Here is a 57,671-nt window from a genome sequence, read left to right as displayed (position 1 = left end):
ATACCGTCACCTGTTCGTGCCGGCGGATTTGCCGGTGTTCGCCATCGGCTTCGTGACCGCGTTCATCTTCGCGATGATTGCCGTCAAAGCCTTGCTCAAGTTCATCGCCAGCCACAGCTATGCCGCGTTTGCCTGGTATCGCATCGTGTTCGGCCTGCTCATCCTGGCCACCTGGCAGTTCGGTTGGGTCGACTGGGCCGCGGCGCGGCCATGAGTGACTCCAGCGCGCGCAACAACCCCGGACGCCGGTCCGGGGGAGAGCGGGTCCAGTATCCACAGTTGAAACTGTTGGTGTTTTTGATCCTGTGCGCGCTGCCGCTGACCGGCTCGTTGCGGTTATGGTTGCGTGGGGTTTCGCTGATTCCCCTGGCGGCCTACGGCATCGTCAGCGTGCTGGCGTTCTTTCTGTACTGGAGTGACAAGCGCAAGGCGCGTGCCGACAGTTGGCGCACCCCGGAGAACGTCTTGCACGCGGTGGAACTGGCGGGCGGCTGGCCGGGCGCCTTGCTGGCCCAGCAAGTGTTTCGGCACAAGACCCGCAAGCTCTCGTTCCAGCTGGTGTTCTGGCTCATCGTGCTCATGCACCAGGTCTTCTGGATCGACCAACTGTTCCTCGGTGCGAACTTGTTTGCCCTGGGCTGAAAGAGCTGGCCTTACAGCAGCAACCCGATCTGGGTGCGCTTGGGCAGTTTGCTTACTACCAGTTGGTGGGAACGTTGCAACAACCCTTGCAGCTCTTCGCCAGCCAGCGGGTAGGGCGTTTGCATGATGATCCACTGCGCCCGTGCCAGATAGGGCGCCGGATGAATCCCCGGACGGTCGCAGTGCCCCAGGAACAGATCCTTGTCGACCTTGAACGCCAGGGATTCGCCGCGCAGGTTCTGCAAGGCGAACATCTTGTTCCCGGCAATCGAAAACACCCGAACGCCTCCCCATTTGTAGTCCTCCCGGGCGCCGGGCAGCGCGAGACAGAATTGCGCGACATCCTCTTCGCTCATACGTCCAGCCTTCATAGCAGTCGGTCCCCACACATATTGAATGATTCGATCAGATGGTCGATCCAGGCGCGTACCGCCGGCATCACCCCGCGCCGATGAGGGTAGACCGCTTGCAGCCAGCCGCCAGGCAGCGACCAGTCGGGCAACAATTGCACCAGAGAGCCGTTTTCCAACTCCTGCTCGCAATACATCATTGGCAACATCGTGAAACCCTGTCCCGCAAGGGTACAGGCTTTGCGCACGATGAAATCGTCGATACCCAGTCGCGCTTCCAGACTCAATTCAACACTTTTACCCTGTTGATCAAGCATGCGGATGTGTACCAGGCGGTCGGCTTCCAGCGCGCCGAGCACCGGCAATGTTTTCAGGTCATCGGGGTGGTTGATCGCGCGCCCATGCAGGAAGGCCGGGCTGGCGACCATCGCCATCTGCGCCTGGCGCAAACGCCGTGTCACCAGTAACGGATCCTCATCGCCCAGCTCGCGCACCCGCAGTGCGACATCGACGCCTTCGTTCACCAGGTCGACGCGGCGATTGAGCAGCATCACTTCCAGTTGAACCTGAGGGTATTTTTCCAGGAACTTGCTGATTACCGATGGCAGCATCTCGTGGGCCAGTCCAACCGGGCAGGACACGCGCAAGCGTCCACGGGGCTCGCTGGACATACTGGCCACCGCTTCATCAGCCATCTCGGCTTCCAGCAGCATGGCCTGGCAGTGGCGCAGGTAACGCTCTCCCACAGCGGTCAGCTTCAGTTGTCGGGTGGTGCGTTGCAGCAGGCGCGCGCCGAGGCGTTCTTCCAGCTCGGCGATACGCCGCGATAGCCGGGACTTGGGAATCCCCAGCAGCCGCCCGGCAGCGGCAAAGCCGCCGGCTTCGACTACCTTGGCGAAATAGTAGAGGTCATTGAGGTCTTGCATGGCTGGAGTCCGATTGTTCTATCAGTGAGACGAACTATCGCATTATTGCAGGCTAATCAGCTATTGGTTTCATCTGTAGGATCAACCCCATCAGATCGCCCCGTGGCGATCCTCACCTGGAGATCCCACATGAAATTGTTGCATATCGATTCGAGCATTCTTGGTGACAACTCGGCTTCCCGTCAGTTGAGCAGCGAAGTCGTCAAAGCCTGGCAAGCCGCCGAACCTACTGCCGTCGTGACTTACCGCGACCTGGCCGCCGATGCCATCAGCCATTTCTCCGCAACGACCCTGGTCGCCGCAGGCACCACTGCTGAACTGCGCAACGCCGCCCAACAGCACGAAGCCGAGCTGAGCGCCACGACACTGGCCGAATTCCTGGCTGCCGATGCCGTCGTCATCGCCGCGCCGATGTACAACTTCACCATCCCGACCCAACTCAAGGCCTGGATCGATCGCATTGCCGTTGCCGGTCAGACGTTCCGTTACACCGAAGCCGGCCCTGAAGGCCTGTGCGGTGGCAAAAAAGTGGTGATCGTCTCCACTTCCGGCGGCCTGCATGTTGGTCAGGCGACCGGCGTTGCTCACGAAGAATACCTGAAGGTGTTGTTCGGCTTCATCGGGATCACCGACATCGAGTTTGTTCGTGCCCACGGCCTGGCTTACGGTGACGAAGTGCGTACCAAAGCCATGAGCGACGCTCATACGCAAATCAGCGAGCAATTGTTCGCCGCGGCGTAAAGCTTGCGTAAAGACGACAAACAGCTCAGGCAACCCCCAAAAAACTCTGTATTCTGATCACGCAAGTGTCAGATACGGAGTTTTTTGTTTCTGACCGTTTCAGGTTGTGGCCCAGGTTATGCAGTCGAGGGTTTAACGTCCCCGTTCTGTAACGACCTTGGTAGCTGCAATCGCGGGTTCAAGGCCGCTTTCTCGGTATTTCGAGAAGAACGGGCTTTCCGGTCAAGTAACAAAGGGTAGGGCATCCTATGGTGCGTCTTTGTGCAACGTTACTGATTTGCCTGCTCAGCAGCCTGAATTCAGTGCACGCCGCGCCTGCGCCGCATCCTCACTGGAGCGTCGGTTTCCATGAGATGACTTTTCTCGACCCTCTGGATTTGCAGCCGATGCGGGCCATCGCGTTCTATCCCTCGAGCGACAGGGAACACTCCAGCCTGCTCGAGGGGTACACCGTCGAAGCCGGCGAAGACACCCGAGTTGCCATCGGGCGTTTCCCGATGCTGATGCTGTCCCACGGCAACACCGGAACCCCGCTGGCCCTGCACGACCTCGCGACCTCGCTGGCGCGCAAAGGGTTTGTGGTGGTGGCGGTGATCCATCCCGGCGACAACTCCACAGACCACAGCCGTCTCGGTACATTAAGCAACCTGTACGGCCGGCCTATCCAGATTTCCGAAGCCATTACCGCGACCCTCGGCGACCCGATGCTCGCGCCTTTCGTCAATGCCGACCAAGTGGGCGTAATCGGGTATTCGGCGGGTGGCGAGACGGCGTTGATCCTGTCCGGCGCCACACCAGACCTGGACCGTCTGCGTCGCTATTGCCAGGAACGTCCGGACGACCGCGATGCCTGTAACACTAAAGGTGAACTGATCGTTGATCGCGACGATTTGCGGCCAGTGGCCGATCCACGCGTCCATGCATTGTTGCTGATGGCGCCGCTGAGTTTGAAATTCGGCCGCCAGACCTTGGCCGACGTGCATGTGCCCGTGCTGCTTTACAGTGGCGATGGCGACAAGCTGGTGGCCTACGACAAAAACGCGGCGGCGCTGGCGCGCAAACTGCCGACCGCGCCCGACTTCAAATTGCTGGCCGGGGCAGGGCACTTTGTGTTCCTGGCGCCGTGCAATGAAGAACAAATCATCGCCATGCCAGCCTTGTGCACCGATGCTGACGGCGTCGACCGCAAAGACATCCACCGCAACATGGTGTCCGAAGCCGATCGATTCTTCTCCCATGCTCTTGGCAAACCAAGCCGCGCCGGTATGCAAACCGCCGATCAATAGTTGCCGCTATCCCTGATGGGGTCAGGCCATTGCGCGGCGTTTGAGCAGCAGGGTCAATCCGAGGCCTGTCACTGACAGCAACGCCGCGCTGAAGAAGATCCACGAATACCCCAGGTTCAACGCCACCGCGCCCATCAGCGGCCCGGCAATCGCCAGCGCCAGATCGAAAAACACCGCATAGGCACTCAAGCCCGCGCCACGACTGGAATTGGGCACTTGCTTGATCGCCTCGACACCCAATGCCGGATAGACCAGCGACAAACCAAACCCGGTCAGGCCGGCACCGATCAACGCATAACCGGTCGAAGGCGCGAGCCACAGCAGCGCCAGGCCCAGGGTTTCAGTGGTCATGCAGGCGATGGCCGAGGTGAAACCCCCGAAGCGGCTGATGCTGGAGATGAACAGCAGCCGCGCCAGAATGAAGCAGACGCCAAACACCGTGAGGCAATAAGCAGCGCCGGCCCAGCCTCGGCTGACGTAATAAAGGGTGATAAAGGTGGTCAGGGTGCCGTAACCGATCGAAGCCAGGCTCAGGCTCGCACCAAACGGCGCGATCCGCCCGAACACCGCCCAGAACGGCAGGCGCTCACCGCGAATCACCGGCACGGAAGGTTTGTTGCGGATCAGCAGCAACGCCGCCAGGGCCAACAATGACAGCACAATCCCCAGGCTGGCGAAGCCATATTCACCGACCATCACCACGCCCAAAGGCGCGCCAATGGCGATGGCGCCGTAGGACGCGATGCCGTTCCACGAAATCGAACGGGCCGTGTGTTCGGCACCGACCTGGCCCATGCACCAACTGATCGTGCCCACGCCGATCAATCCTTGTGCAATCCCCAGCAATAAGCGACCGGCAATGAGGATCAGCAAACTTGGCAGCGGGTAGCTTTGCAGCAACGTTGAAATCAGCGTCAGAACGCCGCTCAACACGATCCCCGACAATCCGTAGACAATCGCCCGTTTGGTGCCAATGGTGTCCGACATGCGCCCGGCCATGGGGCGACTGAGCAAGGTGGCCAGGTATTGCGAGCCAATGGTCAGGCCCGCGATGATTGCGCTGAAACCCAACTGCTCATGGACGTAGCCCGGCAACACCGCAATCGGCAGGCCGATGCAGAGGAAGGCGATAAAGGTGTAGAAAACGATGGAGACGATCTGCAGGGTGATCGCCATGGAGCTTTGCGGGGGCGTTTGCTGCGATGACATGAGGGCTCGTTCGCGGGCGGCGGTAGGAGAACTGCATCATGGCGTGGGGCTGAGATAAAGGAAAGCAGGCTAACTATATCAAGCGCCGAATTTTGACTGATCGTTCCCACGCTCTGCGTGGGAATGCCTCAACGGACGCTCCGCGTTCGGCTCTGGAAGGGCCGCGGAGCGTCTGGGGCTGCATTCCTTTGCTGCGCATGTGAACGATCAGAGCAAAAAAAAGCCCCGTCACCAGGACGGGGCTCTTCATTTATAGCGAACGTTTAGAACACAACGCCCTGGCTACGCAGGTAGTCGTCATAGGTGCCGCTGAAGTCGATCACGCCGCTAGGGCTGAGCTCGATGATGCGGGTGGCCAGGGACGATACGAACTCACGGTCGTGGCTGACGAAGATCAGCGTGCCCGGGTAGTTCTCCAGCGCCAGGTTCAGCGCCTCGATGGATTCCATGTCCAAGTGGTTGGTCGGTTCGTCCATGATCAACACGTTCGGCTTTTGCAGGATCAGCTTGCCGAACAGCATGCGACCTTGCTCACCACCGGAAATGACCTTGACCGACTTGAGGATCTCGTCGTTGGAGAACAGCATGCGGCCGAGGGTGCCACGAACGATTTGCTCGCCGCCCTGGGTCCATTGGCCCATCCAGTCGAACAGGTTGCAGTCGTCTTCGAAGTCGTGCGCGTGGTCCTGGGCGTAGTAGCCCAGTTCCGCGGCGTCGGTCCACTTCACGGTGCCGGCATCCGGGGTCAGTTCGTTGACCAGGGTGCGCAGCAGGGTGGTCTTGCCGATACCGTTCGGGCCGATGATTGCCACGCGTTCGCCGGCTTCAACCTGGAAGCTGAAGTCCTTGAACAGCGTCTTGCCATCGAAGCCTTTGGCCATGCGTTCGACGATAACCGCCTGACGGTGCAGCTTCTTGGTTTGTTCGAAACGGATGAACGGACTCACACGGCTCGAAGGCTTGACTTCGGCCAGCTGGATCTTGTCGATCGCCTTGGCGCGGGAGGTCGCTTGCTTGGCTTTCGAGGCGTTGGCCGAGAAGCGGCTGACGAACGATTGCAGTTCCGAGATCTGCGCTTTCTTCTTGGCGTTGTCCGACAGCAGCTGCTCGCGGGACTGGGTCGCCACGGTCATGTACTCGTCGTAGTTGCCCGGGAACAGGCGCAACTCGCCGTAATCCAGGTCAGCCATGTGGGTGCACACGCTGTTCAGGAAGTGACGGTCGTGAGAGATGATGATCATCAGGCTGGAGCGCTGGGTCAGGATGTTTTCCAGCCAGCGGATGGTGTTGATGTCCAGGTGGTTGGTCGGTTCGTCGAGCAACAGCACTTCAGGATCGGAGAACAGCGCCTGGGCCAGCAACACACGCAGTTTCCAGCCCGGGGACACTTCACTCATCGGGCCAAAGTGCTGCTCGATGCCGATACCCAGGCCCAGCAGCAGTTCGCCAGCACGGGATTCGGCGGTGTAGCCGTCCATTTCGGCGAACTCGGTTTCCAGCTCGGCCACGGCCATGCCGTCTTCTTCGGTCATTTCCGGCAGCGAGTAGATGCGGTCGCGCTCGGCCTTGACCTTCCACAGCTCTTCGTGACCCATGATCACGGTGTCGATGACGGTAAATTCTTCGTAGGCGAACTGGTCCTGGCGCAATTTACCCAGACGCACGTTCGGCTCGAGCATGACCTGCCCGCCGGATGGCTCAAGGTCGCCGCCGAGGATTTTCATGAATGTCGACTTGCCGCAACCGTTGGCACCGATCAGGCCGTAGCGGTTGCCCGCGCCGAATTTGACCGAAACGTTTTCGAATAGCGGCTTGGCGCCGAACTGCATCGTGATGTTAGCTGTAGAGATCAAAGGTTTTTCCTGCGAAGCATTCAGAATAGCTAAGGGTGCGGCAGTACCGATTCAGTACCCGTTTCCGGTTTTCGAACCACAGGAAATGCATCCCGGTCAGAAGCGGAAGGTCCATCTGGCAATAAGTGGACAGCAGCAATGGAGCGCTTGGCCCGAGTCGAAGTGCGCTGAGACGGGGTTCATTCCCGTCATCAACCAAGGGGGGCGCGTAATGTTTGGCGGCGATTGTACTGGTCTGGCTCTTTAAACGATAGGGCGTTGAGACTCCGCGGGCACTTTGGTGGCATCAGCGGACAGATTTTCACATTTGCAAGCTAACTATTTGTTACAAACAATGGCTAAAATGCCATCTATCGACCTTTTGCCGACGGTCGGCACAGGCTCAAGAACGCATCATTGAGACCGCTGTTGTGTATTCAGACGCTGCACACAACCCCAGGGGCGCGAGGCCACCCGGGGACGCAGTTTGTTTACTTCTGACGTGTGACGATTTCCGTGAAACTGATCATTGCCGCTATATATGTTGTCTCCATTGCGTACGTCCACCTGCGCGGTCGGGTGCGCCATAAACTGGGCCGTCAACTGAGCGATCACTCGACGTTTCTGGCGCCGATCAATTGCTTCCTTTACTTGTTCTCGAAGATCCCCAACAAGCCTTACCTCAATCCGGCCGATTTTCCTGATCTGAGCCCGCTGCAGGAGCATTGGGAAGAAATCCGCGCAGAAGGGCAGAACCTGCTCCAGACAGGTGAAATCAAGCGCTCCAACCAATATGACGATGTCGGCTTCAACTCGTTTTTCAAGACTGGCTGGAAGCGTTTCTACTTGAAGTGGTACGGCGACAGCCATCCTTCCGCGATGAAACTCTGCCCGCGTACCACTGAATTGCTGCAGGGTATTGGCTCGATCAAGGCGGCGATGTTCGCCGAACTGCCGCCGGGCTCCAAACTGGTCCGTCACCGCGACCCGTATGCAGGTTCGTATCGTTACCATCTGGGCCTGAACACGCCAAACGACCCCGGTTGCTACATCAATGTCGACGGTCAGAACTACCACTGGCGCGACGGCGAAGCGGTGATGTTCGACGAGACGTTCATTCATTACGCTGAAAACACCACGCAGCAGAACCGCATCATTCTGTTCTGCGACGTTGAGCGACCGATGAAATACCGCTGGGCAGCGGCCTTCAACGCCTGGTTCAGCCGTAACGTGATGTCGGCCGCCGGTGCGCCGAACGATGTAGGGGACAAGACCGGCGGGATCAATCGGTTGTTCACCAAAATCTACAAAATCCGCTTGCGGGGCAAGGCGCTGAAGAAGACTAATCGCAAGCGGTATTACCTTGAGAAGTGGGCGCTTTTTGGTGGGTTGCTGGCGGTTATTGTGCTGATCTGAGAGAAGCACGCGGCTTGCCATGCTTTCGCGAGCAAGCCCGCTCCCACAAGGTTCAGCGTTCGCCGCAAATTATTGAGCTGACGCTGAACCCTGTGGGAGCGGGCTTGCCCGCGAATAGGCTTTAAGCCACACGCAAAATCATCAATCAGCCACGAGAAGTCTTCGTGGCTTTTTTCTGCGCAGTCGGTTTAGTCGCCGCCTTGGCCTTGCCGGCACTCTTGCCGCCCAGGCTGCGTTTGAGCAATTCAGTCAAATCAATGACATCAGCGGTTTTACGTTCCTCTTCCCCGGTCGCCGTCTCGACATCCTCGATCTTGCCTTCATTGGCCTTCTTCTCGACCAGCGCCATGATCTTGTCTTCAAAGCTGTCGCGGTAGTCCTCGGGGCTCCAGTCGCCGCTCATGTCCTGGACCAGACGCTTGGCCATATCCAGCTCACCCTTGGCCAATTCGGGTTTGGTCACTTCAGTGCCGAGTTCCAGCGTATCGAGACTGCGCACTTCGGCAGGCCAGCGCAACATCACCAAGACCATCGCCGATTCCAGCGGCATCAGCGCGGTCAAGTGCTGTCGGGTGTGCAGCACAACGTGCGCCAGCGCGACTTTATTGGTCTTGCTCAAGGTTTCACGCAACAGCGCATAGACTTTGCCGCCGCGTTTGTCCGGCGCCAGGTAATAGGGTGTGTCGATGTTTTGCAGGGGGATCTGGTCGCTGTCGACAAAGGAAAAGATGTCGATGGTCTGCGTCGACAAGGGATGCGCGGACTTGATTTCCTCTTCGCTGAGGACCACGTAGCGACCCTTCTCATACTGCACACCTTTGACGATGTGCTCTTTGGTGACTTCCTTGCCAGTGACCTTGTTGATGCGCTTGTAACCCACCGGATCCATGCTGCGACTGTCCAGCCAGTCAAAATCCACGCCCTGGGAAGACGTCGCCGAGACCAGCGCCACAGGGATATGCACCAGACCGAAACTGATTGCGCCTTTCCAGATTGCCCGTGCCATGGTCGTCTACTCGCGAGTGATGTGTTCAGGTGACCTGCGTCGACGCGCAAAAGTTTCAGCGGGCTGCGGCCCGGTTTTGCTGGGCGGTCACCGGGAGTTACATCTTGTGAAGGAGGTTTTGGTTAACAAATCCGAACCCCCGGCGTAGCGTGCTATCGAAGACCCTATCCACGCAGGTGTCGAGAGGCTCCCCATGAACAGACTCGTGTTCGGCTGCACCGTATTGGCATTCAGTGGCCTGCTGGGCGGTCTGGCCCAAGCCGCGCCACCTTCATCAATGCTGCTGGCGCAGAGCCCGACGGGTACGTCGAGCAACCCTTACAACAGCCCTATTCGTCGGGCCAATCCCAATAGCATGCAAGGCACGCAACCGAGTGCCCCGGCGATTCGCGGGCCGAACACGGTGCCGGTGCCACGGCCGCCGACGCTCGATAATGGCGGCATCGGCAATCGCTACCCGCAGGATCGGTCGCCGCCCGCCAGCCCACCGAAATTCATTCCCAATCCGCCGCATCGAGACGACGACACCAGTAACCGTTGAATGGCAGGACCGTGTTCTTGCCCGCTCTTCAAACGACAAAAGGATTCGTGCATGTTGCGTAAAACCCTCCTGGCCACGTTCTGCGCCAGTGTACTGATCACCGCCACGGCGCCGGTTATTGCGGCGCCGGCCCAGGACATGAAAAGCGAGCAGGGCACCCTCGAAGTCACGCCGATTGCCAAAGGCCTGGAGCATCCATGGTCCCTGGCGTTCCTGCCCGATCGCAAGGGCATGCTGGTGACCGAACGGCCCGGCAACCTGCGGGTCGTCGATTACGAAGGCAAGCTTTCAGTACCGATCGATGGCGTGCCGAAGGTGTGGGCCAAGGGGCAGGGTGGTTTGTTGGATGTGGTGCTGTCGCCCGACTTCAAGCAGGACCGTATGGTTTATCTGTCTTACGCCGAGGGCGGCGGCGCGGGTGACAAGGCCGGCACGGCCGTCGGGCGAGGACAATTGTCCGAAGACCTGAAAACCCTGAAGGACTTCAAGGTGATCTTCCGCCAGGAACCCAAGCTCTCCGTCGGTAATCACTTCGGCTCACGGTTGGTGTTTGATCGGGATGGCTACCTGTTCATCACCCTGGGCGAAAACAATGACCGGCCAACGGCCCAGGACCTCGACAAGTTGCAGGGCAAGGTGGTGCGGATCTACCCGGATGGCAAGGTGCCGGACGACAATCCCTTTGTCGGCCAGGCCGGCGTACGCCCGGAAATCTGGTCCTATGGACATCGCAACCCTCAGGGTGCGGCGCTCAATCCGTGGGCCGGGACCCTCTGGGAAAATGAACATGGCCCTCGGGGCGGCGATGAAATCAACATCATCGAGCGCGGGAAGAATTACGGTTGGCCGCTGGCGACTCACGGCATCAACTATTCCGGCGAACCAATCCCGGAAGCCAAGGGCAAGACCGCCGAAGGCACCGTGCCCCCGCACCATGTCTGGGAAAAGTCCCCCGGCCTAAGCGGCATGGCGTTCTACGACGCCGATCGCTTCAAGCCCTGGCAGCACAACGTGTTCATCGGCGCGCTGGTCAGCCAGGATCTGATCCGCTTGCAACTCGAAGGCGGCAAAGTGGTGCATGAAGAGCGTTTGCTCGGCGAACTGGGCAAACGCATTCGCGATGTGCGGCAGGGGCCGGATGGCTACTTGTATGTGCTGACTGATGAGGATGATGGTGGCTTGTACAAATTAGGCCTGAAATAACCCGATCCTTCAGTAGTTATCAGTCCGCTATCCATTGACTTGCCATCGGCGTCCGGCTAATTTCCAGTCATGACTTTCACCGTACTGCGCTGCCAGCCAAGCATTATTACCGCCATTCCTTATTTGGCGGGCTAGCTCACGACTGCAGCACCCAACCCGCCCTCGAGGCGGGTTTTTACTTTCTGTCTCCTGGGTTGCGATCAACGTCAGGAGACGACCATGAGCACGACACCCTCCCAGCAGACCTTGCTTGAGCACTACGTAAAAAAGATCCTTGCCGCGCCCGTGTATGAACTGGCCGTGCGTACGCCGTTGCAAGCGGCGCCTGCGTTGTCCGAAACCCTGAGTAATCAGGTGCTGCTCAAGCGCGAGGATTTACAGCCAACCTTTTCCTTCAAGATTCGCGGTGCCTACAACAGGCTCGTGCAGCTAAGCGATGAGCAGAAGGCTCGCGGGGTGATCACCGCTTCGGCAGGTAATCATGCCCAAGGCGTGGCCCTGGCCGCGCGAGAGTTAGGAATCGCTGCCACCATCGTCATGCCCTGCACGACACCCCAGTTGAAAGTGCTTGGGGTGCGCAGTCGTGGTGCCGATGCCGTGCTGCACGGCGAAAGTTTTCCATTTGCCCTCGAATACGCGCTGAGCCTGGCCGAACAAAGCGGTCGCACCTTCGTTTCGCCCTTTGACGACCCGGACGTGATCGCGGGGCAGGGCACCGTGGCCATGGAGATCCTTCGCCAGCATCAAGGGCCGCTGGATGCGATCTTCGTCCCGGTGGGCGGTGGAGGCTTGATCGCCGGCATCGCGGCGTACGTCAAATACCTGCGCCCGGACGTCCGCATCATCGGCGTCGAGTCAGAACATTCGGCGTGTTTGTACGCTGCATTGCAGGCGAATGAGCGCGTGGTCCTGCCCAACGTAGGCACTTTCGCCGATGGCGTGGCCGTGGCGCAGATTGGCGCTTATGGATTTGAGGTCTGTAGGTTTTGTGTCGATGAAGTGCTGACGGTTTCCAATGATGAGTTGTGCGCCGCCATCAAGAATATCTACGACGATACCCGCTCGATCACTGAGCCTTCCGGCGCGTTGGCGGTAGCGGGTATCAAAAAGTATGTCGCACAAACCGGTGTGCGTGGCCAGACATTGGTGGCGATCGACTCGGGCGCCAACATCAACTTTGACAGTTTGCGCCATGTTGCCGAGCGCGCCGCGTTGAGTGGCGCCCCGGCATGAAGAAGGGTTTTGTTATTCCTGAACGGCTTTTTCGACCTTGCTCGACGCCGACCAGATCCGATAACGAACTTCAACGTCCTTGGGCACGTAAAGCACGATTGGCAGCTTGCTGTTGTAACGCAACATGAAGCCGTCGCCGACCACGGGTACGAAGTCCTGTTTGCTTTTGCCATCAGGACACGCCATCAGCGTGCTCATCGGACCAATGACTTTCTCCAGGCGGTAGAAGGGATAACCCCAGCCTTCAAGGTTTTTTTCTTCAAGGATACCGCCCAGGCGCTGACGGTTGCAGTCCACGGTCAGGGTCTTGCCGGCCAGCACCTCAACCTGGAAGTTTTCTTCCTGCGGTTGTGGGGCAACGTGTATGACCTGGCGGGTATAACCGCTCTCGGGCTTGGGGAACGGCGCGACGGTCTCCAGTTTTGCGGCATGAGCCACAGTCGACAGGCCGGCAACAATCAGCCCGACGGTATTGATCAAGGTCAAAGAACCCATGATGCCTCCTTGCGTGTGAGTAGGGTCAGCGGATACTGAAATCACTGGGCGCATTCTTACTGCCGCCTACCGCTAATGCAAACCCGCTCGGGGAAATTGCAGGGCAGAAACAGGCCCTCCTTGCATATTGCATGAGGCACTTTCTTGGCTGTGTCACTAAATCCTTGATTTGCCGATGAACTGCACAGCGAAAATCCCGGCATGTTTTATGCTCAATCAGACTTAAGTTGGCCGGAACAGTATTGAGTCAGCCTGAACGAGAAAACGGTGCGTCATTGAGACATAGAAATCCCGCAAAGGAAGTAAAGCGAGAGATCTCAGCACCCACCGACGTTGAAATTTTATCGGCAGTCTCACATTTAGGAGCGGGTCGCCATGTTTCTTTCTGCCTTGGAACTTCGCAATATCATTGAAAGCAGTTTTTTACCCAGACGCTGCCAATGCACGGTTTCACCGGATCTGTCATTAATGACCGTCAAGGTGTATTCCGACCGTGAAACAGATCACGCCGATCTGACGGTCACTGGAATAAATGCCAGACAGCTCAACAGTATCCGGGAAATCCACGAACTGATTGCAGGTCTGCGCACTGATCTGGTGCCTCAGTCCAACGCCCAGACTCTGCATCCACACAGGAGAGCGGTTTAACCCGCCGTTTCGAGTTCCGCCGATGCGCGCCGGGTCTGGACGAATCCCAGTCCCAGCGCCAGCTCGACCAACACTGCCAGCAAGATGGCTGGACCGGCATGGCCATTGAGCCATTCGCCGAAGCCCAGCGTTGCCAAACCGAAACATCCAACGGTAAACCCGGTGCTCAGTGCGCCGCGAGTGACCGATGGTGCCTCGTTTCGCACCAGATAGAAAATAACCCCCAGCGCTGCAAACAACACCGCACTGCGTCGTGCCACAAATCCGGTCGCCGATGAATACTCAATGCTCCAGATCGCAAGTAACACGTCCGGTACGAAACCCCAGACCAGGGCCAGCAGAAAACACAAAAGGGAAGTGAAGGTCGACAAGGTGCGAAACGAAAACTGCATGGCCAATCCTTGCGGCAGTGAGGGAGGCGCAAAGCATAGCGCCAGAACCCCTCACAGGAATACCGCAAAGTTTTAAATCAGACTTTTCAGTCAGTTCTGATAACTGCAAGCGTCGGAAAGTTTTCGGTAGCTGATTTCTTCAGGCTTGCCTGATGTATCGATGTACTTCATGTCAGCGGTTATCACTTTGCACTCCTCTGTCTTGGGCTCCGTCAAGGCAACGACCTTCTTGATATTCAGCGGCATGCCGTAGTGGTAGGGCACGGCTTGCGAGGAGGAAGTGTCATTGGCCTGGGCCAGCCCGGTGAACGCGGTGCAGGCGAGGGCAGAAGTAACCAGCAGTGTGCGGATGTTCATGTGACGATCTCCCGTGCAGACGTTAAGTCAGCTCGACGGATTGGCGTCGAACCTGCCGCACTGGGCGTCAGAGGGCTCTGAGGGCGTGCGGTCCAGTAAAGTTTTGGACCGCGGGGTTAAGCGATGGTTAACCCGGCTGAACGCCGTCTGTCGTGAGGCGTTTCTGTCAGAAGTTTCATGTGGGAAACGATCTACGGGATGTTCGGCTTGGTCCTACACGGTCAGATGACTTGTCGACTTTCGCCTGATGGGGTGGGCGGGTAGTGTTTGGGCTCGCTGCAAAATCAGCGATCGGGTTTGGTCACCTGCGAGAACAGTGCACATATGTGTGCCATGGTTCGCCTTACGGACATCTACGTCCTATGGCGCATTATTGTGGCGGCTGTGTGCAGGACGCCTTCGGGCGAGCTGAGTTGCTGTTCTCGGTTGACCAAGCCTGTATACAGTCCGCCTCCCATCGTTTGGTCACGGTGCGGCGGTTACTTCAAAACAGACGAGTAACTTACTATGCCAACGCTAAATCCGTTCCCAGATCGCTATCGTTCAATCAACAGCGGCGTCACCGACTCAAGTCCTTTGTTGATCGACACAGAAGCCAATCCCCAAGACATTCTCGAAGCCGCACTACAGCGCATCCGAGCCTCCAGCCAGCTACTCGAAACGCTCCACTGCCAATGCTTCAAGCACGGCGATGTTCAAGACATTCCACACATTACGCATGCGGTTTACTTGCTGACTCAGGATGGTTTTGACCTGTTGCAGGTGGCTCAGCAGCGGATGATGGGGTGGAAGGCGCCGGTCTGATATCTGAAACTCAAAAAAAATCCAGCACCCGTCGGCGCTGGATTTTTTATGGAGAGATGTTGATCTATTTCATGCTTAATCCCAAGAACCAATAGCCCCCGATAAAAATGAAATTTTCACTGTGTTTAACGACTCAGCTTGTCAGGAAAAAACGATAGCGGCGGGTGAGTGGCCTTCCATTTTTTTGTAAACTCATCAGCTTCTGTGATTTGCTCCGGAGTCATTTTGGCTGCTATTTCAGGTAACTTTTCTTCAAGGTAAACCTGAGCGCTGCCTCCGCCATCAAGCTCCTTCAAAAGAGAGATGAGTCCGTAACCTTTTACTAAATCCAGGGGGTAACCGACCCTGTCAGGAGTGTGGGTCAAATAAGCCCCATAGGTACTTACAGCATTCTGCTCTCCAGTCTTTGCTGCTTCTTCCAGCCAATGACGGACCCCGTCCATGTCGCCTTCTTTGTACAGGACTGCAACGTAAGCCATCATTGCCTTAGGGTAACCGCCTTCAGAAGAAGCTTTTAGCCACTTGGCTATAGATTCTGAACGCTTCCAGGGCAGGAGAAAAACGCCACTCCCTTCTTGTTCCCCGATTGCCATCCAGTACTGCGCAATAGCGTGACCGGCGTTTGCAGATTTCTCTAACCAGTCTTGATCTATTGTAAGTTGATACATTATGAACATGGCCTCAGAGTCGCCTTGCTCGGCTTTAGGCTTGGCTAAACGCTGCGCTTGATTTAACCATTCAATCGGTTTTTTTTTCGTGTCCGGACAGTTTTCCATAACTTTACACATGTCATCGTCACTTCTACCCAGTTGGATCATCGCATAGAAGTCACCTTGGTTTGCTGCGGCCTCGTACCACTTTTGAGCCTCAGGCGTCATATGACGGTTATTTTTTCTTAACGTCTCGGCTAGATAATATTGTGCTTCGTAGTCTCCGGCTTCAGCGGCAACGGTCAGGAAGGGGGTGGCAGTAACTGTTTTGTATTGATTGTAAAGTACTATTCCTTTTGTCTTGGCTGTGTTTGGTTCAGGTGTTAGTTGAGTTTGCGCGCTAGCTAAAAATGTCAGTGCTAATAGGCCCCATAAAAATAAATTTTTCACCGCGTTTAACGACTCAGCTTATCAGGGAAAAATGAAAGCGGAGGATGAGTAATCTTCCATTTCTGAGCGAACTCTTTAGCTTCAATTATCTGTTCGGGTGTCATCTTTGCCGCAATTTTTGGGAGTTTGCTTTCGACTCTGGCCTGAATCCCGCCACCGCCGTCGAGTTCTCTCAAAGAGTATACAAGTGCATAGCCTTTAATTATGTCGAATGGAAAGCCATATTTGTCTGGTTCATGAGCTAAATCGGATCCATAGCCATAAACTGTAGATGCGTAGCCTGCCAATGCTGCTTGTTCATTCCAATGGCGAAAACCATCCATATCTCCCTTTTCGTACAAGATCGCCGCATATTCCATCATCGATTTTGGATATCCGCCCTCTGCAGAGGCTTTGAACCATTTTTCAATTGCTTCTGTGCGCTTCCATGGTAGAAGAAATTCATCACCTTGCTTGTAGCCCACGGCCATCCAATATTGTGCAAGCGCAAAACCGGCCGAGGCTGATTTTGCAAGCCAGTTTTTTTCTAGCGTAAGCTCGTACATGATGTACATAGCTTCGGCGTCTCCTGCTTCTGCTTTGGGTTTTGCTAAATCTCGGGCTTCATTTAACCACTCAACCGGTTTCTTTTTATCTTTGGGGCAATCATTTTTCAGGTCGCAAATATCATTTTTGCTGCGGCCGAGTTGGATCATGGCATACAGGTCACCTTGAGCAGCAGCTTCATACCAATGTCTGGCTTCGGTGGTCATGTAGTGGTTTTTTGTTCTCAATGATTCTGCTAGAAAATATTGTGCTTCGTAATCCCCAGCTTCAGCGGCAACGGTCAGGAAGGGGGTGGCAGTAACAGTTTTGTATTGATTGTAGAGGATTAGCCCTCGAACTTTTGCTGCTTGTTCTTTTGGGGATAGTTGCGCGAGTGCGCTACTTGAAAGCACAGTAATTAATAGCGCGCATACTAAGTGGATACTCATTTATGTTAGCGACTCAATTTATCAGGAAAAAATGACAAAGGTGGATGAGTCGCTTTCCAGTTTTTTGCAAATTCGTTAGCTTCTGAAATTTCTTCAGATGTCATTTTTTCGGCGATTTCCGGCAGGGTTTCATTTACGTAGACCTGTACATCTCCACCGCCGTCAAGTTCAGATAGCAATGAGGTCAACGCATAACCTTTAATCCTATCTAATGGGAAGTCGTAAAGTGATGGTGAATGCGCCGAATATGCGCCGTAACTACTGATTCCTGACTTGTACCCTTTTTGGGCTGCTTCGATAATCCAATGACGTGCCACCGCCAAATCGCCTTGATCCTCATAAATAAACGCAGCGTACTCCATCATTGCAGGAGGGTAGCCTCCTTCTGCAGATAGTTTCAGCCAATTTCCGACTGCCTCATGCCGCTTCCACGGTAAGAAGAAGCCGTCCCCTTGCCTGGTTCCAATTGCCATCCAGTATTGAGCTAATGCATGTCCAGAATTTGCAGATTTCTCCAGCCATTCGTCCTTAAGCGTTAGTTCATACATTAAGTACATCGCTTCGGGATCACCACTTTCAGCAGCAGGTTTCGTCAAATCTAGCGCGCCTTTCAACCATTGCGCCGGTGTTTTTGTACTTTTAGGGCAGTTGCCCATATTGATACAGAGATTATCACCACTTCGTCCGAGCTGTATCATTGCATAAATGTTATTTTGGTTTGCTGATTCCTCGTACCATTGTTGCGCCTCCTCAGTCATGTAACGTTTTGTATTTCTAATTGATTCGGCTAAATAATACTGAGATTCCGCATCCCCTCCTTTTGCGGCTATCGTCAAATACTGTATTGCAGGCGCCATCTTGTATTGATTGTAAAGAGCTATTCCCGTTTGTTTGGCTGCAGTCAATTCAGCCGTAGGTTTTGCAAGCAATTGGCAAGAAAAAAGCAGGGAAAAAATTGCAGTAGCGAGTGTGAGTTTTTGGCGCATGTGTTGTCCTCAGTTTCTACTGGCCTGGACCAATGTACTCGGCTCTACCGGCGGGTAAATATGTTCGGCCATAAAATTGGCTGCGTTGGCAGTAATTATCACTAATTGCGCCTAATAATTTCACATGTTGGGCATATCGAGTACGCATTTTGTCGTTTTCTGGATCGGCAAGTCTTAGAACTGCATCTGACATAAAGTTGTCAAGCGCCAGTCGATTTTCGCAATAAAGTTGCGTTTCATTTGCTGGCTTTAATCCAAAGCGATTCATGCGCATGCAGATCTCCTCGAACTGGCTCTGGGCTTTATCGACGGTATTCTGTTTTTTTGCGTTATCTAATATCCATCTAAGAATACGCTCAATTGCTCTTTGTTGAATTAGGTGCGCTTGGTTTTTGTCGTATTTGCGTTCTGCTTTGTCGTCCGACGAATTGGTACTGATAATACTGAATTCGTCTGCAGGGCTTATTAAAGTCATGAGTAGTGGGCCCAACGCTCCCGGGATTGCGTTAACGCACCATTCCTCTAATTCCGCTTGGTTCCCATAATAAATAATAGCATCCGCAATCGGTCCACCTTTGCCCGTGGCAGTTAACGATTCATAGATCGACATCACCATGTCAATCCCAAGCAAATACACCATGCCCACATCAAAACCACATACAGCCAAAGTATTTAAATTGGACATCAAGGTAAATGCCTTGTCATCCACCATAATAAATGGATTCTGCTTGTTTTTATAAAGCTCTCGCCGAAACAGGTTGATCAACTCTGTCACCGCGTCGTAACCCACTTCGAACTTGAAAGCGCCGCCCACACCTGGCCCCGCTACCAACGAAGCCTTCAGCACCAGAATCAAGCGGCCATCATACAGCGAAATACTCGCTTCGCCCTTGGCGCCCAAACCCGCCGCCACGTTTAGTTCAGCGGTCAAACGGGCGAGGCTGAACCACTCGTTGGCTTTCATCGAGCCTTTAGACCCGGGTGAGGGTGCCCTTTGTAGCAGCGCGACTTCGGAAGGAGGGGCCCAGTTCAAGGCGCCGGTAACCATGATCCCTGATTGCAAACCTGCGAACAAATTGAATGCCGCTTTGCCTCCATTCTGCACTTGCAGGTTGGTGGGGGCTCCTTTGATTTGGTTGCTGGTTTGCGTCTGAGCGAAGTCGCGCTTGTCTCCGGTACGGACCACGGGTTCAGGCGGGGCCAAATGGAATCCGGCGTTGCCAACATCCAGTGCTATCTCGGAGGAAAGCAGCAGGGAAGCACCGGCATAACCCCAGGCCTTGGCGCCGAGATACAACGAAAACCGGCCTAGATTGAGGGTTTGCTGGACGCTACTAGCGTCCAGATAGGTGAATGTGATTTCTTTGGCTTTGCTGCGTTCCGGTAGATCGACTTTGAACAGTTCGACTTCGCCACGGGCGAGGTCGACGCCGAATGACGCTTTGGCCGAAGCTTTAAATCCTTCCGCTACGGTAAAAGCGGGGCCTTCGACCTTGGTTGATCTGTGGATGATGTCCTTGGACGACGACGACGACGTCAGGCAGCGAACCAGTTGCGCCTGTGGGCTGATATCGAATATGCGGAAAGTCTTGCGCACATTGTCTTTGAACAGAACTTGCTGCAAGCGTACGCCCCATTCTTTACGGGAACTCGCACTTTCAAGGCCGCTGACTTCGTACTTTTTGGCTTGCAGGAAACTGTAGAACTTTTCAATCTCGAACCAGCCTTCAGCAGAAAACCAGTCACTTTCCTGGTCCTTGATTCGCAGTGCGCCTTCCTGCTCTAGCCATTGGCCGAACAAATTAAGTTCACTGTCGGTGGCCGCTTTTCCAGTGCTGTCGCCTGGACGCTTTTTAAGGTCTTTGACCTTGGCGCCGACCTTTTTCCAGTCGTCTTTGAGTGTTTTTTGAAGTCTTGGAAGCGAATACATACTGAGGTAAGTCAGTGGTTTCTTCAGATCGTCCAACATGCTCATTTCATGCAGCGGAAAACCATCCTTGACGAGCCGATCCATTGGCTTGGCTTGGAATTGCTCCGGCTCCCACAAAAGGTGCCGTCGAACGGGCGCGGTTTCCATGTTCTTCTCAGCCTGTAGCCGCAACTTTTCTTTTTCTGCCTGCAAACGGTCCCATTCGGCACGCTCGAGGGAAACAAGGTTTGCCGGAGCTTTGGCTTGCCGGCCGCTAGCTTCGATCCAGCCTTTATATTTTGTGCTGAGGCGTTCGTTGACTTCTGTTTGCTTCTTCTCAAGCGCCAAGTATTGCTTGAACAAGTCGACACCACCTTCGACCGAAGCGCCGGTTGCAGGAATCAGGGCGAATTCGGGTAACGCGATTCCGTATTGAGCAACATGGGTAATGGAATCAAGGTAAGCGACATAGATCGCTTTTCTTTTTAAGCGCTGTGTTTCCTGGTCGCGTACGTAAGTACACAGAGGGAGTTGGTTATTCGTCCCGCAAGTCGCGACATCGTCTAGCCGCTTTTTGTCTGCAGCCAGCAATGGCGCAAGTTCAGCGGAGCCTAAAGTGGCCAGGTCTTTTTCTTTGAGTAAGGTTTCTCGAGCTTTGAGGTATTTCTGCACGCCCTCGCGAGCCGCAATGGCTTCGGGCGAGTACAGATTTCCACTTTCGTAGGCGTAGCCCTTTTCTTTGGCGGCGGCGATGGCAACGCGCTTCAACGTTTGCCATTCACTATGAATTCCGCGCACCCGCGTTGCGTCTTGTTGCGCGGCCATCCACTCGGACTTTTTGATGTCATCTTGTTCAAGTCGGGTGAGCGGCGTCGAGGGAGTCGGGGCAGGCGCTGTTGCAGCCTTTCTCTGCTGCTGCGCCTCTAGCAACGTAGCATCGAGATCACTGATGCTAGGGTATTGCGCTTCAATCTCGAGCATTCGCGCTTGCTGCTCGCCCGCGAGAAAGTTACCCAACTTGGGTTCGAGGAAGTATTCAAGCAAACCGGTGCTGTAAAGGCCTTTTTTACGTTCCTCGGGTGATTTGCTCGTGCTGACCTTTTGATCCAAATCATTAGCCGCTTCTTTGAGTGCCGAGGTTGTGCGATCTGGAAGCAGCCAGAATGACTCGTTCTCAGTGTCATAAATCGCGCTTCCGTAGGTTGTTGAACACGGCGTTTTTACTTTGTCATGCGAGCCTGGCGTTTCATCTGGAGCGTCGGGCTGCTCGCCGATGTCCCGTGGTGGCTTCGCACAGGTTTCTTCTGCTGCTGGTGCAGCAGGTGCCGTTGAGGTGTCAGGTGTAGTACTGGTATTGGATTCCATAAATGCTTCCATTCATTCGTTACGCGGACGGGTTCATCAGGCGGCGCTGGTGGCGAGTTGGTTCAGCTGTTCAACCTTGATGAACGACTCTTCCCTGGATTGCAGGATGGCCATGGCCTGGGGCTGCGTTTCGAGCAGCGGGCCGTTGGCGATGTCGGCCAGTTTGAGCAAATGTCGGCCTTCGTAGATGTTGTGAGCGACCAATACATCAAGGTTTGTCGCGATGTTGGGCAGCTCTTCGTCAGTCGGTTCGCCGAATGCGGCGTATTGCTCATCGACCCAGTAGACCCAACCCAGTCGCTCTTGGATCTTCGGCGCATCTTCCGGCAGGTTGAATGCCGAGACGTCGCCCAGCCATTTGAGTTCCGAGACTGGGCGCCAGCTCAACCAGTTGCCGTTGCGGGCTCCGAAATGGGTTGAGGCAGGGGTGTATACGTGTTGCCACGGGCCGAAGAGCTGGTGGGCGGTTTCGCCGGCGGAGTAGGCCAGTGCAGCCCACAGGCTTGGCTTGTGATAGCTCAGCAGGCTTTGGCCACCGGAACCGTCATTGGCGCGTAGCAACCAGCGTGCATGGGCCAAGGCCTTGACCGGGTCGTCAGTGGTCAGGGCGATACCGGCAAAGTTTTCTGCGCAAAGCGCTGCGGCTTCGACTGCCAGTCGGCTGCCCCAAGGCGCGGTGAGCCACAAGGGGCCGTCAGCGGCGATCTCGGCGAAATCGGTGCTGATGAACAACCCTTGAGAATTCATTGGCTCGCCGACCCGGTAGAGGCGGCTCATGGCTTCTGGCTGGCGAGTGCGGTCGATGATGAAACACAGCGCCTGGCTGGATGATTCTCTTGGAAGTTGCTCGAACGCATGACGGGGTTCGGCGAGGAGGGCGTTCAACGCTTTTACATGCATGTGCAATCCTTACGGCTGCAAGCGCCGTTACTCTGTTTGCCGCACAAAGGGGTGATGCCGGATTCATTCAAGCGTTTGGGCAACGGGGTCGGGACTTTGCCCGCTCTATCCGCATCTGCCGCTTTCATTGGCCCCGGCAACAACGGCGCAGCAGGCGTCCCCACCCCAGGCGAGCCCCCGGTATTCACCTTCACCTCACCCCCACTGATCGTCACGCCCCCCGCATCCACCTTGACGAAACTCCCCCCGGCCTTGGCCGTCAGTTCCATCCCTCCCTCAACCACCACCTTCTCGCCGGCGTGGTAATGGATCTCCTGACCCGCCTCGACAAACTGCGCCGTGCCGACCTTCACATGTTGGGTCGCCGCCACAGTCAGGTGATCATCCGCCCGCGCTTCAGTCTTGCGGTCAAGCTGCGTAATACGATGCTCTTCAACCTTGAACTCGCTGAAAACATTGGCCTCAACGGTGTCGTGGCGTTCATTGCCGACACGAATCTTCTGGTCATGCTCGATGTTTTCATCCCAGTCGCGCTGGGCGTGCAGGTAGATCTGTTCCGCACCTTTTTTATCTTCGATACGAAACTCGTTGTAACCGTTGCCACCTGGCGAACTCAGGGTTTTGAAGGTGCTGCGGGTCTTGTTGGCGGGGAGGTCGTAAGGGACGACGTTTTCCTTGTGGAACAGGCAGCCGGTGACCAGTGGTTGGTCGGGGTCGCCTTCGAGGAAGGTGACGAGCACTTCCATGCCGACGCGCGGGATGGCGATGCCGCCGTAGGCGCTGCCGGCCCAGCCGGTGGCGACGCGCAGCCAGCAACTGGTGTTGTCGTTGGCCTGGCCGTCGCGGTCCCAGTGAAATTGCACTTTGACGCGGCCGTATTCATCGCAGTGGATTTCTTCGCCGGGCGGGCCGGTGACGATGGAGGTCTGGCTGCCCAGGACTTTCGGTTTGGGGTGTTCGAGGGCAGGGCGGAAGTGCGCTTCCCACGGGGTGGCGAGGAAGCGGTTGCGGTAGCCCTGATGGAAATCGTCTTTGTTATCGGTGACGTCGCTGGTGACGTTTTTGCCAAGCACTTGCGGTTGCTTGCCTTCGTGCACCACTTCAAGCAGCAACCAGAGGTCGTTCCACTCGGCGCGCGGGTGTTCGCTCAGGGCCATGAAGTGGCCGCTGACCAGGGTGGGCTCGTCGCTTTTGCCTTCGGCCAGTTGGTAGTCGCTGCGGTGGCGTTCCAGGGCTCGGGTCGCCAGTTGTTTGCCACGCGCGCGGTCGGTGAATCGGCCGGGATAGTCATAGTCTTCCAGGTCCGGAGCGAAGGCGCTTTTGGCGGCGCCTTCGGGCAGGATGCCGGGTTTTTCGAAGTCGTAATCGCGGCGGCTGACGCGGGTGGTGCGGGTTTCCAGGCGCAGGTTGAAGCGCTTGATTACCGGTTTTGTCGCGGCCATGCCGGAGTCTTGCTGGTAGGTCACGGGCGCGAGTTTGCGGAAAACCGTCTGGTCATCGCCGAACACCAATTTGTGACCGCTGGCACTGTGTTGGAAGTGGAAGTGAATGCCTTCCTCTTCGCACAGGCGCTGGATGAAATGCAGGTCGGATTCGTCGTACTGCACGCAGTAATCGCGTTCGGGGTAGATCGCGCCGAGCTGGAAGCTGTACGCGTCAGACAGAATGCCGCGTGCTTCAAGCACCTGGGCAATGATCTTCGGCACACTGAGATGCTGGAAGATTTGCTGGTCATGGTTGTGACGCAGGTAAGCCAGTTGCGGCACCAGGCTGATGCTGTAGCGCGTCAGGCTTTTGCCGGAATCGCCTTGTTCGATGCGATACACCAGACCGTGGATGGTGCCTTCGCCGGTGGCGCCGAAGGTCAGGCAGCCAGGCTTGTGCAGCAACTCTTCGAGTTTCAGGTCGGGGCGGGCGCTGACCAGTTCAATGTCGAAACAGAACGGCTGATTGAGGGTTTCGCGACCGACGAAGCTGAGCACTTGCAGGTCAACGGAAACGCCTTCCAGCGTCAGGGAAATATGGGTAGCGTTCGCGTCCAGCATGCCTTTAATTCCGTCCTTTGAATAAGCAGGTGCGGATGGTGCAGCATTAAACCGCCCCGTTCAAGGCGCAAATGCCGTAGGCGCCGGGGCTTGCAACCATCGGGAAAACCCCTAGAGAGTAGGTTTCGGCCAATGAATACGGGGGTTGTGGCTGTATCCCTCGTTAATCACCTTTGCGCCACTCGTTCGTGGCAGCCAGAAACTGACAGTCATTTTCAGACTAAAGTCGCCTGTAGCCGCTGAAAGCCTTCTGCCATCATTGTCGATCACCCCCGTGTGTCCGCTTCACCCTGGTCATTTACATGTCCGGGGCGAACGCTATTTCTTTGGCTTATTGCGCCTTGCGCAAACGCTGCACTGTTGGAGCTTTTTTTCATGCGTCCCCCATTTCCTTTTATCACCGCGCGCCAGTCTTCGGGCTTCGGCGCTTTAGTCCTGTGCGCCGGTTTTATTGCCCAGGCTCAGGCGAGCGGTTTCATCGACGACACCAAGGCGAACATCGAATCGCGCACGGTGTATTTCAATCGCGACTTTCGCGACGGGCATACGTCCACCGAGCAGGGCGCTTCGAAGCGCGATGAGTCGGCTCAGGGCTTTATTCTCAATCTTCAATCGGGTTACACCGAAGGCACCGTCGGTTTCGGCGTGGATGCATTGGGCATGCTCGGGCTCAAGCTCGATTCCAGCCCCGACAGCAGCGGCAGCGGTTTGCTGCCGTCCACGGGGCAGGACCCCCGCGGTTCCGAGGATCAGTACGCGAAACTCGGGTTGACCGCCAAAGTGCGTGTGTCCCAGAGCGTCTTGAAGTACGGCGCGCTGTTGCCGGATGTTCCGTTGCTCAAGTACAACGACGGTCGATTGCTGCCGACAATGTTCAACGGCGCAATGCTGACCTCCAGAGAGGTCAAGGACCTGACTTTCATGGCGGCGCGCCTGGACCAATACACCGCGCGCGATTCCACCGATGGGCAGGACATTCGCGTTCACTGCAAGAACAAGCGCTATGCCTGCAATATCACCGCCGATCGTTTCGACATGTACGGCTTCGACTACAAGATCAACGAGCGCCTGACCGCCCAGTATCACTACGCCGAACTGGAAGACATCTATCGTCAGCATTTCGTGGGATTGCTGGCCAACCAGCCATTGGGCGATGGCGTCCTGAAAGCGGACATGCGCGTGCTCAAGAGTGCCGACAGCGGCGATGCCAAGGCCGGTTCTATCGATAACCGTGCGCTAAGCGGCATGCTTGCTTATGCCATCAGTGGTCACACGTTCAGCGCCGGTTGGCAGCGCATGAATGGCGACAACTCGATGCCGTATCTGGATGGGACCAATCCGTACCTGGTCAACTACGTGCAGGTCAACGATTTCGCGGCGGCGCAGGAGCGTTCGTGGCAGTTACGTTACGACTATGACTTCAAGGCAATCGGCATCAACGGACTGAGCTTCCTCACCCGTTATGTGAACGGTGATCACATCAAGGTGTTGGGCAGTGATCAGGAAGGGAAGGAGTGGGAGCGCGACAGCGAGCTCAAGTATGTGGTGCAGAGCGGGGCTTTCAAGGATGTCAGCCTGCGCTTGCGAAACGCGACGTACCGGACCAACTACGAGAAGTTCGCCCGGGATGTGGATGAGACCCGGTTGATTGTGAGTTACAACTTTTCGCTGCTCTAACCGATCGTTCCCACGCTCTGCGTGGGAATGCCTCAAGGGACGCTCCGCGTTCCAATTCGTAAAAGGGACGCGGAGCGTCTCGGGCTGCATTCCCACGCAGAGCGTGGGAACGATCGATCAGCGATCAGTCAGGTTAGCTGGTGGCGATACGGCAAATCCGGCCCGGTCTTGCTGCACGTCAGCGCCGCCGCTTGCACCGCAAACTTCAACATCCCGTCGATTTGTACGCGCTCAAGCGATTCCACACCTTCAACCGAATCCAGTTGCTGCTCCGTCAGCCAGGTAATCAGCGCGGCCTGAAAGGTATCGCCAGCGCCCACGGTGTCGGCGATCTTTACCGCACACGCCGGCACCGACCACGAGCCATGCCCCTTGCTGAACACTGTCGCGCCTTCGCCGCCACGGGTCAGGAACACCAACTGACAGCGATGCTGCAGCCAGCCTTCAATCACTCGCTGCGGATCCTGCTCGGGATACAACAGGCTCAAGTCTTCATCGCTGACTTTGATCAGGTCAGCCAGCTCCACCAGCGTGGCAACCCGCGAACGCCAGAGCTCGATGTTCGGCTCAGGATTGAGCCGCACGTTCGGATCAAGGCTGATCAGGCGTTTGCCGCTTTCGCGCTGCACCAGCGTCAGTAAGGTATCGCCAATCGGCTGCACCACCAGCGAAAACGAGCCGATGTGCAAACCGCGCACGTCAGACCCCAGCTTCGGCAGGTGCTCGGCTTTAAGCTGCCGATCGGCGCACCCTTCACCGCGAAAACTGTAATGCGGCGAGCCATTGGCACCGACGGCAACCATCGCCAGCGTGGTTGGCGCGGCGAAATCCACCAGATAGTCCGGGCGCACGCCTTCATCCTGCAAAACCTGCTGCAAACGTCGGCCCAGATAGTCGGTCGACAACCCGGCAAACAGCGCCGCGTCCACGCCCAACCGTCGCAAGCCGACTGCCACGTTGAAAGGCGAGCCGCCGGCAATTGCCTTGAAATTTACTTTTGAAGCCAGGCCGCTGGCATCGTCTTCGCTGAAGAAGTCGAACAGCGCTTCGCCACACACCAGATACATAGTTGTTCGCTCTTTAAAGGGTTGCGACATGCTGTTGATAGCGCTCATAGGCCTGCTGAAAGGCCATCACGTTGTTGGCAATCGGCAGGGTTTCACTGGACGGGTCGAGCTTCACGCAACGTGCGCAAAGGTCAGCCAGGCTGTCCTCGTGGCCGTTTGCCCAGGACAAGCACCACGCCGCCTGAATCGCTGCGCCGAGGGCGGCGGCTTCGCTTTGTTCGGTGCAGATGACCGGGGTGTTCATGATGTCGGCGACGATCTGGCGCCACACCGCACTTTTCGAGCCGCCGCCAATCAGGCAAATGCGCAGGCTTTGTAAGCCATTCTGGCGCAGCAGGTCCAGTCCATAACGCAAACCGAAGGTGGTGCCTTCGACGACAGCACGACACAAATTGGCCTGGGTCAGGTTGGTCATGGTCAAGCCCAGCAGGCTGCCGGTGGCATGGGGCAGGGCGGGGACGCGTTCGCCATTGAGGAACGGCAGCATGCACACGCCTTCGGCACCGATGGGCGCTTGTTCGACCAAATCGTTGAAGCGTTCGATATCGAGGTCGAACAAGTCGCGAATGACCCCCGTGGCGTTGGTCAGGTTCATGGTGCAGATCAATGGCAGCCAGCCGCCGCTGGAGGAGCAGAAGGTGGCGACCGAGGCATCCGGGCTGACTTTCGGTTGGTCGGCATAGGCGTACACCGTTCCCGAAGAACCCAGGCTCATGGTGATGGCTCCGGGCTTGATGTTGCCGGTGCCGATGGCGCCCATCATGTTGTCGCCACCGCCGCTGGAGACCAGTGCCTGCGGGTTGATGCCCAGGTGTTCGGCGATGCCCGGCAGGATCGTGCCGACCGCTTCATGCGCCTCGATCAGTTCTGGCAACGCGGCTTGCAGGCGTCCGGTCGGGTCGATGTCGCGCAGTAGCTGCACATCCCACTGTCGGGTGCGCACGTTGAAATAACCGGTGCCGGACGCATCGCCGTACTCGCTGCAACTGCGGCCGGTGAGCCAGTAATTCAGGTAGTCGTGGGGCAGCAGGATGCGAGCGATTCTGGCGAACAAATCCGGGTGCTGTTCCTGGGTCCACAGGAGTTTGGAAACGGTGTAGCCCGGCGCGATGACCACACCGAGGCGTTCCAGCGAACCTTTTTCGCCGCCGAGTTGCGCCAGCAGACGGTCGTTTTCCGGCGCGGATTCGGTGTCGCACCAGAGCTTGGCGGGGCGCAGCACCTGGCCTTGATCGTCGAGCAGGACCAGCCCGTGTTGCTGGCCGGATACGCCGATGCCGAGAATGTCCTGGCCATCGACGTTGGCGGCGAGCAGGGCACGGCGGGTGGCCGACGCGAACGCTTCAAGCCATTGATTCGTGTCTTGTTCACGACGACCGTTGGCGCCGCTGATCAAGGTGTGCGCAGCGGCGCCCTGACCGAGGACCTTGCCGCTGCTTGCGTCGAGGATGATGGCCTTGGTGCCCTGGGTGCCGCAGTCGATGCCGAGGAATAGTTGTTGGTTTGCCATGAATCCCCCATACAGATCGTTCCCACGCTTCGCGTGGGAATGCCTCAATGGACGCTCTGCGTCCGCTTTTGGATGGGACGCGGAGCGTCCCGGGCTGCATTCCCACGCAGAGCGTGGGAACGATCAGTCAGCCAGCACCCGCTCCAAAGTCCGCGTCACACCCACATCCCGCAAGCTGTTGCAGCACCATTCGAACGCCGCCACAAACTCCGGCGAATGCGCAATCGCCGTGCCGAAAATCTCCTCGACGCCCAGCAACCGCTGGGTGATCAACGCATCATCGGCCACCAACGCCTGACAGAATTCCGCCCGTGGGTCTGGAATCGAATAAGTGTCGCCATTCTCGTCCACGCCTTTCAAGTACAGCGCCCAGGCCGCCACCACCAGCGCAGCCCGCTTGGTCTCGCGACCATCGGCGATCAGACGGTTGATCGTCGGCACGGTGAACTTGGGAAACTTCGAGGAGCCGTCCGAGCACACGCGCTCCAGTTGATCGGCAATTGCCTGATTGGAAAAGCGCTCGACCAGGGTGTTCTTGTAGTCAGTCAGATCAATCCCCCGCACGGACGGCAGTTGCGGGGTGACGTCCAGGTCCATGTAGGCGCGCATGTAACGCACAAACAGCGGGTCATTCATGGTCTCGTGGACAAAACGATAACCCTTCAAGAAACCCAGGTAGGTCAGCGCCAGGTGACTGCCGTTGAGCAGTTTGATTTTCATCTCTTCGTAAGGCGTAACGTCGTCGGTGAACTGCACCCCGACCTTTTCCCAGGCCGGTCGGCCATTGACGAATTTGTCTTCCAGTACCCATTGAACAAAGGGTTCGCACACCACCGGCCAGGCATCGTCGACCGCGTGTTTGTCGGCCAGTTGCAGGCGATGTTGGGTGCTGGTCATCGGCGTGATGCGATCGACCATGGCATTGGGGAAGCTGACATGGCGGTCGATCCAATCGCGCAGGTCGGCATCGCGCAAAGACGCGAAGGCGAGCAAGGCTTTGCGGGCGACTGCGCCGTTGTGCGGCAGGTTATCGCACGACATCAGGGTGAACGCAGGCGTGCCGGCGGCGCGACGTTTGGCCAGCGCCGCGCAGAGAAAACCGAACACGGTGCTGGGGGAATCGGGATGAGCCAGATCGTGCTGAATCTGTGGCAAGTGCGCCATGAACTCGCCGTTGCTGTCGTCGATGCAATAGCCGCCCTCGGTGATGGTCAGCGAGACGATGCGAATCTCAGGGCTGGCAAGTTTGTCGATCAGCGCGGCTGCACCGTCCTCGGCGAGCAACATGTCGCGAATTGCGCCAATGACCCGGACTTCGGTGTCGTCGGTATCGCCCAGCTCGAACAGGGTGAAGAGGTAATCCTGCTCCTTCAGATCGTCCCGGGCGCGGCGGTCTTCAGGGCGCAGGCCGACGCCGCAAATTGCCCAGTCCAGGCCTTCGCCCGTATTCATCAAGGCGTCGGTGTAATACGCCTGATGGGCGCGGTGAAATCCGCCGACGCCGATGTGGGCAATGCCTTGGCGCGTGTCGCTCAGGGCGTAGGCGGGCAGGAGCACCTCGGGGGCGAGGCGGTGCAGGTTCTGTTTATTGAGTTTCATCAAAGTCTCTCTGAAATCAGGCTGCTGCGCGTAGTGGGCGGGTCAGCGCCACACCGTCAGCATCGAATAAATGGCAGTGTTCGGCGTCCAGGTGCAGGCTCAATGTTTCGCCATAACGGCTGGCCAGATCGCCGCGAACACGCATGGTCAAGGCTTCGCCGGAGGCGGTCACGACATGGCAGAAGGTGTCGCTGCCCAGGCGTTCGCTGACGTCGGCGGTGACTTGCAGGGTGCAATCGCCGGGTTGCGCCAGTTCCAGGTGTTCCGGGCGGATGCCCAGCGTCACCGCGCTGCCGACACTCAGGTTGGCGCTGCTCAATGGCAGGCTGATACGGGTGCCGGCGTCCAGCTGCACTTCGCAGCTTTGGCTTTCGACGCGGGTGACTTTGCCCTTGAGGAAACCCATTTTCGGAGTGCCGAGGAACCCGGCGACAAACAGGTTGGCGGGCTGGTGATACAGGTCCAGCGGCGAACCGACTTGTTCGACTTTGCCGCCATTGAGCACGACGACTTTGTCGGCCATGGTCATGGCTTCCACCTGATCGTGGGTCACGTAGATCATCGTGGCTTTCAGTTCTTTGTGCAGGCGCAACAGTTCCAGACGCATCTGCACGCGCAGGGCGGCGTCGAGGTTGGACAGGGGTTCGTCGAACAAAAAGATTTTCGGGTTGCGCACAATCGCCCGGCCGATGGCCACGCGCTGGCGTTGGCCGCCGGACAGTTGCTTGGGCTTGCGTTCCAGCATTGGCCCCAGTTCAAGAATGCGTGCCGCCTCGCCGACTTTCTTTTCCACTTCGGCTTTCGGTACGCCCGCCAGGTCGAGGGCGAACGACATGTTCTTTTTCACGGTCATGTGCGGGTACAAGGCGTAGGTCTGGAACACCATGGCTAGGTCACGCTTGGCCGGGCTGACCTCGGTGATGTCGCGGCCATCGAGTTCGATGGTGCCGCCACTGACTTCTTCCAGGCCGGCAATCAGGCGCAGCAACGTCGATTTGCCGCAGCCCGAAGGGCCGACGAAGACCACGAATTCCTTGTCATTCACTTCCAGGTCGATGCCTTTGATGATGGAAAAGCCTTCGAAGCCTTTTTGCAGATTCTTGATTTTCAGATTGGCCATGGTGGCGCTCCTTTTGTGCTTATTCTGTGAGGGCTATTTCACGGCGCCGAACGACAGGCCGCGGACCAATTGTTTCTGGCTGATCCAGCCGAAAATCAGGATCGGCGCGCAGGCCAGCGTCGACACTGCCGACAACTTGGCCCAGAACAACCCTTCGGGGCTTGAGTACGAGGCGATCAATGCGGTGAGCGGCGCGGCTTTCGAGGAGGTCAGGTTCAGCGACCAGAACGCCTCGTTCCAGCACAGGATCAACGACAGCAAGACCGTGGACGCCAGACCACCCTTGGCGATCGGCAGCAGCACCCGGACCATTTCCTGCCACAGCGTGGCGCCATCGAGACGCGCGGCCTCGAGGATGTCCTTGGGAATGTCCTTGAAGTAGGTGTAAATCATCCAGACCACGATCGGCAGGTTGATCAGCGTGTAGATCACGATCAGGGCGATGCGTGTATCCAGCAGGCCGAAGCTCTTGGCCAGCAGGTAGATCGGCATCAGCACGCCCACCGGCGGCAGCATCTTGGTGGAGAGCATCCACAACAGCGTGCCTTTGGTGCGCTGGGTTTCGTAGAACGCCATCGAGTAGGCCGCCGGCACCGCGATCAGCAGACACAGGGCCGTGGCGCTGAAGGAAATCACCACCGAGTTCCAGGCGAAGCTGAAGTAGTCGCTGCGCTCGTTGATGTGCAGGTAGTTCTCCAGCGTCGGCGTGAAGATGAATTGCGGTGGCGTGGCGAAGGCGTCGATTTCGGTTTTGAAACTGGTCAGCACCATCCAGAAGATCGGGAAGAAAATCAGGATCGCGATGGCCCAGGCCAGCGTACCCAGCAGCAGGCTTTGCAGGCGACGGGATTGTTGAAGAGTCATGGCGCAGGCCTCAGGCTTTGTCTGTCAGGTTTTTGCCGATCATGCGCACCAGCACGATGGCCGCGATGTTGGCAATCACCACCGCGATCAAGCCGCCGGCGGACGCCATGCCGACGTCGAACTGCACCAGCGCCTGGTTGTAGATCAGGTACGCCAGGTTGGTCGAGGCGTAGCCGGGGCCGCCGTTGGTGGTGGTGAAGATTTCGGCGAACACCGAGAGCAGGAAGATGGTTTCGATCATCACCACCACCGCAATCGGCCGGGCCAGGTGCGGCAGCGTCAGGTGCCAGAAGATCGCGATGGGGCCGGCGCCATCGAGGCGTGCGGCTTCCTTCTGCTCCTGGTCGAGGGACTGCATGGCGGTCATCAGGATCAGGATCGCAAAGGGCAGCCATTGCCAGGACACGATGATGATGATCGACAGCAACGGGTAATGCGCCAGCCAGTCCACCGGCTGGGCGCCGAACAGCTTCCAAACGTAGGCGAGAATCCCCGAGACCGGGTGGAAAATCAGGTTCTTCCAGATCAGCGCACCGACCGTGGGCATGATGAAAAACGGCGAGATCAACATGACCCGCACGATGCCGCGACCGAGAAACTCGCTGGCCTCCAGCAACGCACTGATCAAGACGCCGAACACCACGCTGATCAGCAGCACGCTGCCCACCAGTAACAGGGTGTTGGTGGCGCCGGGCAGGAAACCCGAGTCGGTCAGGAAATAGGTGAAGTTCTCAAGCCCGACAAACTCGTTCTCGCCGGGGTTGAGCAGGTTGTAGCGGATCATCGAGAAATAGACAGTCATGCCCAGCGGCACGATCATCCACAGCAGCAACAAGGCCACCGAAGGGCTGACCAGAAACCAGCCGGGATTGGTCAGCCGGCTTTTACGCACTGGCTGGGGAATGTCCATGTGAGCTTTGGCAGTTGAAGTATTCATGGTGATCACAACCGATGATGAACAGGCAAACGAAGTTCGACTGTGGGAGCCAGCCTGCTGGCGATAGGGCCGGTACATCCGGCGCATCGCTGATGGCTTGACTACCGCTATCGCGAGCAGGCTCGCTCCCACAGGTTGAGTGGCGGCTACTTGGGATAACCGGCGCGCTTCATCTCACGTTCGGTGGAGGTCTGGGCGGCGGCCAGGGCTTGGTCGACCGTGGTCTGGCCAATCAACGCTGCCGAGAACGACTTGCCGACCTGCGTACCGATGCCCTGAAACTCAGGAATGGTCACCAACTGGATGCCGATGTAAGGCACAGGTTTGAGCGTCGGTTTGCTTGGGTCCGCGGTTTTCAGCGATTCCAGCGTGACCTTGGCAAACGGCGCGGCGCTCATGTACGCCTCGCTGTACGTCGAGGCCCGAGTGCCGGGCGGCACGTTGGCAATGCCGTCTTTTTCCGCCACCAATGCCCCGTATTCCTTGGACGTTGCCCAGGCGCTGAAGGTTTTAGCTGCGTCCTTGGCCTTGGAACTGGTCGGGATCGCCAGCGCCCAGGAGTAGAGCCAAGCCGAACCTTTATCGGTGGTCTGGTGCGGCGCATAGGTGAAGCCGACGTGGTCGCTTACCTTGCTCTGGGTCTTGTCGGTCACAAAGGAACCGGCGACGCTGGCATCCACCCAGATCGCGCACTTGCCGCTGTTGAACAGCGCCAGGTTTTCGTTGAAACCGTTGCTGGAAGCCCCCGGCGGGCCAGATTTCTTCATGGTCTCGACGTAGAAGTTCAGCGCGTTTTTCCACTCTGGACCGGTGAATTCAGGTTGCCACTTCTCATCGAACCAGCGTGCGCCATAGGCGTTGGCGACCGTGGTGATCAGCGCCATGTTCTCGCCCCAGCCGGCCTTGCCGCGCAGGCAGATGCCGTACTGTTCCTTGTCCTTGTTGGTCAGTTTGCTGGCGAATTCGCCGATCTGTTCCCAGGTCGGATGCTCAGGCATGGTCAGCCCGGCGTCCTTGAACAGGTCGGTGCGGTAATAGGTGATCGAGCTTTCTGCGTAGAACGGCAGGGCGTAGAGCGAACCCTTGACCGACAGGCCTTCACGCACTGAAGGAAAAACGTCGTCCAGGGCGTAGGAGGCGGGCAAGTCCTTCATCGGCTCCAGCCAACCCTTTGCCCCCCAGAGTGCGGCTTCGTACATGCCGATGGTCAGCACGTCGAACTGCCCGCCCTGAGTGGCGATGTCGGTGGTCAGGCGTTGGCGCAGGACGTTTTCTTCCAGCACCACCCAATTGAGCTTGATGTCCGGGTGCTCGGCCTCGAAGGTCTTCGAGAGCTTTTGCATGCGGATCATGTCGCTGTTGTTGACGGTGGCGATGGTCAGGGTCTGAGCGCCGAGACTGACGCTGCTGAGGGTCATGCAGGTGAGGGCTAGCAGAGCTTTTACAGAAGGTTGCATCGTGCACTCCTTTTCTGCACCCGCAGGGATACAGAAGGACAGTTATTGTTTTTGTGTCTTCCGATGACAGGAAGAATGTGCGCTGATTACAGCCTTCAATTGATGATCAGACAAATCATCCGTAGCACTTGAATCGATACTATTTTGCACTGGAGTTTGGCGGGGGAGGCTTAGGGGCCAGCCTGCAAGTGATGGCACGGCATCGGATATGTACAGGTTTAACCCATGTTTTGTTCGGTCAACCGCTGTACCGCCAACCGCCGATAGTGAGAAGGGGTCATGCCCTTGAGCTGCTGGAAACGTCGATTGAAGTTCGAAATATTGTTGAAACCCGACTCGAAACACACGTCGGTCACCGGTTTGTCACCATCGGCCAGCAGTTCGCAGGACTTGCTGATGCGCAGACGATTGACGAATTCGATGAAGCAGCGACCGGTAGCCTGCTTGAACACCCGGCTGAAATAAGTCGGCTTCATGCCCAGATGCGCGGCGACTTCCTCGAGCGGCAACTCCCGGGCGTAGTGGGCAAAGATGTAATCCACCGCCCGGTTGGTGCGGTCGATGTTGTGCTCATCGGCCAGTTGCGGTGTCGTGGCCCCCGACAGCAATTGAAAATCATCAGAGGCGGCCAGCAATTCCAGCAGGATGAAGAAGTGCCCGAGGCGAGTCACGCCTTTGGTGTCGGCGATGCGCTGCATCAGGGTCATGGCCTGGCGAATGGTGCGTTTGCAGCGAAACTCGATGCCGTATTGCGCGCGCTCAAGCAACGGGCTGAGGGTCTTGAGTTCAGCGAAGACCTGATGACCGCTTTCGAATAACTCATCAGTGAAGTTGACCAGCATGTCGCGTTTGGGCACCACCTCGTCTTCGGCGACCTGGCTTATCCAGTTGTGTGGCAGGTTAGGGCCGGTGAGAAAAAGGCTTTCGGGGTAGAAATTGCCGATGTAGTCGCCGATGAACACCTTGCCGGAGCTGGCGACGATCAGGTGCAGTTCGTACTCCTTGTGAAAGTGCCAGCGCACCAACGGACACGGGAATCCATGTTGGCGATAGATGATGGACAACCCGTTGTGGTCGTCCATCAATTCGTAGGAGGGGTCGGTGACTCTGGCTGTTCGGGTCATGTCTGGGCGCTTTTTATTGTCATTGCGTCCTGATCATGCCTCTTTCCGAGCAGTTATTGCCAGCGTGTAGCGCTGCGACGTCAGGCCGGCGCCCGATCGTGCAGGGCGCTGCCATAGACGGCGTTCATGCTGGTGGCTGTCCAGCAGTAACGGACGATCTCTGACTCATCGAAAAAGTCGGTATTGATGATGCTGCAGCGAGTGACCCAGTCCCGAGTGGGATCGAACCAGTCATTGATCTGGGCCTTGATGTCTTGAGGTCCTCCCAGAAACGCATAGCTGGTCGCCGATAACGCCCAGAGGAAGGATTCGAAGGGTGCGTCTTCAAGGGTTTTTGAGATGTGGGTTTTCAGGTCATCGGTGTCGCTGAACCGCTTGTTGATCCACTTGTGCGGGATACGCGGCCAGAAATAACCCAGATCCAGATCGGGCTGGGCGGGTGCCGCCAACACCACCCTGCGGCGAGTGCTGAGGCGCTTGAGTTCTCCCACTGTTTTCAGGGCGTCGGTGGGTGGTATGACCCGATGTCCGAGTCGGCTCACCAACAGCGCATTGAATTTTCGATAGTCAAAGGGTTTGGCCCCGTCGCCGAGCTGGTGGAAATCCAGCACCAGGAATTCATCCGGGTGACGATCCAGGAACGCTAAAACCGCCGTGATCAGTTCATCGAGGACACGATGGGACTGGTACCCGTTGTGATGAAAATAGAAGATCGACTGGTCGGCACCCTCGGTATAACCGAGGCGGATATCAAATGCCCGTGCACCGTTTGCCAATTGCCAGGCAAATGAATCGTTCTGGCAGGTGGTCCAGTTGCCGACCACCACGTCATAGTTGGGTGCTTGCTTGTCCATGCCAGTATTGTGCGCACCGGGCCAGACAATCTCGGTCAGTTTCAACCGATGAACATCCAGTACGTGACGCATCCAGTTTTGTTTGTCCAGCGTGGTGCCTGCGTTGTGGGTCATGACAGATCCTTGTCGTTGACTCGCCCCCTCCCTGGGGGCGATGAAGTTCGTGTAGTGCGGTGGCGTCCCACACTCGTAAGAACCATATTCATGACCCAGCATAGAAGTGCGCGACGGCATTGCCAGTCACGGAAATACCTGCACAAAAATAGCCCATTGATGGCACGGCGAACTACTTGGCTCGCTTCGCGGCCTTTTTGAGGTTTGCAGTTCGGCAATACGACACGATATTGCTCTCTTCGATAAAGTCGACGCTGATAATGTTGCACAGGGTCGCCCAGTCGCTTTTGTTCGGATCAAACCACGCATTAAGTTCGTCATGGATATCCACCGGGCCACCCAGCGCGCTGTAGCTCGTCGCCGAAAGGGACCACGGCGCCCATGTGCCTGGCGGATATCGCAGGACCTTTGTAATGTGCTGCTGCAACTCGGCGACATTGGTGGTGGCGATGCCGGACCATTGATGCTCGATTTGCCGAATGAACACGTTGCTGTCAATTGCCCGGTGCCGCGGCGCAGCGACCACAATGCGCTGACTGGCGCTGAGTTGTTTGAGTTGGCCAAGACTCAAAGTGTGATTCTGGCTGGGAATCAGGCGATGCCGAAAAAAGTGCATCACCATTTTATTGAAGTAGTCAAAATCAAAGGCCTCCCCACTCAACTCGTGAAAGTCCAGAATGATGAATTCATTCGGGTTTTCTTGTAGAAATCTTTCCACGTCGTTGAAAAGATGCCCAAACGTACGCCCGTTGCGGTAGCCGTTGTGGTGAATGCATAACTTGCCGAGGCCCTGCGCACTGGCGTCATAGGTCAAGCGCACATCAAGCACCCGGGAGCCGTGGCGCAGCTGGGAATAAAACGATTCGTGCTGGCAGGCCAGCCAATGGGCGCCGGGAATGAGCGGCCAGGATGCCTTCCAGTCACTGCCAGCGTTATGAGTGCCTGGTAGTGTCAACTCAGCGAGTGACAATATATCAATGGCCGGCGTAGCGGCCATCCAGTTGTGACGGGCGTAGTTATTCTGAACAATAGTGTCCATTCAATGCTTCCTTGCAATATTAAATAGGTGTGGGCGAAGTAGTATCCGTTACTAACTTCGCCAACCCTTTATAAGGAGAAACAGAGAGTTCATCAACAAAGTGGTAATGCAAGATATGTGAAGTCGGTACGCACAGTTTAAATCGGGACTTTGTTTTTGGCCTCAATCCATTGCGCCATGTATTGCGTACTTTTGTGGTGGTGATGGCGCAGCATGCTGCCCATGAAGTTATGACTTCTAAGTTGTGCCAAGTGCTGTTGGCAATACACTAGTTTTTCGATAAGCGCCGGGCCATGTTCCGACTGTCGATAACGATCAGCCAGCAATGTCTGCCCGTGGGATTGGGCTTGCGTCCACAGCGCTTCATCCTTGTACAGCTGCACCGCACAGTCAGCCACTTCGCGAGCCGTGCGGGCCACGGCACCGGGCCAGGGGTGATTGCCGTGCATCGCTTCGGCACCGATGGGGGTGGTCACGGTGGGCGTGCCACACAACATGGCGTCGACAATCTTGCCTTTGATGCCTGCACCGAAGCGAAGCGGCGCCAGGCACACACGTGCTGCCGACATCACCTGTAACGCATCTTCTGCCCAGTTCATGACATGAAAACCCTGCGCCGGGTTATGCAGCGCGGTGGCCTTGGGCGGCGTGTAGGCACCGTAGATATGCAACTGAGCCGTCGGCAGTTGCTCGCGAATCAACGGCCAGATGGCTGTTTTCATCCAGAGCACCGCATCCCAGTTCGGAGCGTGACGAAAGTTGCCGATGCTCAAGAAATGCGCCCGGTCCGCAAATGCCGTCGGCGGCGCAACCGGCACATCGACCATCAGCGGACACCAATGCAATACGTTGCGTGGCAACTTGAACTGCTCGACCAGCAATTCGATTTCCACCTCGGAGATCATCAGGTTCACGTCACACCGGTAGAGCGCCGCAATCTCCCGTTTGGCCAGATCGCTGTCGGCCATCAGTTCGAACTCTTCACGCAACGCCGGCGCAAACAATTCGCTGAAGTCATTGGCATCGTCACTGTGTTTCAAACGTTCTTTGAGTCGTTGATGACGAGCGTGCCGCAGGCTTTGCAGATCCGATGTTTCAAGCACTCGCAGCGCGTCAGGACAGTGCTTCTCTACCCGCCAACCGAACTGTTCTTCCATCATGAATTGGTCAAACAGGACGATGTCCGGCGCGAGGTCGCTGATAAACGCATCGAAGCTGCTGTTATTCAACTCGATCGGCACTTCGCGGATGCCCAACGCCGTCAAGTCCGCTCGATGTTCGCCGGTGCCGGCTGGACTGCTGAAGGTGATGTCCCAGCCCTGTTGCAAGAACGTATCGAGGATTTGCATCACATGCCCGCTGGCCGCCGAAGACCGGGGCTCGGGCCAGACGTAACCAATGACCAGGACTTTGGTTGCGCGGGGCTGAATCATGTAAGGGCGTTCCTTGATGCGGGGAAAAGACGGAGAGAGAGCAAGGCTGTAATTAAACCACAGCCTCGGTGCTTTTCCGTCCACCGCCCTTTAGTCAGCGCTTTGGGGGGAAACCATGCTTTTGACCTTGTCGCGCAATTGATCGATGGAAAATGGCTTGCCGATCACCTGCATGCCTTCAGGCACATCAATGTTTTCGGCATAACCGCTGGCGAACAGGATCGGCAACTCAGGGCGCAGCATCCGCGCCTGCGTGGCCAGCTCGCGCCCGTCCATCACGGGCAAGCCGACATCGGTCATCATCAAATCGATGTACTGGTCTTCATCGTTCAGGAATTCGAGCGCTTTCTCGCTGCCGTCCGCCTCAAGCACGGTGTACTCCAGCTCCTCCAGCACATCGACAATCAACATGCGCACGATGGCATCGTCTTCGACAACAAGAATGATGGACGGGTGGGAGGTCATAGTGAGGCTCTCATTGATTGGTTTGCGGGTACCGGACGCACAAAATTGCCGGGCTCTTGCATGAGTAAGTGACGGATCCCGACAAGTTCCCAACGCTGTACAAAAAGAATAGCTGTACAAGGGCGCGCAAGGATAACCGCTCCTTTCAAGCGGGCGCAGCTAAAAGAAGTCGTTTGCACGCCCATTGCTCAGAAAATTAGATCAATAAGGCCTTTTTGGGGCAAACTCCCTGGTTTTGAACAGTTCGACAAGGCTTCCCCATGACCACGGTGTCTTCGGTTGATGAGCAACGATTTCGCAAACTCCTGAGTCGCAACATCAGCCTGCCACTGGGCGTCGGCGTCATCAGTGCGGTGTTCTTTGTCTCGCTGATCACCTATTTATTGTCGGTGATCCAGTGGGTCGAGCACACCGACCGGGTGATCAATAACGCCAACGAAGCCGTGAAGCTGACCGTCGATCTGGAAACCGGCATGCGCGGCTTCCTGCTCAGTGGCGACGAGCATTTCCTCGACCCTTACGAGACGGCCAAGCCGAGAATCGCGGTCGCGCTCAATACCTTGCTCGAACTGACTGCCGATAACCCGGTGCAGACCGATCGCTTGCGCCGGCTCCAGGCTTTGCAAGCGGAATGGGCTGCCTATGCGCAAACGATGATCGATTTGCAGCGCGCCAGCGGTGATTACCGTAATGCGGTCAAGGCCGGTCGCGGCAAGCGCCTGACCGATGAGATCCGCAAGCAGTTCGAAGACGTGATCGACATGGAGCAGCAGTTGCGCACCGCGCGCAACGAAGAAGTGCGCCGCACCACGATCTGGAGCATCTCGCTGTACCTGGTGTTCATCGCCGCTATCAGCGCCTTGCTGGCGTATATCGGGCGCCGGGATCTGCTCAGCCTGTCGCAGACCTACAGCGACAACCTGGCGGCGCAGCAAACCGCCGCCTCGCGACTGGAACGGCAAGCCTGGTTGCGCAATGGCCAGACCGAACTGGCCGAGCAGGTGCTGGGGCAACTGTCGCTTAATGTGCTGGGGCGCAACATTCTGCAATTTTGCGCCCAATACCTGGGCATTGCGGTGGCCGCTCTTTATGTTCGTGAAGAGCATGGCAGTCTGCGGCGTATCGCGTCCTACGGTTTTTCGCGCGAACAGGAAGAGCGCGATCAGCATATCTCCAGTGATGAAGGGCTCGTTGGCCAGGTGGCGAGCCGGGCCCGCCTGATTCGCCTCGATGACGTACCAAGCGACTATTTCAAAGTCAGCTCCGGCTTGGGTGAGGGCTTGCCACGCAGCGTGCTTGTCGTGCCGACCAGCGATGACGATCGGGTTAATGGCGTGATCGAACTGGGATTCCTGCGACCGCTGGAAGAGCGTGACGTTGAGTTGCTCGAACTGATTGCCGGCAACATCGGCACTTCGATCGAGGCAGCACGCTACCGCCAGCGCTTGCAGGAAGTCCTGGCCGAGACCCAGCAACTCAATGAAGAGCTGCAAGTCCAGCAGGAAGAGCTCAAGACCGCCAACGAAGAGCTGGAAGAGCAGTCGCGGATTCTCAAGGAATCCCAGGCGTATCTGGAAACCCAGCAGGTCGAGTTGGAGCAGACCAACGAACAATTGGCCGAGCAGGCGCAGGTTCTGGCCGACCAGCGCGATGCGATGGACTTGAAGAACACCGAGCTCAATCAGGCCCAGGCTCAACTTGAAGAGCGCGCCGAAGAGTTGCAGCGCTCCAGCAAGTACAAATCCGAATTTCTCGCCAACATGTCCCACGAACTGCGCACGCCGCTTAACAGTTCGCTGATTCTGGCCAAGTTGCTGGCAGAGAACCCTCAGGAAAATCTCACGGCCGAGCAGGTGAAGTTTGCCGAATCGATCTATTCGGCTGGCAATGACTTGCTCAATCTGATCAATGACATCCTCGATATTTCCAAGGTCGAGGCCGGCAAGCTGGAGATGCGCCCCGAGAACACCAGTGTGGCGCGTCTGGTGGACGGGCTGAGCTCGATGTTCGAGCCGATGGCCACCAACAAGAAGTTGACGTTCGAGGTCGACTTGCAACCCGGTTCGCCGATGATGTTGTTCACCGACCGCCAGCGTCTGGAGCAAGTCATCAAGAACCTGCTGTCGAACGCGGTGAAATTCACCGAAAAAGGCACGGTCAGCCTGACCGTGGCGTCCCAGCCAAACGACGGCATCGCCTTTATTGTTCGCGATTCCGGGATAGGCATCGCCGCTGACCAGCAGGAAAGCATTTTCGAAGCCTTCCGCCAGGCCGATGGCACCACCAATCGTCGTTATGGCGGCACGGGCCTGGGCTTGTCGATTTCCCGGGATCTTGCGGCCTTGCTGGGCGGCTCGATCAGTGTCACCAGCGAGCCGGGGCAGGGCAGTGTGTTCACGCTGGTCTTGCCGCAGCAGTATGTCGAACCCGGCGATCAGCCGGTCGAGCCGATGCAGGCCTCGCCGGTCGCCGTGACACCACGCGTGGCAGCCACGGCGCCTGCGCCTGTGCCGCTGATCGCCGAAGTCAACATCCCGCGTTTTGCCGATGACCGCGCCAAGGCGCCGTTCGCCACCCGGTGCATTCTGGTGGTGGAGGATGAGCCGAATTTTGCGCACATCCTTTACGATCTGGCGCATGAGCTGGGTTATCAATGCCTGGTTGCCCATGGCGCGGACGAAGGTTACGACCTGGCCAAAGAGTACATCCCCGACGCCATTCTGCTGGACATGCGCTTGCCCGATCATTCCGGGCTGACCGTGTTGCAGCGCCTCAAAGAACACGCCGCAACCCGCCACATTCCGGTGCATGTCATTTCGGTCGAAGATCGGGTCGAAGCTGCCATGCACATGGGCGCTATCGGCTACGCGGTCAAACCGACCACCCGCGAAGAGCTCAAGGACGTGTTTGCCCGCCTCGAAGCCAAGCTGACCCAGAAGGTCAAGCGCGTGCTGCTGGTCGAAGATGACGATCTGCAGCGTGACAGCATTGCGCGGCTGATCGGCGATGAAGACATCGAGATCACCGCCGTCGGTTTGGCGCAGGACGCACTCGAGCAACTGCGCACGACCAATTTCGACTGCATGATCATCGACCTCAAGCTGCCGGACATGCTCGGCAATGACTTGCTCAAACAAATGTCCACCGAGGATATCTGCTCATTTCCCCCGGTCATCGTCTACACCGGGCGCAACCTGACGCGGGACGAAGAGACCGAGCTGCGCAAATATTCGCGCTCGATCATCATCAAGGGCGCTCGCTCGCCCGAGCGTCTGCTGGATGAGGTCACACTCTTTCTGCACAAAGTCGAATCCAAGCTGTCCCATGAACGGCAAAGGATGCTCAAGACCGCGCGCAGCCGCGACAAGGTCTTCGAGGGTCGGAAAATACTGCTGGTGGATGACGATGTGCGCAATATTTTCGCCCTGACCAGCGCACTGGAGCACAAAGGCGCGGTCGTGGTCATTGGTCGCAACGGTCGCGAAGCGATTGAAAGATTGAATGAAGTCGAGGACATCGACCTGGTGCTGATGGACGTGATGATGCCGGAGATGGACGGTTACGAAGCCACTATCGAGATCCGCAAGGACCCGCGCTGGCGCAAGCTGCCGATCATTGCGGTAACGGCCAAGGCCATGAAGGACGATCAGGAACGCTGCCTGCAGGCCGGTTCCAACGATTACCTGGCCAAACCCATTGACCTGGACCGTCTGTTCTCGTTGATTCGAGTGTGGTTACCAAAGATGGAACGTATCTAAGTGGAGCGCGATTGTTCAGTGGAGCGAAATAGCGAGATCGAACTGCGGTTGTTGATCGAGGCGATCTACCTCAAGTACAGCTACGACTTTCGTGACTATTCCGGCGCATCTATCAAACGCCGGGTCAATCATGCGCTGGGTCAATTCGAGTGCAATACCATTTCGGCCTTGCAAGAGAAAGTGCTGCACGATCCCACCGCGTTCATGCAATTGCTGCAGTTGCTGACGATTCCGGTCAGTGAAATGTTTCGTGACCCTTCGCATTTCCTGGCGATCCGCAAAGAAGTGGTGCCGCTGCTCAAGACCTACCCGTCGATCAAGATCTGGATCGCCGGGTGCAGCACAGGCGAAGAAGTCTATTCGACGGCGATAATGTTGCGCGAAGAAGGCTTGCTCGACCGCACCATCATCTATGCCACCGACATCAATCCGCGTTCGCTGGAGAAAGCCAAGCAAGGGATTTTCTCCATGGAGAATGTCCGTGCCTACACTCAGAACTACCAGCAGGCTGGTGGCCAGCGTTCGCTCTCTGATTACTATACGGCGGCGTACGGTTACGCCATTTTTGACAAGAGCCTGTGCGAAAACGTGACGTTCGCCGATCACAGCCTTGCGACCGATAGCGTATTTTCAGAAACTCAATTAATTTCGTGTCGCAACGTATTGATTTATTTTAATAAAAAACTTCAAGATCGTGCCTTTGGCCTGTTTCATGAATCCCTCTGCCATCGCGGATTCCTGGTGCTGGGCAGTAAGGAAACCCTGGATTTTTCGGCCTTTGGCAATCAGTTCGAGACATTGGTCAAACAAGAACGGATTTATCGAAAATCATGAACAGTGCTGCGGGTTTGCCTGCTGTGGAAGCGATTGTGATCGGTGCTTCGGCCGGAGGTGTCGAGGCGTTGCTGACTATTCTCAGCCCGCTGCGCAAGGGGTTCGTGCTCCCGATCATCGTGGTGCTGCACTTGCCTGAAGCACGTCGCAGCCAATTGGCCGAAGTGTTCGCGCGGCGAGTCGCCATGCCTGTCCTGGAAGCCATCGACAAAACGCTGGTCGAAGCAGGAACGCTGTATTTCGCAGGTCCGGGTTATCACTTGTCGGTGGAGCAGGATCGCAGTTTCTCCCTGAGCCTGGAGCCCCGAGTGCATCATTCACGGCCGGCCATCGATTTCCTGTTTGAGTCGGCGGCCGATGCCTACGGTCCGGCGCTGGCAGCGGTGCTGTTGACCGGGGCCAATCAGGATGGAGCGCGCGGAATGGCCCTGGTCAAGCAACGTGGCGGGCTGACTGTCGTGCAGGACCCCGACGAAGCTCAAGTTTCAACCATGCCGCAAGCTGCGCTGGATATACACCAGCCAGACCACATTCTTCCTATACGCGGCATCGGCCGTCTGATTGTCGAGCTGGAACAAATAGCATGCTAAGTAACATCCAAGCCAAACTGCTGATAGTCGACGATCTGCCGGAGAATTTGCTGGCGCTGGAAGCGTTGATCAAGCGTGAAGACCGCATCGTCTACAAAGCCTTGTCCGCTGATGAAGCCCTGTCGTTGTTGCTTCAACATGAATTCGCCATGGCCATACTCGACGTGCAGATGCCGGGCATGAACGGTTTTGAGCTGGCCGAGTTGATGCGCGGCACGGAGAAGACCAAGAACATTCCGATCGTGTTCGTCAGCGCCGCCGGTCGTGAGCTGAACTATGCATTCAAAGGCTACGAAAGTGGCGCCGTGGATTTCCTGCACAAGCCGTTGGACATTCATGCGGTCAAGAGCAAGGTCAACGTGTTCGTCGACTTGTATCGCCAGAGCAAGGCGATGAAGCAACAGGTCGAAGCGCTGGAGCTAAGTCGCCGGGAGCAGGAGGCATTGCTCAAGCAATTGCAGGCGACCCAGAATGAGCTCGAACAAGCCGTGCGCATGCGTGACGATTTCATGTCCATCGTCGCCCACGAACTGCGTACGCCGCTCAATGGCCTGATCCTCGAGACCCAGTTGCGCAAGATGCACCTGGCCCGGGACAACGCCGCGGCGTTCACCCTGGACAAGATGCACGCCATGGTCGACCGGGACGAGCGGCAGATCAAAAGCCTGATTCGCCTGATCGAGGACATGCTCGATGTGTCGCGAATCCGCACGGGTAAGCTATCGATTCGTACCAGTCAATTTGATCTGGTGAAATTGGTCAGCAATCTGCTGCAAAACTTCGCGCCGCAGATCGATGCCGCCGAGACGGCGGTGACGTTTACCGCCGACCAGCCAGTTGTCGGTAATTGGGACGAATTTCGTATCGAACAGGTGATCTCGAATCTGCTGACCAACGCATTGCGCTATGGTGGCAAGGGTACGATTGATGTTCGCGTGTTCACTCAGGACGGCCAGGCGCGGGTCGAGGTTCAGGATCGTGGTATCGGTATCAGCGAAGAGAACCAGCGGCGCATTTTTCAGCAATTCGAACGGGTTTCCGCCAAGACCGTCGTTGCTGGATTGGGTCTGGGACTGTTTATTTCGGAGCAGATTGTCACCGCCCACGGTGGCTCCATCACCGTCGAGAGCCGGATTGGCGAAGGCGCCTTGTTTCGCGTTTGTCTGCCGTTATAGGAAAACAGCCGGATAAACGCAACCTCTGATCGACCCCATGGTCGTATCAGCAGCAATTGACCGAACAAAGGCTTCCCATGAGTGAAGATGCACAAGATGTGGTATTGATCGTCGAGGATGACCCCTCGATCCTGATGGTTTTATCTGCCTATCTTTCGGGGGAAGGGTACCGGGTGTTGCAGGCCGAAAACGGCGAGCAGGCGTTCGAAATCCTTGCAAGCAAACCGCACCTGGACATGATGATCACCGACTTCCGTCTGCCAGGCGGGATTTCCGGGGTACAGATCGCTGAGCCTGCGGTGAAGTTGCGACCGGAACTCAAAGTGATTTTCATCAGTGGTTATCCGCAGGAAATCCGCGAAACCGACAGCCCGATCACGCGCAAGGCACCGATCCTTGGCAAGCCGTTCGATCTGGATGTGTTGCAGGAAATTATGCAGGACATGCTGTCCTGACTATCCCCAAAGCCCCGTTTGTCGGGGCTTTCAGATTCTGATCATCTCGCGCACTTTGGCCGTCAGCAGGTCGAAGGTGAATGGCTTGGTGATCAGCTGCATGCCCGGGTCGAGAAAACCTCCACGCACTGCGGCATGTTCTGCGTAACCGGTGATGAACAACACTTTCAGGTCAGGCCGGTATTGGCGCCCGATTTCCGCCAGTTGTCGGCCATTCATCCCCGGTAGACCCACGTCACTGATCAACAGGTCGATACGCTGGCCCGAATCCAGAATCGGCACTGCGCTGTTGGCATCGCCGGCTTCCACGAAGGCATAGCCCAACTCACTCAGTACCGCGCTGACCAGCACGCGGACCGCCGGGTCGTCCTCGACGATGAGCACTGTTTCACCTTCCTGGGCATGGGGCGTGTGTGCGACATCGATTTGCGTGTCCTCATCCAGCTCGCCCCAGTAACGCGGCAGATACAGGCTCACTGTGGTCCCGTTGTCCACTTCACTCTGGATGGTGACGTGACCGCCAGACTGCTTGCTGAACCCGTAAATCATCGACAACCCCAGCCCCGTTCCCTGGCCGATCGGCTTGGTCGTGAAGAACGGATCAAAGGCTCGGCTGATGGTGCTTTCCGGCATGCCGCAACCGGTATCGGTGACTTGCAAGACAACGTAATCACCGGGTTGCAGGTTGCCATTGGCCTGAGCGAAGGTCGCGTCCAATTGCTGGTTGGAGGTGCTGACCACCAGATTCCCGCCCTCGGGCATGGAATCACGGGCATTGAGCACTAGGTTGAGCAGGGCGCTTTCGAGTTGATTGGGGTCAGCCTCGGCGACCCACAGATTCTCGTCCAGCTGCATGTCCAGCTGAATGCTTTCGTTGAGGCTGCGTTGCAAGAGTTCGCCCATGGACACCACCAGGGTGTTCATTTTCACCGGCTTGGAATCCAGTGACTGACGCCGGGAAAATGCCAACAGTCGATGGGTCAGGCCTGCCGCACGGTTGGCGGATGTCACCCCAAGATCAATCAGGTCGTCCAGGTTTTCGGTGCGCCCTCGGGCCAGGCGCCGACGCAGCAGCTCGAGACTGCCGATGATACCGGTCAGCATGTTATTGAAGTCGTGAGCGATACCGCCGGTGAGTTGGCCGACCGCTTCCATTTTCTGCGATTGCCTGAGCGCCTCTTCATTGTTGCGTAATTGGGCGGTGCGCTCTTCGACCTGTTGTTCGAGGGTTTCGAGCGTGGTTTGCAGGCGCAGTTCGCTTTGAGTCAGGTCGATCATCCGGTCCCTGGCTTCGTACTGTCGTCGTCGACCCCGTAGCGCCGTGGTGACCAGGCTGATCAACGTCACAGGATGAAACGGACGCTCAAGGAAGGTCACGTTGCCGAGCTGCGGGCCGAATCGCGAAGCGGGGTTCTGCTCGGGGCCACCGTGGTGGGTCAGCAGGACGATCGGCAAGTCTGACCAGGCCGGTTGTGCATCGATCAGACTCATTAGAGGGGCCAGGTCACAACCCAATAGCGCTTCCGAGGAAATCACCAGCAGGCCGGCGCCTCGTGCCAGTTCGTTGCACAATGTGATCAGGTCGCGGGCGACAAGGCCTTCGAACCCTGCCTCGTTGAGCATCATCAGAGCAATCTGGCTGTCGCGTCCCAGCGGCGCGAGAATGATTGCGCGCTCGGACTTCGCCTCGAAACTGTTCACCGGGCATCATCCTTGAGCAGCGGCTGGCTGGCACCAAGATAGGTTGGTACGCCACGTAATACACCCTGGAAGGCGTCCAGCGGCTCACCAATCGTCATGCCGCTTTTACCAATGCGGTATTCGCGGATGGTCGATTCGTGGCTGCCTGTACGCTTCTTGATGATCGAGATCGCCCGGCGAACCTTGCCCAGGGCTTCGAAGTAACGCAACAGAATCACCGTGTCAGCCAGATAAGTAATGTCGACCGGTGCCTGCATGTCACCGACCAGACCATGCTGGGCCACGGTCATGAACGTCGCCGCGCCTCGGCGATTGAGGTAAAGCAGCAACTCATGCATGTGCAACACCAGCGCGTTTTCCTCGGGCATCGCGGCCTGATAGCCGTTGATGCTGTCAATCACCACGGTTTTGATTTGCTGCTCATCGACACAACGACGAACCCGGTGTGAGAACTCGCCGGGGGACAACTCGGCGGCGTCGACTTGTTCGATCAGCAAATTGCCAGTGCCCTGCAGGGCTTTCAAATCGATGCCCATGTTTTTCATGCGTTCGAACAGCAGGCCCAGCTCTTCGTCGAAGATGAACAGCGCGGATTTTTCACCTCGCGCCACGGCGGCCGCGGCGAAGATCATCGAAATCAGCGATTTGCCGGTGCCGGCCGGGCCTAGGATCAGCGTGCTGGAGCCGGTCTCGATACCGCCGCCGAGCAGGGCGTCCATTTCCTTGATCCCGCTGGTCAATTGCTGGCGGGTGTATCCGCCGCGGTGTTCGGCTGCCACCAGGCGAGGGAATACATGCACGCCGTCGCCCATGATGGTGAAGTCATGGAAACCGCCACGGTATTTCTGTCCACGGTATTTCACCACGCGGATCCGCCGCCGTTCCGCGCCATAGTTAGGCGTCAGTTCTTCTAGGCGGACCACGCCGTGTGCCACGCTGTGCACGGTTTTATCGAGGGATTCGGTGGTCAGGTCATCAAGCAACAGCACCGTGGCGTCGTAGCGCACGAAGTAGTGCTTGATGGCCAGAATCTGCCGGCGATAACGCAGGGAGCTCTGGGCCAGAAGACGGATTTCGGAAAGACTGTCGAGGACTACCCGGGTCGGTTTGACGCGCTCGACCACTTCGAATATCTGCTTGGTGGCCTCACCCAACTCAAGGTCGGAAGAGTAGAGCAGGCTCTGCTGATGCTCGGCATTGAGCAGGCTTTCAGGCGGTGTCAGCTCGAAAATGTGGATGTTCTCGTCCAGATCCCAGCCGTGGGACAACGCGCCTTGGCGCAGTTCGCGCTCGGTCTCGGACAGGGTGATGTACAACGAGCGCTCGCCGGCACGAGCGCCGGCCAGCAAAAAATGCAAAGCGACCGTGGTTTTGCCGGTTCCGGGTTCACCCTCCAGCAAAAACACATGACCTCGGGACAACCCACCGGCGAGGATGTCATCCAGACCCTCTATACCGGTAGCGGCTTTTGCACTGAACAGCTCGTTAGATGTAGACAAAAAAAGCCCTCTCATGACTAGGGGAAGCGAGGCAGCAGGCTGAGGTGCCTGAATGTACTGCCTGATCACTTGACCTTTTGCCGTGGCGACGGTTCAACCTTTTGTGTCTGTCTGTGAGTGGTCGTGCCGAAAAACGCTTAGAGCCCTTGCTGCAACGCCGGGTCGTCCGGGTTGAGCTGCTCCAGTTGTGCCAGCAAAATCTGCACGTTCTGCAACTGGCCGCTTTCCTTCCAGTAATTGATCAGCAACACCCGCGCCTTGCGGTCGGCCGGGTGGCGCTGGACGATCTCCTGCAACTGCTTTTGCGCAGCCTCCAGCTCTTGCTCGTCGTGCAAAGTGGTGGCCAGGTCGTAACGATAGTCCTTGTTGCCGGGCTCGATCTCTACGGCTTTCGAGAGCCCCAAAAGCGCAAATTCACTTTGCCCGTGATGCAACAACCACAGGCCCAGCGCATGTTGAAGGTAGGCCGAGTTGGGCTGCGCCTTTAACTGTTTTGCCAGTAATTGCTGGGCTGCATCGCTTTGGCCTTGCTTATCCAGTACTTCAATCTGCATGACCAGCGCCGGCAGATTCGCCGGGTCCAGCTGCAAGGTGCGCTCCAGTGCCTGCTGTGCCTCTTTCAGTTCGGCGTTGTGCAGGTGCAGACGGGCCAGTTGGTATTGGGTTTCGGCGCTTTCGGGTTGGCTCTTCAGGACCTGCTCCCAGGCATCGATGGCTTGTTGCAGAGGCCCGAAATACAAGCCCAGATCATCCGGCGACAAGCCCAGCAAGGCGTTGATTGCGGCAAAGCGCACACTTTGTTCGCTGTCCTCCAGCAACGGCCCGATCAACAGGCTGCGCTGCCCGTTGGGCACCAGCCCGCTGATGCTCTTGATCGCCGCCACACGGACTTCGGGGGAAGGGTTTTGCAGGTCTGCATCGGCCAGTTTCAGGGCTAGCGGGCTCGGGTAATTGGGCAGTTCAGCATGCAGCCAGATACGGCGTTTGGCCGACAGGTCGGGGCGCGCCAGTTGCTGATACAACACCCGCGCGGCGCCGGGCTGCCCGGCACGTGCCTGGGTCAGCGCTTCGCTATAGCCGCGCTTGATGGCCTCCGGCACCACCGGGGCAGGCGTGCGCAGGAAGAACCAGGCAAGGACGATGGCGAGCAGGACACAAAGGCTGATGAGCGCGTAGCGGCGGGACTGGGACATGCAGGAATCCGGGAGCTGGCAAGCTTGTGCAAAGCCGTCAGCTTCGGTCAGGTGGCGCTGTGAGTCAAACTCTGACTCGGTTCAAATGCGACGATTTTGCCTACAGGTCGCGTCGACATTGAAACCCGTCGCGGCGCCGAAGCAGTGACTACGCTTGCTGGAGATAACTCCACGAGTGTTTCCATGCAACCGTTTCTGCAGTACTTCAAAGCAATGCTCAACCCCGGGCCAGGGGTGCTGCTGTTCGCCTTGAGAACCATCGCGGCCGGGTTGCTGACGCTGTACCTGGCCTTTCTGTTCGACCTTGACCAGCCCAAGTGGTCGATCATGGCGGTGGTCATCGTCAGCCAGCCATTGGCTGGCATGGCCCTGGCCCGCAGTTTCGGCCAGGTCATCGGCACCACCCTGGGCGCGGCAGTCGCGGTGTTGATCATGGCGATCTTTCCCCAGGCGCCGCTGCCTTTCATCATCACGTTGGGGTTGTGGCTGGCGTTGTGTACGGCTGGCGGCACCTTGTTGCGCTACACCAGCTCCCAGGCGTTTGTGTTGAGCGGTTACACGGCGGTGGTGGTCGCCTTGCTGGCGGTGCCAGACCAGGATGGCACGTTCCTGCTGGCTGTCACGCGGGTCACCGAGACGCTGCTGGCGGTCGCCTGCGTCTGCGTCGTCAGCCTTTTGACTGCGCGCCCGGAGGCCGTGGCCCGGGATTACTTTGCCAAGATCGATCAGGTCATCAAGCTGCTGGCGACCCACGCTGCCGCCGTCATCCGCACCGAAGAAAGCGAGGCGGATTTTCATCGGCGGCAGATGCAATTGCTCGGTGCGATCAGCGCGCTGGAAGGGGTTCGCCGGCATCTGTATTACGATGCGCCACGCCTGCGCAGCGCTAACGAGCTGGTGCAGTTGCTGGGCAATCAACTGGTGCTGCTGACCTCGCGCCTGACAGCGCTGCGCCACCAGCGGGAATTGCTGACCGAGCGCTGGGAAGGCGCATTGCCGCTGGAAGTTCAGCACCTGCGTGCCGAAGAACTGGCCTTTCTTGATGATCTGGCGGTGCAAGGGCGCTCGTTATCGGCCGACGCGCGGCATCACTTCTCGGCCTTGCAACAGCGTTTCGATGACCTGGCCTACAAGGCCGAGCAACTTACCGAAACGATGCCGGCCACGCTGCGATCACTGGCCTGGGCGCTGCGCTGGGAACAAGCGCGGATGCTGGAACAACTGGGGCAGATCCTCGAGCTGAGCGACGCGATCCAGGAGGGACGGCAAGCCAGTTGCGTGTTCCGCGGCCAGGACAACCCGCTGCACCTGGACTTCACCTTGGCGGCGATGAACGCCATCCGCGCATTCAGTGCATTGATGGTCGCCGGCCTGATCTGGATCGAGACCGCGTGGGATGGCGCTCGGGGCGGGATGATCGTGGTCGGGATTCTCTGCTCGTTGATGGCGACGTTCCCACGGCCATTGCTGGCCAGCCAAAGCTTCGCCCGAGGGCTGGCGCTGGCCCTGGTGGTGTCGGCGCTGTACCTGTTCCTGCTGGTTCCAATGATCAGCGATTTCGAACTGCTCGCCTTGTTATTGGCCCCGTTGCTGTATGCCGTCGCGGTGGGGCTGTCCAGTCCGCCAACCACGGGCACGGGCATTGGGCTGGGGCTGACCACGATGTTGTTGCTGGGCCCGCAAAACGTAGGCGTAGGCCAAAACACCGCAATTGCCTGGTTCGAGTTCGCCGGTGCGTATATCTGCGCCGCCACACTGGCATTGAGTGTCTATGCGCTGATCTTTCCGTTCAGGCCCGATCTGCGGATTCGCCGACTGTTCAAGGAGAATTGTGAGCAGGTCTACGCCTTATTGAAGACCCCGGCGACCGATGAACAGCAGTTTGCCTTTGAAAGTCGCATGGTCGATCGCCTGACCATGATGTTGGGACTGTTGCCGGCCACCCGGGACAAGCAATCCAGCGAGCTGTTCGAGGTCAGCCTGGGGTGCATGGCGCTGGGTGTGGCGTTGAACCAGCTCAGGCAACAGGGGCAAGGCAACACATTGCTCAGTACCGAACAACAAAACCGCCTGATGGCCGCCGTTCGTGAGACCGGCCGATTGGTCGCCGGGCGACCCGGAATCGACCTCAACCTGCTGCTTGCCAACCTGCATGCCTTGGGCGATGAAATGGACGACCTGCAGCTGGTGGTTCATGAGCACCTGTGGTCGGTGTTCAGGATGCGTGTGGCGCTGCTGATCGTGGTGTCGTTTCTGGAGCGGCATCGCCAACACTTTCTACCCGCCGAACCCAAAGGAGTGCCAGCCCTTGCCCATTGATCTGGAAATAGGCGGCGTGTACCTGCCACCGATCGCCCAGGCCCTGTTGCTGGCCTTGCCGATTTTCCTGCTGCTGGACTGGATCCTGCGCCGCCTGGGTGTGCTGAGTTTCGTCTGGCATGAAGCCCTGTTCGAAGGCGCCCTATATGTCTGTGTATGCGCCACCCTGATTCTGGTGATGGGAGCCTGATGCCTTGAAGAAGATCCTCGCCCGACTGACGACCGTTGTGGTGGTGCTACTGGCCTTTGTCCTCGGCGGGTACGCTTGGGAGCATTACACCCGCGCGCCCTGGACTCGCGATGCACGGGTTCGAGCGGACGTTGTGACCCTGTCCGCCGATGTCTCGGGGCGCATCGTCAGCCTGACGGTGCATGACAACCAGCATGTCGATAAAGGCCAGCTGTTGCTGGAGATCGATCCGGCGCGCTACAGGCTGGCGGTGGAACATGCCAAGCGTTCGGTGGAAGTGGCGAAAGCCTCTTTGGGGCAATCCGAAGCGACCATTGTTTCCAGCCAGGCGCTGCTCAGGCAGCGTCAGAGCGAAGAGCACCGGCGTCGCACACTCAAGGATCGTGCCGCGATTTCTGGCGAGGAGTGGGAAAAGTCCAGCACGGATGTGGCGGTGGCGCAGGCTGAATTGCTGCGCAACCAGGCCAACCTCGGTTTGGCCCAGGCTAATGTGCAACTGGCCATCGCCGCATTGACCCAGGCTGAACTCGACTTGCAGCGCACCCGGGTCGAAGCCCCCGTCAGCGGTTACGTGACCAACCTGCTCACCCGACAGGGTGACTATGCCGCCGCCGGTGGCGCGTTGTTGGCGTTGGTTGATAGCGATTCGTTTTATGTCAGTGGCTACTTCGAAGAAACCAAGCTGCCGCGAATAGAGGAGGGCGACCGCGTCAGGATCGAGTTGATGAGCGGCGAGACTTTCGGCGGCACCGTCCAAAGCATTGCCTTTGCCATCGCCGACCGGGAGAACCTGCCCGGCGGACGATTGCTGGCAAACATCAACCCCAGTTACACCTGGGTCAAACTGGCGCAACGGGTGCCGGTGAGAATTCAGATTGACGCCGACTATCTCGCCAAAAATCGCCTGCGTGCCGGGACCACGGCCACGGTGACCGTCATGGAAGACCACAAATCTCAAGACCAACCCTAGCCCTCTTGTGTGATATCAGGGGCCGGTGGACAGACAAAAAAAAGCCCCGCGACCGAATGAGGCACGAGGCTAAAAAACTGGCTGGTTGCGACCAACCAAAAGGAGCGCTTTAAAATATTAGTTGCTGGCCACGGTCTCGGGTTGCCAGCCACCGCCAAGGGCTTTGTAAATCGCGACAATGCCGCGATACAAATCAGTTTCGGCCAGGGCCTGGGTATCTTCTGCCGCCAGACGCTCACGCTGGGCATCCAGCAGGACGAGGAAGTCCACGGTGCCTTCGCGGTAGCGAATTTCGGCCAGGTCCGCGGCGGCACGGCTCGCTTCGCTTTGACGAATCAGCGAGATCAAGCGTTGCTGGCGTTTGCCATAGTCGCTGAACGCGTTTTCCGACTCTTCCAGGGCCAGCAGCACTTGCTGCTCGTAGGTTGCCAGCGCGCCTTCTGCATCGGCATCGGCGGCGCGCAGACGTGCCCGCACGCTGCCCAGGTCAAATGCCGCCCAAGTGATGCTTGGGCCCAGTGCCCAGGCATTGGCTGCCGAGGAACCGATTTGCGAACCACGTCCGGCGGTGAAGCCAAGGAAGCCGCTGAGGCTGACTTGAGGGAACAAATCGGCCTTGGCCACGCCGATACGGGCGGTGGCGGAGGCCAGTTTGCGTTCGGCGCTGCGGATGTCCGGACGACGTTGCAGCAATTCGCCGGGATCACCGATTGGCAAAGCCTTGGCGATGGCCGGCAAGCTCTTTGGACTCAGGTCGACGGTCAATTTGTCCGGACGCTCACCCAGCAGGGTGGCGATACGGTTTTTCTGCCGAACCTGTTCAGCCTGTAACTGAGGCACGCTGGCTTCGACCGAGGCGAGGCGTGCATCGGCACGCTCCACGTCCAGTTGATCGCCGACGCCGGCATCACGCAGGCTTTCAGTGATCTTGCGCGACTCCTGCTGGTTGTTCAGGTTGGCAATGGCGATCTTTTCACGCAGTTGCGCACCGCGCAGTTGACCATAGGAATCCACCAGTTCGGCAATCATGGTGACTTGCAGTTGGTACAGATCGGCTTCAAGCGCTTGCTGTTCGGCGTCGGCCGATTCCAGGTTGCGCTGGATGCGGCCAAACAGATCGATCTCCCAGGCCATGTCCAGACCCAGGTCGTAACGTTCGCTGTTGACCCGCTGGGTGGTCTGGCCAGGAATCTGCCCCTTGGCCAGATCGCTGCTGGCGCGGCTGGTAACGGTCGGCATGGCGTCATTGCTGACGTCATCACGAATCGCCCGGGCGGCTTTCCAGCGGGCGAATGCCACCCGCAAATCACGGTTGCCTTGCAGCGATTGAGTCACCAACTGATTGAGCGTCGGGTCTTCGAACTGCTGCCACCAGATGCCTTCGAAGCGCGAGCGGTCGAAGTTCTTCTGACCGGCAGCGCCATCGGTGGCGGTGGTGATGTTGGCCGGTTCAGTGGCAGGGGTCTTGTAGTCCGGGCCGACGGCACAGGCACTCAGGGCCAGTACCAGCAGGCTCGGCAGGAAGGCTTTCAGGCTCATTGTTGCGCCTCCAGTTGCTTTTGATGATTCAGCGCCTTGGCCGCTTTGCGCGCTTCACCGCGCTCCACAAAGTTACGAATCAATACGTAGAACACAGGCGTCAGCAGCAGGCCGAAGAAGGTCACCCCGAGCATCCCGGAGAACACCGCCACACCCATGGCGTGACGCATTTCGGCACCGGCACCGCTGGAGAAGACCAGAGGCACTACGCCCATGATGAACGCGAAGGAGGTCATCAGGATCGGACGCAGACGCAGACGGCACGCTTCCAGAACCGCAGCCAGCGGGTTAAGGCCTTCCTGCTGTTTGTCCTTGGCAAACTCGACAATCAGAATCGCGTTCTTACACGCAAGCCCCACGAGTACGATCAATCCGATCTGGGTGAAGATGTTGTTGTCGCCACCCGAGGCAATCACACCGGTGATGGCCGACAGCAAGGTCATCGGTACGATCAGGATCACCGCCAGCGGCAGGCTCCAGCTTTCGTATTGAGCCGCGAGTACCAGGAACGCCAGCAATACGCAGAGCGGGAACACGAACAGCGCGGTGTTGCCGGACAGAATCTGCTGGTAGGTCAGGTCGGTCCATTCGTAGGTCATGCCGTTAGGAAGTTCATCCTTGAGCAGTTTCTCGATGGCCGCCTGAGCCTGGCCGGAGCTGTAGCCCGGGGCTGCCGCACCGTTGATTTCAGCGGTGATGAAGCCGTTGTAGTGCATCACGCGGTCCGGACCCGAGGTGTCGCTGACCTTGATGAAGGTCGCCAGCGGGATCATCTCGCCTTTGTTGTTGCGCACCTTGAGCTGACCGATCTGGTCCGGTTCGAGACGGAACTGTTGTTCAGCCTGAACGTTGACCTGATAAGTCCGACCGAAGCGGTTGAAGTCGTTGGCATACAGCGAACCCAGATAGATTTGCAGGGTGTCGAAGATGTCGCTGACGGCCACGCCGTGGGTCTTGGCTTTCTCGCGGTCGATGGCGGCATCGACCTGCGGCACGTTCACGGTGTAGCTGGTGAACAGGGCGGCCAGTTCCGGCACGTTGTGGCTTTTGGTAATGATGTTCATGGTTTCTTTGTACAGCTCGTCGTAGCCGAGGTTGCCCTTGTCTTCGATCTGCAGGCGGAAACCACCGATGGTGCCCAGACCCTGTACGGGCGGCGGCGGGAAGATCGCCATGTAGGCTTCCTGAATCCCGGCGAACTGACCGTTCAAGGCACCGGCAATCGCACCGGCGGACATGCTCGGGTCTTTACGCTCGTCAAACGGTTTCAGGGTCACGAACACGATGCCGGCGTTAGGGCTGTTGGTGAAGCCGTTGATCGACAGGCCCGGGAACGCCACGGCGCTTTCCACACCTGGCTGTTTCAGGGCCAGGTCGGACATACGTTTGATCACGTCTTCGGTACGGTCCAGGCTCGAAGCGTCCGGCAGTTGCGCGAAGGCCACCAGGTATTGTTTGTCCTGGCCGGGTACGAAACCGGTTGGGGTGTGGGCGAAACCGAAGAAGGTCAGCACCATCAGGCCTGCGTACAACAGCAGTGCAATACCGCTGCTGCGGATAACCCGGGCTACGGTGCCGACATAGCCATGGCTGGCGCGTTCGAAGAACCGGTTGAACGGACGGAACAGCCAACCGCCCAATAGTTTATCAAGCACTTTGGTAAAGCGATCTTTCGGTGAACTGTGGCTCTTGAGCAGCACGGCGGCCAGGGCAGGGGACAGCGTCAGCGAGTTGAACGCCGAGATCACGGTCGAGATGGCAATGGTCAGGGCAAACTGTTTGTAGAACTGGCCGGTGAGTCCGGAAATGAACGCCGCCGGGATAAATA

Annotated in this window: 49 protein-coding genes and 1 pseudogene (2 of these 50 cut by a window edge); 19 read left to right on the top strand and 31 right to left on the bottom strand. The window is 57.6% G+C overall.

The features are described from left to right. A protein-coding gene (locus HNR03_RS27100) for an undecaprenyl-diphosphate phosphatase (protein WP_222586980.1) crosses the window boundary here: on the top strand, nt 1-214 show its 3' portion. The gene continues 617 nt to the left of window position 1, outside the view; only the last 214 of its 831 coding nucleotides appear in the window; the start codon falls outside the window, past its left edge; its stop codon occupies nt 212-214. After that, on the top strand, nt 211-642 hold the full coding sequence (locus HNR03_RS27095; protein ID WP_259157117.1) for a DUF1294 domain-containing protein: 432 nt from the start codon (nt 211-213) through the stop codon (nt 640-642). Before HNR03_RS27100 ends, HNR03_RS27095 begins: the two co-directional genes overlap by 4 nt. Nucleotides 643-653: 11 nt before the next feature. Here HNR03_RS27095 and HNR03_RS27090 read toward each other — a convergent pair whose 3' ends face one another. Together HNR03_RS27090 and HNR03_RS27085 are read right to left on the bottom strand one after the other, a co-directional pair. Next, the gene (locus HNR03_RS27090) at nt 654-1,013 is read right to left on the bottom strand and encodes an MmcQ/YjbR family DNA-binding protein (RefSeq protein ID WP_222586978.1); all 360 of its coding nucleotides are present in this window, start codon (nt 1,011-1,013) and stop codon (nt 654-656) included. Then, complete coding sequence (locus HNR03_RS27085) at nt 1,010-1,918, bottom strand: LysR substrate-binding domain-containing protein (RefSeq protein ID WP_222586977.1); 909 nt, start codon at nt 1,916-1,918, stop codon at nt 1,010-1,012. The genes HNR03_RS27090 and HNR03_RS27085 overlap by 4 nt, the downstream gene beginning before the upstream one ends. A 129-nt stretch (nt 1,919-2,047) precedes the next feature. Between HNR03_RS27085 and HNR03_RS27080 the strand changes: the two genes are divergently transcribed. After that, nucleotides 2,048-2,659 carry an FMN-dependent NADH-azoreductase gene (locus HNR03_RS27080; RefSeq protein WP_222586976.1) on the top strand — a complete coding sequence of 204 codons (612 nt, stop codon included), beginning with the start codon at nt 2,048-2,050 and terminating at the stop codon, nt 2,657-2,659. Between the two features lie 248 nt (nt 2,660-2,907). Continuing rightward, nucleotides 2,908-3,945 (top strand): dienelactone hydrolase, encoded by a 1,038-nt coding sequence (locus HNR03_RS27075; protein ID WP_259157114.1) that lies wholly within the window; start codon nt 2,908-2,910, stop codon nt 3,943-3,945. 21 nt (nt 3,946-3,966) lie between these two features. Here HNR03_RS27075 and HNR03_RS27070 read toward each other — a convergent pair whose 3' ends face one another. Both HNR03_RS27070 and HNR03_RS27065 read right to left on the bottom strand, forming a co-directional pair. Next, the gene (locus tag HNR03_RS27070) at nt 3,967-5,154 is read right to left on the bottom strand and encodes an MFS transporter (RefSeq protein WP_259157113.1); all 1,188 of its coding nucleotides are present in this window, start codon (nt 5,152-5,154) and stop codon (nt 3,967-3,969) included. A gap of 263 nt (nt 5,155-5,417) precedes the next feature. After that, on the bottom strand, nt 5,418-7,007 hold the full coding sequence (locus HNR03_RS27065; RefSeq protein WP_080943075.1) for an ABC-F family ATPase: 1,590 nt from the start codon (nt 7,005-7,007) through the stop codon (nt 5,418-5,420). Between the two features lie 495 nt (nt 7,008-7,502). Here HNR03_RS27065 and lpxO point away from each other — a divergent pair, with 495 nt between their 5' ends. Continuing rightward, nucleotides 7,503-8,402 (top strand): lipid A hydroxylase LpxO, encoded by a 900-nt coding sequence (gene lpxO, locus HNR03_RS27060; RefSeq protein ID WP_259157112.1) that lies wholly within the window; start codon nt 7,503-7,505, stop codon nt 8,400-8,402. Between the two features lie 145 nt (nt 8,403-8,547). Here lpxO and HNR03_RS27055 read toward each other — a convergent pair whose 3' ends face one another. Then, on the bottom strand, nt 8,548-9,408 hold the full coding sequence (locus HNR03_RS27055; protein WP_259157111.1) for a Ku protein: 861 nt from the start codon (nt 9,406-9,408) through the stop codon (nt 8,548-8,550). Between the two features lie 193 nt (nt 9,409-9,601). Here HNR03_RS27055 and HNR03_RS27050 point away from each other — a divergent pair, with 193 nt between their 5' ends. The 3 genes and pseudogenes from HNR03_RS27050 to ilvA all read left to right on the top strand — a co-directional run. Next, a complete protein-coding gene (locus HNR03_RS27050; RefSeq protein WP_259157110.1) occupies nt 9,602-9,949 on the top strand; it encodes a hypothetical protein in 348 nt (115 codons plus the stop codon). 51 nt (nt 9,950-10,000) lie between these two features. After that, nucleotides 10,001-11,152 carry a PQQ-dependent sugar dehydrogenase gene (locus tag HNR03_RS27045; protein WP_259157109.1) on the top strand — a complete coding sequence of 384 codons (1,152 nt, stop codon included), beginning with the start codon at nt 10,001-10,003 and terminating at the stop codon, nt 11,150-11,152. A gap of 219 nt (nt 11,153-11,371) precedes the next feature. Then, nucleotides 11,372-12,367, top strand: a pseudogene (ilvA, locus tag HNR03_RS27040) (threonine ammonia-lyase, biosynthetic); the annotation flags it as partial. A gap of 30 nt (nt 12,368-12,397) precedes the next feature. On the opposite strand, the gene eco reads toward ilvA, so the two are convergent. After that, a complete protein-coding gene (gene eco / locus HNR03_RS27035) occupies nt 12,398-12,880 on the bottom strand; it encodes a serine protease inhibitor ecotin (protein WP_090184367.1) in 483 nt (160 codons plus the stop codon). Between the two features lie 375 nt (nt 12,881-13,255). Between eco and HNR03_RS27030 the strand changes: the two genes are divergently transcribed. Continuing rightward, nucleotides 13,256-13,528 (top strand): DUF1652 domain-containing protein, encoded by a 273-nt coding sequence (locus HNR03_RS27030; RefSeq protein ID WP_259157107.1) that lies wholly within the window; start codon nt 13,256-13,258, stop codon nt 13,526-13,528. On the opposite strand, the gene HNR03_RS27025 is transcribed toward HNR03_RS27030, so the two are convergent. Then, the gene (locus HNR03_RS27025) at nt 13,525-13,920 is read right to left on the bottom strand and encodes a hypothetical protein (protein ID WP_259157106.1); all 396 of its coding nucleotides are present in this window, start codon (nt 13,918-13,920) and stop codon (nt 13,525-13,527) included. The two genes, HNR03_RS27030 and HNR03_RS27025, sit on opposite strands and share 4 nt — an antisense overlap. A 90-nt stretch (nt 13,921-14,010) precedes the next feature. Then, nucleotides 14,011-14,277: a DUF2790 domain-containing protein gene (locus tag HNR03_RS27020; RefSeq protein ID WP_259157105.1), complete on the bottom strand. Its 267-nt coding sequence runs from the start codon at nt 14,275-14,277 to the stop codon at nt 14,011-14,013. A gap of 507 nt (nt 14,278-14,784) precedes the next feature. On the opposite strand from HNR03_RS27020, the gene HNR03_RS27015 reads away from it, so the two are divergent. Further along, the gene (locus HNR03_RS27015) at nt 14,785-15,081 is read left to right on the top strand and encodes a hypothetical protein (protein ID WP_208668412.1); all 297 of its coding nucleotides are present in this window, start codon (nt 14,785-14,787) and stop codon (nt 15,079-15,081) included. A gap of 125 nt (nt 15,082-15,206) precedes the next feature. Here the strand turns inward: HNR03_RS27015 and HNR03_RS27010 are convergent, their stop codons facing one another. Genes HNR03_RS27010 through HNR03_RS26985 form a run of 6 tightly spaced genes read right to left on the bottom strand, consistent with a single transcriptional unit; the run spans nt 15,207 to nt 24,360 of the window. Next, the gene (locus HNR03_RS27010) at nt 15,207-16,181 is read right to left on the bottom strand and encodes a tetratricopeptide repeat protein (protein WP_259157104.1); all 975 of its coding nucleotides are present in this window, start codon (nt 16,179-16,181) and stop codon (nt 15,207-15,209) included. Nucleotides 16,182-16,186: 5 nt separating this feature from the next. After that, nucleotides 16,187-17,155, bottom strand: a complete 969-nt coding sequence (locus tag HNR03_RS27005; protein WP_259157103.1) for a tetratricopeptide repeat protein — start codon at nt 17,153-17,155, stop codon at nt 16,187-16,189. Between the two features lie 5 nt (nt 17,156-17,160). Beyond that, the gene (locus HNR03_RS27000; protein ID WP_259157102.1) at nt 17,161-18,141 is read right to left on the bottom strand and encodes a tetratricopeptide repeat protein; all 981 of its coding nucleotides are present in this window, start codon (nt 18,139-18,141) and stop codon (nt 17,161-17,163) included. 16 nt (nt 18,142-18,157) lie between these two features. Beyond that, a complete protein-coding gene (locus HNR03_RS26995) occupies nt 18,158-21,415 on the bottom strand; it encodes a hypothetical protein (RefSeq protein ID WP_259157101.1) in 3,258 nt (1,085 codons plus the stop codon). A 36-nt stretch (nt 21,416-21,451) separates the two neighbouring features. Next, a complete protein-coding gene (locus HNR03_RS26990) occupies nt 21,452-22,315 on the bottom strand; it encodes a DUF4123 domain-containing protein (RefSeq protein WP_259157100.1) in 864 nt (287 codons plus the stop codon). Continuing rightward, nucleotides 22,306-24,360 (bottom strand): type VI secretion system tip protein VgrG, encoded by a 2,055-nt coding sequence (locus HNR03_RS26985; protein WP_259157099.1) that lies wholly within the window; start codon nt 24,358-24,360, stop codon nt 22,306-22,308. The genes HNR03_RS26990 and HNR03_RS26985 overlap by 10 nt, the downstream gene beginning before the upstream one ends. Nucleotides 24,361-24,735: 375 nt before the next feature. Here HNR03_RS26985 and HNR03_RS26980 point away from each other — a divergent pair, with 375 nt between their 5' ends. Then, nucleotides 24,736-26,037 carry an OprD family porin gene (locus tag HNR03_RS26980; protein ID WP_259157098.1) on the top strand — a complete coding sequence of 434 codons (1,302 nt, stop codon included), beginning with the start codon at nt 24,736-24,738 and terminating at the stop codon, nt 26,035-26,037. A gap of 128 nt (nt 26,038-26,165) precedes the next feature. Here the strand turns inward: HNR03_RS26980 and HNR03_RS26975 are convergent, their stop codons facing one another. The 12 genes from HNR03_RS26975 to HNR03_RS26920 form a co-directional block, all read right to left on the bottom strand. Continuing rightward, nucleotides 26,166-27,104 (bottom strand): carbohydrate kinase, encoded by a 939-nt coding sequence (locus tag HNR03_RS26975; RefSeq protein ID WP_259157097.1) that lies wholly within the window; start codon nt 27,102-27,104, stop codon nt 26,166-26,168. A gap of 13 nt (nt 27,105-27,117) precedes the next feature. Further along, complete coding sequence (gene xylB, locus HNR03_RS26970) at nt 27,118-28,614, bottom strand: xylulokinase (RefSeq protein ID WP_259157096.1); 1,497 nt, start codon at nt 28,612-28,614, stop codon at nt 27,118-27,120. Nucleotides 28,615-28,737: 123 nt separating this feature from the next. Beyond that, a complete protein-coding gene (locus HNR03_RS26965) occupies nt 28,738-30,213 on the bottom strand; it encodes a mannitol dehydrogenase family protein (protein WP_259157095.1) in 1,476 nt (491 codons plus the stop codon). Between the two features lie 16 nt (nt 30,214-30,229). Continuing rightward, nucleotides 30,230-31,333, bottom strand: a complete 1,104-nt coding sequence (locus HNR03_RS26960; protein ID WP_259157094.1) for an ABC transporter ATP-binding protein — start codon at nt 31,331-31,333, stop codon at nt 30,230-30,232. Nucleotides 31,334-31,366: 33 nt separating this feature from the next. Continuing rightward, complete coding sequence (locus HNR03_RS26955; RefSeq protein ID WP_007936731.1) at nt 31,367-32,197, bottom strand: carbohydrate ABC transporter permease; 831 nt, start codon at nt 32,195-32,197, stop codon at nt 31,367-31,369. A 10-nt stretch (nt 32,198-32,207) separates the two neighbouring features. Then, nucleotides 32,208-33,134 (bottom strand): carbohydrate ABC transporter permease, encoded by a 927-nt coding sequence (locus HNR03_RS26950; RefSeq protein WP_405046094.1) that lies wholly within the window; start codon nt 33,132-33,134, stop codon nt 32,208-32,210. Between the two features lie 146 nt (nt 33,135-33,280). Beyond that, a complete protein-coding gene (locus tag HNR03_RS26945) occupies nt 33,281-34,591 on the bottom strand; it encodes a sugar ABC transporter substrate-binding protein (protein WP_259157093.1) in 1,311 nt (436 codons plus the stop codon). A 218-nt stretch (nt 34,592-34,809) separates the two neighbouring features. After that, entirely contained in the window at nt 34,810-35,715 is a 906-nt protein-coding gene (locus HNR03_RS26940) for an AraC family transcriptional regulator (RefSeq protein ID WP_259157092.1), read from the bottom strand. Nucleotides 35,716-35,795: 80 nt separating this feature from the next. Continuing rightward, the gene (locus HNR03_RS26935; RefSeq protein WP_259157091.1) at nt 35,796-36,683 is read right to left on the bottom strand and encodes a phospholipase; all 888 of its coding nucleotides are present in this window, start codon (nt 36,681-36,683) and stop codon (nt 35,796-35,798) included. A gap of 172 nt (nt 36,684-36,855) precedes the next feature. Continuing rightward, nucleotides 36,856-37,722, bottom strand: a complete 867-nt coding sequence (locus tag HNR03_RS26930) for a phospholipase (RefSeq protein WP_259157090.1) — start codon at nt 37,720-37,722, stop codon at nt 36,856-36,858. 137 nt (nt 37,723-37,859) lie between these two features. Continuing rightward, a complete protein-coding gene (locus HNR03_RS26925; protein WP_259157089.1) occupies nt 37,860-39,155 on the bottom strand; it encodes a glycosyltransferase in 1,296 nt (431 codons plus the stop codon). A gap of 90 nt (nt 39,156-39,245) precedes the next feature. Next, nucleotides 39,246-39,620: a response regulator gene (locus HNR03_RS26920; RefSeq protein ID WP_259157088.1), complete on the bottom strand. Its 375-nt coding sequence runs from the start codon at nt 39,618-39,620 to the stop codon at nt 39,246-39,248. Between the two features lie 260 nt (nt 39,621-39,880). Between HNR03_RS26920 and HNR03_RS26915 the strand changes: the two genes are divergently transcribed. The 5 genes from HNR03_RS26915 (at nt 39,881) to HNR03_RS26895 (ending at nt 46,432) form a co-directional block, all read left to right on the top strand. After that, the gene (locus HNR03_RS26915; RefSeq protein ID WP_259157087.1) at nt 39,881-43,378 is read left to right on the top strand and encodes a response regulator; all 3,498 of its coding nucleotides are present in this window, start codon (nt 39,881-39,883) and stop codon (nt 43,376-43,378) included. Then, a complete protein-coding gene (locus HNR03_RS26910) occupies nt 43,379-44,212 on the top strand; it encodes a protein-glutamate O-methyltransferase CheR (RefSeq protein WP_259157086.1) in 834 nt (277 codons plus the stop codon). It begins immediately after the preceding gene. Further along, nucleotides 44,209-44,802 carry a chemotaxis protein CheB gene (locus HNR03_RS26905; protein WP_259157085.1) on the top strand — a complete coding sequence of 198 codons (594 nt, stop codon included), beginning with the start codon at nt 44,209-44,211 and terminating at the stop codon, nt 44,800-44,802. The genes HNR03_RS26910 and HNR03_RS26905 overlap by 4 nt, the downstream gene beginning before the upstream one ends. Then, on the top strand, nt 44,796-45,977 hold the full coding sequence (locus tag HNR03_RS26900) for a hybrid sensor histidine kinase/response regulator (RefSeq protein WP_259157084.1): 1,182 nt from the start codon (nt 44,796-44,798) through the stop codon (nt 45,975-45,977). The genes HNR03_RS26905 and HNR03_RS26900 overlap by 7 nt, the downstream gene beginning before the upstream one ends. A 77-nt stretch (nt 45,978-46,054) precedes the next feature. Then, nucleotides 46,055-46,432, top strand: coding sequence for a response regulator (locus HNR03_RS26895; RefSeq protein ID WP_034146554.1), 378 nt, complete (start codon nt 46,055-46,057; stop codon nt 46,430-46,432). 30 nt (nt 46,433-46,462) lie between these two features. Here the strand turns inward: HNR03_RS26895 and HNR03_RS26890 are convergent, their stop codons facing one another. The 3 genes from HNR03_RS26890 to HNR03_RS26880 all read right to left on the bottom strand — a co-directional run bounded on the left by HNR03_RS26890 (nt 46,463) and on the right by HNR03_RS26880 (nt 50,825). Beyond that, nucleotides 46,463-48,133, bottom strand: coding sequence for an ATP-binding protein (locus tag HNR03_RS26890; RefSeq protein WP_259157083.1), 1,671 nt, complete (start codon nt 48,131-48,133; stop codon nt 46,463-46,465). Continuing rightward, entirely contained in the window at nt 48,130-49,632 is a 1,503-nt protein-coding gene (locus tag HNR03_RS26885) for an ATPase domain-containing protein (protein WP_259157082.1), read from the bottom strand. The genes HNR03_RS26890 and HNR03_RS26885 overlap by 4 nt, the downstream gene beginning before the upstream one ends. 137 nt (nt 49,633-49,769) lie before the next feature. Continuing rightward, nucleotides 49,770-50,825, bottom strand: coding sequence for a lipopolysaccharide assembly protein LapB (locus HNR03_RS26880; RefSeq protein WP_222586943.1), 1,056 nt, complete (start codon nt 50,823-50,825; stop codon nt 49,770-49,772). 183 nt (nt 50,826-51,008) lie between these two features. On the opposite strand from HNR03_RS26880, the gene HNR03_RS26875 reads away from it, so the two are divergent. The 3 genes from HNR03_RS26875 to HNR03_RS26865 are packed head-to-tail and all read left to right on the top strand — an operon-like array spanning nt 51,009 to nt 54,304. Next, the gene (locus tag HNR03_RS26875) at nt 51,009-53,144 is read left to right on the top strand and encodes an FUSC family protein (protein ID WP_259157081.1); all 2,136 of its coding nucleotides are present in this window, start codon (nt 51,009-51,011) and stop codon (nt 53,142-53,144) included. Then, nucleotides 53,134-53,334, top strand: coding sequence for a DUF1656 domain-containing protein (locus HNR03_RS26870; RefSeq protein WP_090184275.1), 201 nt, complete (start codon nt 53,134-53,136; stop codon nt 53,332-53,334). Before HNR03_RS26875 ends, HNR03_RS26870 begins: the two co-directional genes overlap by 11 nt. Before the next feature lie 4 nt (nt 53,335-53,338). Beyond that, nucleotides 53,339-54,304, top strand: a complete 966-nt coding sequence (locus HNR03_RS26865) for an HlyD family secretion protein (protein WP_259157080.1) — start codon at nt 53,339-53,341, stop codon at nt 54,302-54,304. A gap of 117 nt (nt 54,305-54,421) precedes the next feature. Here HNR03_RS26865 and HNR03_RS26860 read toward each other — a convergent pair whose 3' ends face one another. Further along, nucleotides 54,422-55,843 (bottom strand): efflux transporter outer membrane subunit, encoded by a 1,422-nt coding sequence (locus tag HNR03_RS26860; protein ID WP_222586939.1) that lies wholly within the window; start codon nt 55,841-55,843, stop codon nt 54,422-54,424. Continuing rightward, on the bottom strand, nt 55,840-57,671 hold the 3' portion of the coding sequence (locus HNR03_RS26855) for an efflux RND transporter permease subunit (protein ID WP_222586938.1). The gene runs 1,360 nt beyond the window's last position; only the last 1,832 of its 3,192 coding nucleotides appear in the window; its start codon lies beyond the right edge, outside the window — the gene reads right to left on this strand; the stop codon is at nt 55,840-55,842. The genes HNR03_RS26860 and HNR03_RS26855 overlap by 4 nt, the downstream gene beginning before the upstream one ends.

Source organism: Pseudomonas sp. JAI111 (assembly GCF_024809425.1).
Lineage (GTDB): Bacteria > Pseudomonadota > Gammaproteobacteria > Pseudomonadales > Pseudomonadaceae > Aquipseudomonas.
The sequence above is the reverse complement of the archived record's forward strand: the minus strand, read 5'-3'. Positions and strand labels throughout refer to the sequence as shown.

What these genes read in the sequence shown, in the direction of transcription:
- HNR03_RS26925 (WP_259157089.1), bottom strand. Translation starts at nt 39,155, where the DNA reads ATGATTCAGCCCCGCGCAACCAAAGTCCTGGTCATTGGTTACGTCTGG.
- HNR03_RS27085 (WP_222586977.1), bottom strand. Translation starts at nt 1,918, where the DNA reads ATGCAAGACCTCAATGACCTCTACTATTTCGCCAAGGTAGTCGAAGCC.
- HNR03_RS26920 (WP_259157088.1), bottom strand. Translation starts at nt 39,620, where the DNA reads ATGACCTCCCACCCGTCCATCATTCTTGTTGTCGAAGACGATGCCATC.
- HNR03_RS26860 (WP_222586939.1), bottom strand. Translation starts at nt 55,843, where the DNA reads ATGAGCCTGAAAGCCTTCCTGCCGAGCCTGCTGGTACTGGCCCTGAGT.
- HNR03_RS26915 (WP_259157087.1), top strand. Translation starts at nt 39,881, where the DNA reads ATGACCACGGTGTCTTCGGTTGATGAGCAACGATTTCGCAAACTCCTG.
- HNR03_RS26895 (WP_034146554.1), top strand. Translation starts at nt 46,055, where the DNA reads ATGAGTGAAGATGCACAAGATGTGGTATTGATCGTCGAGGATGACCCC.
- HNR03_RS27030 (WP_259157107.1), top strand. Translation starts at nt 13,256, where the DNA reads ATGTTTCTTTCTGCCTTGGAACTTCGCAATATCATTGAAAGCAGTTTT.
- HNR03_RS27075 (WP_259157114.1), top strand. Translation starts at nt 2,908, where the DNA reads ATGGTGCGTCTTTGTGCAACGTTACTGATTTGCCTGCTCAGCAGCCTG.
- HNR03_RS27070 (WP_259157113.1), bottom strand. Translation starts at nt 5,154, where the DNA reads ATGTCATCGCAGCAAACGCCCCCGCAAAGCTCCATGGCGATCACCCTG.
- HNR03_RS27095 (WP_259157117.1), top strand. Translation starts at nt 211, where the DNA reads ATGAGTGACTCCAGCGCGCGCAACAACCCCGGACGCCGGTCCGGGGGA.
- eco (WP_090184367.1), bottom strand. Translation starts at nt 12,880, where the DNA reads ATGGGTTCTTTGACCTTGATCAATACCGTCGGGCTGATTGTTGCCGGC.
- HNR03_RS27025 (WP_259157106.1), bottom strand. Translation starts at nt 13,920, where the DNA reads ATGCAGTTTTCGTTTCGCACCTTGTCGACCTTCACTTCCCTTTTGTGT.
- HNR03_RS26940 (WP_259157092.1), bottom strand. Translation starts at nt 35,715, where the DNA reads ATGACCCGAACAGCCAGAGTCACCGACCCCTCCTACGAATTGATGGAC.
- HNR03_RS26960 (WP_259157094.1), bottom strand. Translation starts at nt 31,333, where the DNA reads ATGGCCAATCTGAAAATCAAGAATCTGCAAAAAGGCTTCGAAGGCTTT.
- HNR03_RS27050 (WP_259157110.1), top strand. Translation starts at nt 9,602, where the DNA reads ATGAACAGACTCGTGTTCGGCTGCACCGTATTGGCATTCAGTGGCCTG.
- HNR03_RS26900 (WP_259157084.1), top strand. Translation starts at nt 44,796, where the DNA reads ATGCTAAGTAACATCCAAGCCAAACTGCTGATAGTCGACGATCTGCCG.
- HNR03_RS27080 (WP_222586976.1), top strand. Translation starts at nt 2,048, where the DNA reads ATGAAATTGTTGCATATCGATTCGAGCATTCTTGGTGACAACTCGGCT.
- HNR03_RS26975 (WP_259157097.1), bottom strand. Translation starts at nt 27,104, where the DNA reads ATGTATCTGGTGTGTGGCGAAGCGCTGTTCGACTTCTTCAGCGAAGAC.
- HNR03_RS26965 (WP_259157095.1), bottom strand. Translation starts at nt 30,213, where the DNA reads ATGAAACTCAATAAACAGAACCTGCACCGCCTCGCCCCCGAGGTGCTC.
- HNR03_RS26980 (WP_259157098.1), top strand. Translation starts at nt 24,736, where the DNA reads ATGCGTCCCCCATTTCCTTTTATCACCGCGCGCCAGTCTTCGGGCTTC.
- HNR03_RS26930 (WP_259157090.1), bottom strand. Translation starts at nt 37,722, where the DNA reads ATGGACACTATTGTTCAGAATAACTACGCCCGTCACAACTGGATGGCC.
- HNR03_RS27000 (WP_259157102.1), bottom strand. Translation starts at nt 18,141, where the DNA reads ATGCGCCAAAAACTCACACTCGCTACTGCAATTTTTTCCCTGCTTTTT.
- HNR03_RS26950 (WP_405046094.1), bottom strand. Translation starts at nt 33,134, where the DNA reads ATGAATACTTCAACTGCCAAAGCTCACATGGACATTCCCCAGCCAGTG.
- HNR03_RS26945 (WP_259157093.1), bottom strand. Translation starts at nt 34,591, where the DNA reads ATGCAACCTTCTGTAAAAGCTCTGCTAGCCCTCACCTGCATGACCCTC.
- HNR03_RS26985 (WP_259157099.1), bottom strand. Translation starts at nt 24,360, where the DNA reads ATGCTGGACGCGAACGCTACCCATATTTCCCTGACGCTGGAAGGCGTT.
- HNR03_RS26880 (WP_222586943.1), bottom strand. Translation starts at nt 50,825, where the DNA reads ATGTCCCAGTCCCGCCGCTACGCGCTCATCAGCCTTTGTGTCCTGCTC.
- HNR03_RS27020 (WP_259157105.1), bottom strand. Translation starts at nt 14,277, where the DNA reads ATGAACATCCGCACACTGCTGGTTACTTCTGCCCTCGCCTGCACCGCG.
- HNR03_RS26935 (WP_259157091.1), bottom strand. Translation starts at nt 36,683, where the DNA reads ATGACCCACAACGCAGGCACCACGCTGGACAAACAAAACTGGATGCGT.
- xylB (WP_259157096.1), bottom strand. Translation starts at nt 28,614, where the DNA reads ATGGCAAACCAACAACTATTCCTCGGCATCGACTGCGGCACCCAGGGC.
- HNR03_RS27005 (WP_259157103.1), bottom strand. Translation starts at nt 17,155, where the DNA reads ATGAGTATCCACTTAGTATGCGCGCTATTAATTACTGTGCTTTCAAGT.
- HNR03_RS26955 (WP_007936731.1), bottom strand. Translation starts at nt 32,197, where the DNA reads ATGACTCTTCAACAATCCCGTCGCCTGCAAAGCCTGCTGCTGGGTACG.
- HNR03_RS27045 (WP_259157109.1), top strand. Translation starts at nt 10,001, where the DNA reads ATGTTGCGTAAAACCCTCCTGGCCACGTTCTGCGCCAGTGTACTGATC.
- HNR03_RS26990 (WP_259157100.1), bottom strand. Translation starts at nt 22,315, where the DNA reads ATGCATGTAAAAGCGTTGAACGCCCTCCTCGCCGAACCCCGTCATGCG.
- HNR03_RS27055 (WP_259157111.1), bottom strand. Translation starts at nt 9,408, where the DNA reads ATGGCACGGGCAATCTGGAAAGGCGCAATCAGTTTCGGTCTGGTGCAT.
- HNR03_RS27090 (WP_222586978.1), bottom strand. Translation starts at nt 1,013, where the DNA reads ATGAAGGCTGGACGTATGAGCGAAGAGGATGTCGCGCAATTCTGTCTC.
- HNR03_RS26905 (WP_259157085.1), top strand. Translation starts at nt 44,209, where the DNA reads ATGAACAGTGCTGCGGGTTTGCCTGCTGTGGAAGCGATTGTGATCGGT.
- HNR03_RS26995 (WP_259157101.1), bottom strand. Translation starts at nt 21,415, where the DNA reads ATGGAATCCAATACCAGTACTACACCTGACACCTCAACGGCACCTGCT.
- HNR03_RS27015 (WP_208668412.1), top strand. Translation starts at nt 14,785, where the DNA reads ATGCCAACGCTAAATCCGTTCCCAGATCGCTATCGTTCAATCAACAGC.
- HNR03_RS26875 (WP_259157081.1), top strand. Translation starts at nt 51,009, where the DNA reads ATGCAACCGTTTCTGCAGTACTTCAAAGCAATGCTCAACCCCGGGCCA.